Here is a 56,368-nt window from a genome sequence, read left to right on the forward strand (position 1 = left end):
CTGAGACATATGTGCTACCGAAGTCCTGAGACACAACACCGCCGTTGCTCCAGCCCTTGCCGCAGACGAAGTTCCCGGTGTTTCTCCAGGACGTGCTGTAGTTGCCGCCGGATCCCAGTGTCATGGAGACCGATCCCCCGCCATCGGTCCAGAACGAATAGTAGAAGCCGTTGTTGGTACCGGTTTGGTTCGTGGTGATGGTCGTCTGGGCGTTGGCGGTGCCGGGCAGCATCATCGCGGACGTGGCGAGCGCCAAGGCGCCGGCGCCGCCGATGAAGCCCCTGCGGCTGATCGGGCGTGCGGGGGCGTTGTCCATGTTCATGTTTCCTCCTCGTTGAGGCTGGCGGGAGGCCAGGGGACGCCGACCGCGCGCCGGCGTTTGTGCAACACGGCAGGACTTGTCCGGTCGCCGTGCGGCGGACGACCGGAGGACCAGGTCGCGCGGGTGACCCGGATCGACAGTCGTTCAGGTCTGTCGATGCCGATAGTGTTGGTCTGACTCCGCTGTGCTGTCAACAACTTTCGGACAAGTTTCGGAAACCTCGTCTTGGCAACGAGAACACATTAGTCCTGGCCAGCGGTCTTGCCCTGGTCGGCCAAGTCGGCCGCTGCTGATGGAATCCAGCGTTCGGAGATCAAAATCCGGCCGAAATTGTCGAAAGTTTTCGACGTCAAGGGCGAAAAAGCGCTGCTCGGAGAAAGCTCACCGCTGGGTGTGCAGGCGTGCCCGCACGGCGTCCCATTGCGGGCGTAGCAGCGCCAGCCGCTTCTCGCGGACGTCGCCCTCGGGCAGCTCGGTGTGCAGGCGCAGCTCCCGGGAGAGCACGATCGCCTGGTTGATCAGGAACGGCACCTCGATCCCGGCCTCACCCACCGCAGCGTCGACGGCGTCGTGGGCGCCGGGGGTGCCTGCGAGCAGGGTGTGCAGCATGGCCAGGTCGAACCCGGGCAGGAACAGGCCGGTGAACTCGAAATCCAGCAACGCACACTCGCCGGTCCCGGTGAGCAGCAGGTTGGCCGGTAGCGGATCGCCGTGCCCCGCCTGCCACGGCGGGGGTGTCTCGGCGAGGAGGGCATGCAGCATGGCGCGGTCGTCGGCGTCGAAGAACCCGGCGTGGTGGTAGCGCTCGACGCGATCGGGGTAGTCGAACACCGGCGCCAGCACATCATTCGGGGGGCTCCACCGGGCGAAGGTGGTGACGGTGTCCAGCACCGACTCGAGCGTGGTCGCGGGCAGCGGCTGCTCGGGGTAGCGTTCGGCGTCGGCCACATGGCCGGGAATGTGCTCCACGACCAGCACGGCGTGACCGTCGGTGTGCATCAGCACAGGCACCCGCACCGGCGGCGGGTACTCGGTGAATGCCTGGTAGAGCCGGATTTCGTGGGCGAGCTTGTCCCGCCAGAACTCCTCGTCGGTGCGCAGTGCCTTGATCACCACCGGGAGGCCGTGGCTGTGCCCGAGGGCGAGCAGGGACTTGTCGCTGAGGCGCAGCACGTCACCGAGCACGGCACCGCCGAGATCAAGCGCCGCCGGGTCATGCGACGTGCCGGTCATCGGCGCCGTCTCCCTTCGGTGCCGATGGCTCAGTGCTCGTGCACGATGACGCCCCGGATGTTCTTGCCGTCGTCCAGATCGCGGTAGGCGTCGTTGATCTCGTCCAGCCGGTACCTACGGGTGATCAGCTCGTCGAGCTTGAGGTCGCCGGAGCGGTACAGCGCGAGCAGACGCGGAATATCGTACAGCGGGTTGCAGTCGCCGAACAGGGCGCCGCGAACCTGCCGTTGGTAGCTGATCAGGTTTCCGGCGTGGACGTGGACCGCGGGATCCCCGAGCTTGCTGACGGCGGTGACGACGACCTTGCCGTCCTTGCCGACGATCTGCACTGCCGCGTTCACGATCTCCTCGGTGACCACGCCCGGCGTGCAGATCGCGTGGTCGGCGCGCTGGCCCCAGGTGGTCTCGACCACGAACTCGTGTGCTTCCGCCGCATCGGCGAAGGCGTGTGTCGCACCGAAGATCTTCGCCATGTCCCTTTTGTACGCGACCGGATCCACCACCACGACGTTCTTCGCCCCGGCATACCGGGCCCCCTGGACGGCGTTGCTGCCGACGCCACCCGCGCCGTAGACCACCACCGTCTGGCCTGCCCGCACGCCGGCCGCGTACACCGCCGAGCCCCACCCCGTCGGGACGCCGCACCCCACCAGTGCGGCGACCTCGAACGGGATCTCCTCGGACAGCGGGACGCAGGCCCACTCCGAAACCACCGCGTACTGGGAGAAAGTACCCAGCGTGCAGAACCCGCCGAGGTCCTCGTCGCCGTCGTGGAACCGGAACGTGCCGTCCAGGAACATACCGGTCGCGGCGTTGAGGCCCTTGTCGCACATGTTCTGGTGCCCGGTCGAGCAGGGCCGGCAGGCGCCGCACGCGGGAATGTAGGAGCAGACGACCCGGTCGCCCTCGCCGACCCGCCGGACGTCCGGCCCGACGGCCTCCACCACGCCGGCTCCCTCGTGGCCACCGACGATCGGGAACCGCACCGGCGCGTCGCCCCGGGTGATGTGGTGATCGGAATGGCACAGGCCGGCCGCGGCGAACCTGACGCGGACCTCGTGCGCCTTCGGCTCGTCGAGCCGCAACTCCGCCTGCTCCCAGCCCAGCCGCGGCCCGCGGGCGATGGCTGCACGTGTCGTGACGCTCATGGGGATTCCCCGATTCGCTCCAGCGCCGCACCCGGTACGTGCGGCAGCACCTCCGCGCCGAGCAGCGCGATGTGATCGAGATCCTGGATGTCGTAGATATGCAGGTAGACGGTGTCCGCGCCGGCCTCGCCCAGATCGCGGATGCGCTCGGTCACCAGCTCCGGCGAGCCGATCGCGGCCTCGGTGCGGATGAACTCGGAGCCGATCACCGCACCGCGGCGCTCCGCCTCGGCCGCTGTGGCCCCGCAGGCGACCGGCAGCACGGCCGAACGTCGTGGCTCGTCCGGGTCCCGCCCGATCGCCTCGCAGGCCCGCGCGAACACCGCGTAGCGCTCGCGGATGTCTCCGCCGAGGGCCGCGTTGAACTCGTCGGCGTACCGCGCGGCGATCGCCGGGGTGCGCTTCGGCCCCGTGCCGCCGATGATGATCGGTGGATGCGGCGTCTGCACCACCCGGGGCGGGGTGTGGTTGGCGTCGATCCGGTGGTGAGTGCCCGAGAAGCTGTAGCCCGCGCCGTTCCCGGCCTGCGTGCTCCAGAGGCCGCTGATGATCGCCAGTTGCTCGGAGAACCGGTCGAACCTGTCCCGGGTCGGCGGGAAGCCCAGACCGAACGCGGCGTGCTCGCGGGCATACCAGCCCGTGCCGATGCCCAGCTCGACCCGGCCGCCGCTCATCTGGTCCACAGTGGCCACGATCGTCGCGAGCAGCCCCGGCTCGCGGAACGTCGCCGCGGTCACGAGTGAGCCGAGCCGCACCCGTTCGGTGTCGCGAGCCAGGCCCGCCAGGGTGGTCCAGCAGTCCGTCGGCCGGTAGTCCGGGTCGCCGGGATCGACGCCGAGCAGGTGATCAGAGCGGAAGAAGGCGTCGAAGCCGGCTCGCTCGGTGGCCAGGGCGAGCGTGACGATGTCGTCGTAGCTGGATCCGTGCCGGGGCTCCATGAGCACCCGGAGGCGGATCCCGCCGCCGTCACGCCGTGCCACGGAGCGACACCGTCTTCACCTGCGTGTAGTCGAGCACCGCGTCGGCACCCATCGTCCGGCCGAAACCGCTGTGCCGGTACCCGCCGAACGGCCCGCCGATCACGCCGGCCCCGAGCGCGGCGTTGACCGCGACCTGACCCGCCTGCAGGCCACGTGTCATCCGCACCGCGCGCCCGACGTCGCCGGTCCACACGGAGGCGACCAGCCCGTAGTCGGTCCCGTTCGCGACCGCGAGCGCCTCGGCCTCGCCGTCGACCGGGATGACCGAGAGCACCGGGCCGAAGATCTCCTCCTGGGCGATGCGCATGCCGGGCTGCACCCGGTCGAACAGGGTGGGCTCGACGAAGAATCCCCGCTCGAACGTCTCGCCCGCGGGAACACCTCCGCCGAGCACGAGTTCGGCGCCCTCCTCCTGGCCCGATCGCACGTAGTCGAGCACCCTGGCGTGCTGCTTGGCGTTGATGAGCGGCCCCATCCGCACCGGCTCGTACCACGGCCCCACCGAGACCTGTGCCATCGCCTCGGCGAGGCGGCGCACCACCTCGGCGTGCATCGCGCGGTCGACGACCACCCGGGAGCCCGCCGCGCAGATCTGCCCGGTGTTCAGCGTGATACCGGTGACGATCGCCGGGATTGCGGCATCGAGGTCCGCGTCGGGGAACACCACCTGCGGTGACTTCCCGCCGAGCTCCAGGTGCAGCGGAACGAGGTTCTTCGCGCACGCTTCCATGACCGAAGAGCCGGTGGCCGGCGAGCCGGTGAAGCTCATCCTGCGGACGCCGGGGTGGGCCGGGAGCGCCGCACCCGCCTCGGGACCGTATCCGGTCACCACGTTGACCACTCCGGGCGGGATCCCGGCGTCGAGCGCGAGCCGGGCCAGCGCCAGCGGGGTCAGCGGCGCGTCCTCGGCCGGTTTGACGACGATGGTGTTGCCCGCCGCGATCGCCGCACCGGTGTCGTTGACGAACATCGGACCGGGTGCGTTCCACGGGATGACACTGCCCACCACGCCGTACGGTTCGCGCAGCGTCAGCCCGAGCACATCCGGGCTGTGGGTGGGCAGGGAAAGGCCGCTGACCTTGTCCGTCTGGCCCGCGACGAACCGGAGGATCCTGGCCATCGGCGGGGTACCCCAGTGCGGGCGGCCGACCTCCTGGGACTCCAGCTGGTCAAGCTCGCTCTCGTTCTCCTCGATCAGCTGGGCCCAGCGCGTGATCAGCGTGCCTCGCGTGGTCGCGTCCGTGTCGCGCCAGGACGGGAACGCCGCCTCGGCGGCCCGCACCGCCGCGTCGATATCCTCCGCGGTGCCCCGTGGCACCGCGGCCAGCACGTCGCGGTTCGCCGGGTTGACCACCTCGATGGTCTCGCCGCTCACCGCCGGAACCCATTCACCACCGATGAGCTGGGCGTTGTCGGTGATCAGTGTGGCGGCTCTCGGTCCGGAAGGGGCGATCGTCATGGTCAGCTCCTCAGTGTTCGTGGATGATGACGCCGCGAACGTTCTTGCCCGCCAGCATGTCCTCGTATCCGTCGTTGACCTCGTCGAGCCGGTACCTGCGGGTGATCAGCTCATCGAGCTTGAGATCGCCGGAGCGGTACAGCCCGAGCAGGCGCGGAACGTCGTAGAGCGGGCTGCAGCCACCGAAGATCGCGCCCTGCACACGCCGCTGGTAGCCGATGAGCATCCCGGACGGGGCGCTGACCGAGCCGTCGCCGACCGCGGTGATCGTCACCTGCCCGCTCTTGCCGACCACCTGGATCGCACGGTCGATGACCTCGTCGTGCAGCACGCCGACAGTGATGATCGCGTGGTCGGCGAGCTGGCCCCAGGTGGTCTCGACGACGAAGTCGTGTGCGCTTTCGGCGTCTGCGAAGGTGTGGGTGGCACCGAAGACCTTGGCCATGTCTCGCTTGAACGGCACGGGATCGACGACGATCACGTTCTGGGCGCCCGCGTAACGTGCTCCCTGGACGGCGTTGCTGCCGACACCTCCGGCGCCGTAGACGACGACGGTCTGCCCGGCGCGGACGCCCGCCGCGTACACCGCCGAGCCCCATCCCGTCGGCACCCCGCATCCGACCAGCGCGGCGACCTCGAACGGGATGTCACCGGGGATGGCGATGCAGGAGAACTCGGACACCACGGCGTACTGGGAGAAGGTGCCGAGCACACAGAGCCCGCCGAGGTCCTCTCCGTCGAGGTGGAAGCGGAAGGTGCCGTCCGGGAACATGCCGGTGGCCGCGTTCTTCCCCTCGTCGCAGAGGTTCTGCCGCCCTGTGGAGCAGTAACGGCAGGCGCCGCACGCCGGGATGAAGGAGCAAACGACATGATCACCGACCGCCACCCGCGTCACTCCCTCGCCGACCGCGTCGACCACGCCGGCACCCTCGTGCCCGCCGACCACGGGAAAGCGCATCCCCGCATCGCCCTTCTGGATGTGGTCGTCGGAGTGGCACAGCCCCGCGGCGAGGAACTTGACCCTGACCTCGCCTGCCCGCGGATCGTCGAGTTCGACGTCCGCCACCTCCCACGGCCGGCCGGGCTGCCGGCAGATGACCGCGCGCGTCATGATGCTCATGTAGGACCCTTTCCGTGGCGCACACCCACGATGCCCGGACACGCGGTCTCCAGCGACAGAACTTTCGCGTCACGGAAACCGGAACGGTGATCGGCGATGCTGCTGGGCATGAATGGATGCCGTATCACCGGTTCGTCCAGACCTCTTCCCAGATGACGCCGGCGTTGACGACGATCGGCGGGATCTTCGTGGTCAGGCCGGGACCGTGCACCCCCTTGACAGCCAGGTTGGCGGGCGCGAACGCCAGGCCGAACGGGGCGTAGGCGTTGTCGGCGATGTGCGCGCCCGCCTGCTCGTACAGCTCCGCCCGCGCGGTGGGATCGAGCGTCGCCGCCGCCCGGTTGAGCAGGTCCTCCAGTTGCGGGTCCGCGACCCCGCTGAACGGCGACGTCTCGGAGAAACGGAAGCCGACGCCGGCCCCCGATGCGGGATCCCAGGCGCCCGCGGTCTGCAGCATGGCCTGCCACGCACCGGAGTTGAACTGCTGGACCAAGGTGGACAGTTGGTAGGTGTCCACGCTGACCGAGATACCCGCATCCCGCCACTGGGTCTGCAGGGCGGTCATGACCTGTTGCGCAACATAGCTGCCGAGCGTCCCCAGCTCGACGGTGAGACCTCCGAGCTCGTCCACGATCCGGCGCGCCCGCTCGGGATCGTACGTGCGGTATCCGGGCACGGTCTCGCGGTGGAACAGGCCGCCGGGCCCGGTGAAGGTCTGGCTCACCGGGTAGAGACCCTTGAACAACCCTTCCGAGATCGCCTCGAAGTCGGTGGCGTAGTAGATCGCCTCCCGCGCTCTCCTGTCGTCGAACGGTGCGGCTGCGGTGTTGAGCTGGACGACATAGGGGGACGTGGCCGGCTGGACCGTGACGGTGAGCCGGTCATCGGAGCGTGCCTGCTCGAGCAACGGCGTCGTGCTGAGTCCTTCGTAGGCATGTCCCTGACCGGAAAGCAGCGCCTGGTAGGCAGGCTGGTCACCGCCGATCGACTTGAACGTCAGGCGGTCGAGGTAGGGCAGGTCCTTCTTGAAGTAGCCCGGGTTGCGCTCGAGTTCGAGTACCGAGCTGAGCTTGTTGGACACCACCGTGAACGGGCCCGCCCCGACCGGCTTGATCTTGAACTGCTCCTCCCCCAGCTTCTCCAGCGCGCTCGGCGACGCGATCCAGTTGACGTTGGATGCCGGAAAGGAATTGATCACCGCCGCGTAGGGCCGGGTGAAGTCGAGGACGACGGTCCGCTCGTCCTCCACGGTGATCCCGTTCTCCGCCAGGGGCCAGGTCGGCGAGCAGGTGCACGGTGCGTCGACGGCCCGCCGGAAGTTGAACGCGACCGCTTCCGCGTCGAACGGGGTGCCGTCGGTGAACCGGATTCCCTCCCGGATCGTGATCTTCACCGTTCTGCCGCCGTCGAGCATCTCGTAGCTCTCGGCCTGGTGTGGCCGGACCTCGGCGTGCGATCCGTCGTCGTTCGCCCGTAGCAGGAACAGCCCGCCGTAGATCGCGCTCATCTGCGAGATGTTCGCCCCGCCGGTGGTGTTCGTGGCGGGATCGAGGCCGGAGGGCCAGCCTCCCGCGAAACTCCCGTCCTCGAGGACGGTGATCTCGCCGCCGCGCTGGGGCGGCCCGGCCGGTTCCGAGTCCGCCGACATGTCGTTGCCTCCCGCACATGCGGCGAGGACGAACGTCGGTACCAGGAAGAATGCCGTTCGTTTCGGTCCACTGCGCACCATGCACCCCGCTCGACTGGAGTTCGCCTGCGCAAGCCCGCACGGCGTCCTCCTGATCGATCAGGACGCCGTCGCCTGCACAGTGACCGGGCTCACGTCACCACAGGTTCGCCGCTGCGCTCCCCGGGAAGCGATGGCACTTTCACGCGGCGGAAGGGAATCCGGGACCGGTCGAAGCGCATGGTCCGAGTACGCCTCGTTCGACGTGGCGGCCGGGCTCAGGTGGCGACGGGAAGGTCGGCCAGGCGCCACTCGAGCATGCCGTCGGCGAGGCGGCGGGCACGCCGGCCGTGGGCGGTGAGCAGCCGGACGGCGTCGTGGGCGAACACGCAGTAGGCGCCTCGGCAGTAGGCGACGATCTCCTGGTCGGCGGGGATGTCGGCGAGCCGGTCGGCCAGTTCGTCCACCGGCACCGAGAGCGCGCCCGGAATGTGCCCTGCTTCGTACTCCTCGCGCGGTCGGACGTCGAGCACGACCACGTCGCCGGACCGCGCCCGGCGCACCAGTTCCGTGCGGGTGACCTGTTCGGTGTCCGGGCCGAGATAGGCGGTACGGGCGGCCTCGACATCCGGCAGGTGCTCGCTGGCCACGGTGCGCACCAGCGCGTACAGCGTGGCGACGTCCGCGCCCGCGAGCCGGTAGTAGACCTTGGTGCCCTCCCGGCGGGTCGCGACCAGGTTCGCCTGCCTGAGTGTCTGCAGGTGCGCCGACGCCGTGGTCACCCCGAGTTCGGCCGCTCGCGCCAGCGCCTCGACCGTGCGCTCGCCCTGGGCCAGCAGGTCCAGCAGCTCCAGCCGCTTACCGCTGCCAAGAGCCTTGCCCACGCGGGCGAACTGTTCGAACAGCGCCGTCTTCGCGGCCCGATCACCCATCGACTTCTCCAATCATCCTTGGAATAGTGTATAACAAGGAAAGACAGCAGGCACCCAGTACCCGCACGTCGAGGAGGCCGCGAGATGGCCACGGTTGATCTTGTTCCCCTGGTCGACGAAGGGCTGGGCAACTCCGCTTACCTCGTGGACCTGGGCGACGGCCGCGCACTCGTGGTCGATGTCAGCCTCGACCTGCGGGCGGCCTGGCGTGCGGTACGGCGCCGCGGGCTGCGACCGGCGTTCGCCGCCGACACGCACCTGCATGCCGACTTCCTCTCCGGTGCCCGCCAGCTGGCGGCGACCGAGGGCACGCGGGTCCTGGCGTCGGCGGCCGGGCACCGCGAGTTCGCTCACACCGGACTGCACGACGAGGACGAGGTGGACCTCGGCGGCCTGCGGCTGCGCGCGCTCGCCACGCCCGGCCACACCCACGAACACCTCTCGTTCCTCCTGCTGGACGGCGACGCCCCGGTGGGGGTGTTCACCGGCGGCTCACTGCTGGTGGGCGCCGCCGCCCGTACCGACCTGGTCTCCCCCGACCGGACCGAGGCGCTCGCCAGGCAGCAGTACGCCTCGCTGCGCCGGCTGGCGAGCCTGCCGGACGAGGTGGCGGTATGGCCCACGCACGGAGCAGGCTCGTTCTGCTCGGCCCCGCCGGGCACAAGGCGCACCAGCACCATCGGGCAGGAGAAGGAGACGAACCCGTTGCTGCGAGCCGGTGACGAGGACGCTTTCGTCTCGGCGCTCACCGGGTCGCTGGGCAGCTTCCCGCCCTACTTCCTGCGCCTGGCCGAGGTCAACCGCCGCGGCCCGGCCGTGCTCGGCACCGATCCCGGCCTGCCCCCACTGGCCGCGGACACGGTGCGGTCCCTGCTGACCGAGGGCGCCCGGTTGATCGATGTCCGCCCGGTGCCGGAGTTCGCGGCCGGCCACATCCCGGGCGCGGTGTCCATTCCGCTGCGCCCGGCCTTCGCGTCATGGCTGGGCTGGCTGGCCCCCCACGACCGACCGCTGGTCATTCTGCGAAACACCGAGCAGGACCCGGGCGAGATCGTGTGGCAGGCCACCAAGATCGGCTACGACAACCTGGCCGGCGAGCTGGCCGGGGGATTGGCCGCCTGGACCGCCGCGGGCGAACCCACCACCGGAACGCGCCTCGTGCGCGCCGACCAGATCGGCGACAGACCGGTGCTCGATACCCGCCAGGCAGCGGAGTTCGCCGCCGGCCACGTTCCTGGCGCCGCCCATGTCGAGCTCGGCGCGCTGGCCGACCGCGCCGGCGACTTGCCGCGGGAGCCGCTGGTGGTGATGTGCGGGCACGGCGAGCGGGCGATGGGCGCGGCCAGCCTGCTCGAACGAGCCGGGCACCGCGACCTCGCCGTGCTGGAGGGCGGACCCGGCGACTGGGCACGCAGCACCGGCCGCTCCCTGGAGAGCGGGGTATGAGCAGGACCGGATCGCCGCGGCTCGGGTTGCGCGCCAACCTCGCCCAGTTCAGCCTGCTGGTGGCGGTCAACGCCCTCGTCGGCGGCGTGCTCGGGCAGGAACGCAACGTGCTGCCCCTGCTGGCCGAGCGGGAGTTCGGCCTGACCGCATACACCGCCACGCTGACCTACGTACTCGCCTTCGGCATCACCAAGGCCGCCACCAACTACTTCGCCGGCACCTGGTCGGATCGTTACGGCCGCAAGCCCGTCCTGCTGGTGGGCTGGCTCGTCGCGATACCGGTACCGCTGATGCTCATCTGGGCCCCCGACTGGGGCTGGATCGTGGCCGCCAACGTGCTGCTCGGCATCAACCAGGGCATGACCTGGTCCACCACCGTCATCATGAAGATCGACCTAGCCGGGCCCGCACGGCGCGGACTCGCGATGGGCCTCAACGAGGCCGCCGGCTACGCCGCCGTCGCTATCACCGCCGCGGCCACCGGCTATCTCGCCGCCCGCTACGGACTACGCCCCGCGCCCTTCCTGCTCGGCGCGTCCTACGTCGCACTCGGCCTCGGCCTGACCGCGTTCTTCGTGCGGGAGACCCGCGAGCACGCCCGCTTCGAAGCCGACGGCCACAGGGCCCGCGCCGATGGGCGCCACGATCACCTGCACGCCGGCCTCACCAGCCGCGAGGTCTTCGGCCACACCAGCGCGCGCGAGCCCGCCCTTTCGGCGGCCAGCCAGGCCGGGATGGTCAACAACCTCAACGACGGCCTTGCCATGGGACTGCTCCCCATCCTGTTCGTCGCCGCCGGCCTTTCACTGACCGACATGGGTATCCTCACCGCGCTCTACCCCGCCGTCTGGGGCGTCGGGCAACTCGTCACCGGCCCGCTGTCCGACCGCTGGGGCCGCAAGCACCTCATCACGGCCGGCATGCTCACCCAGGCCGCCGCACTCGGCCTCATCGCCCTCGCCGATACCTTCGCCGTCTGGGCCGCCGCGGCGGTGTTGCTCGGCGCGGGTACCGCCATGGTCTATCCGACGCTGCTCGCCGTCATCGGCGACGTCGCCCACCCCGCCTGGCGAGCCCGCTCCGTCGGCGTCTACCGGCTCTGGCGTGACGGTGGATTCGCCGTCGGCGCCCTGGTCTCCGGCATCGCCGCCGACCTGTGGGGGCTGCGCGCCGCCGTGTGGATCGTCGCCGCGATCACCGCGGTCTCCGGAGTCGTCGTCGCCGTCCGCATGTACGAGACCCACCCGGCGAGCCATCGAAACACCGCCGCGGCAAGGACGAGGGGGACATCGTGACCGTCCACAGCGCACTCGCAGAGGGCCCGGTCTACCTCGACCACAACGCCACCACCCCGATCGACCCCGCCGTCACGGACGCGATGCTGCCGTATCTGACCGGCATGTTCGGCAACGCCTCAAGCGAGCACCACTACGGCACCGCGCCCCGCTCGGCACTGCGGCGCGCCCGCGACCAGGTCGCCACCCTGATCGGAGCCGAAGACGGCCGGATCGTGTTCACCGGATCCGGCTCCGAGGCGGACAACCTCGCCGTCCGCGGCACCGTCCTCGCCGCCGGAATCGACCGGCCGCACGTGATCACACAACGCACAGAGCACCCCGCAGTGCTGCAGGCGTGCCGGGCTTTGCAGCGCTGGCACGGCGTCGAGGTGACGTATCTGCCCGTGAACACCGACGGCCTGGTCGCCCCGGAGCAGCTGGCCACCGCGTTCACCGAGCGCACCGTGCTGGTGTCGGTCATGGCCGCGAACAACGAGACCGGTGCCCTGCAACCGGTCACCGAGCTGGCCCGGCTCACCCACGAGCACGGTGCGGTGTTCCACTGCGACGCCGCCCAGGCGGCCGGGAAGATTCCGCTCGACGTCACCACGCTCGACGTGGACCTGCTCACCGTGGTCGGGCACAAGATGTACGCGCCGAAGGGCATCGCCGCCCTGTACGTCAGACCAGGCTTACCGCTCGAACCCGTGGTGTACGGCGGCGGGCAGGAACACGGCCTCCGCGCCGGCACCGAGGATGTCGCCCTCGCCGTGGCACTGGGCACGGCCGCCCAACTCGCCGTCGACGACCTCGCCGCACGCGGCCACCACCGCATCCAGAACCTGCGGGAGCGCCTCCACCACCGGCTCACCGCCGGCCTCGGCGACCGCGTGCTGCTCAACGGGCCGGTGACAGCACGGCTGCCGAACACACTCAACGTCAGCATCCGCGGGGCGATCGCACATCGCCTGCTCGCCGCGGCCCCAGGGATCGCCGCATCGACCGGCTCGGCCTGCCACAGCGGCACGCACGAACCGTCACCGGTGCTGACCGCGATGGGCCTCGATCCCGAGCGTGGGTTGTCCGCGCTCCGCCTGTCGCTCGGCCGCTGGAGCACGCCTGAGGACATCGACTCCGCCGCGGACCTGATCATCACCGCTGCCGGCACCGATCGGCACGCATGAGCCGTGAGGAGGCGTCGCCACATTTCGTCGACGAGCACCGGATCCGGATCGCCGCGCACCGGAGCGGGTGTGGGAAGCCGTTCGCCGCCACCTGGACGCATCCCTGGCGAAGGAGCGGGACAATTCCGCTGCTCCGGCCCCTCGGAACCGAGCCGCGCTCCGGCTTCGCGGTCGCCCGGATGGCCGGACTCCGGTCATCGGCAGCCGTGCACACGTGCTCGCGGTTCGCGCTCCGCTCGATCCGCCGATCGAGCCGCGGCTGACCCGTCGTGGAACCACACTCTGCCAGAGAGTGATCACTCACCGTGGGCAAGATCACTCCTAAAGAGGTACCTTTACCCGTCCCGGCCTGCGTAACCTCGGCGATTGTGCTCTGACGAGGCCGCACGAGTGACCAGCCCGCATGACCCCGGAGCGTGTGTGAACGTGGACAACGTGACTCTGTCCGACTACACCGGCCGTCAACTCCGGAACCTGTGCGCGGAAGCCGGCTTCGACGAGGCGGACGACACTCCCGTCGACCTGCTCCGGGAGTTGCTCGGTCCCGCCGGCCGGCGTCGGTTGTCCGAGGAACCGCTCTGGTCGTCGGACGTCTCCGACGACGCCAGCCCTGTCGAGTTCTCCTTCGCGTTCGACGACAACGGCGGACGGGCGATCCGCGTTCTCGGCGAGACGATGGCGGAGGATCCCGGCCCGGCCGCGAACATCGCCGCGGCAAGACGTTTCCTCGACGTGGTCACCGCGCGGTACGGCTGCACCGCCGACCGTTTCGATGCGGTGCAGGATCTGTTCCTGCCCGCGCAGCCGCACGGCAAGTTCGCCCTGTGGTTCTCGCTGATCTTCCGGCCGCAGGCTCCGCCGCACCTCAAGGTGTACTTCAACCCGGAGGTGCGCGGACCTGAGCGCGCTCCCGAGCTCGTGGCCGAGGGCCTGCGCCGGCTCGGCATGGACAACGCCTACGACATCGCCACGGCGCACGCGCTGCGCAGGGGAAGCCGCGACCGGTTCTCCTTCTTCGCACTAGATCTCGACGACAGCCCGCTGTCCAGGGTCAAGCTCTACGTCTCGCACGAGAGCGGCCGGAGCGAGGACGTCGAGCAGGCGGCCACGGCCGTCAGTGGGGTGGACGTGGCGGAGATCCGCGAGTTCTGCCGACTCGTCGGCGGAGGCAGCGGGCCGTTCACCGGGCGGCCCCTGATCTCCAGCTACTCGTTCGTCGAAGCCGATCCCGGCCGCCCCGGCAACTACAGTCTCTACCTCCCCGTCCGTGACTACGTGCCAGACGACGAGACGGCCCGCTCCCGGGTCAGGTCCTTCATGAGCAGGCGTGGTCTGGACCAAGCTGATCTCGATCGCGCACTGCGTGCGGTGACGAACCGCTCCCTGCGGGAGAGGGCAGGGCTCATCGCGCACGTGTCACTCCGGCTGGGCGGCTTCGGCGCGGGCACCACGATCTACCTCTCCTCGGAGGCCTACGGCGGCACTCCCGTGCAGCGCTCGGCGGACGCCACAGCCGTCCCGTTGGCCGACTCGCCGGTCGGCAGTTGAGCACAGAGCACAGAGAAAGCAGGCGCGCCGTGAAGTCCTTCCCTCCCTACCGGATCCAAGTCGTCAAGGAAATACCCATCACGACGCGGCAGGAAAGGGAGGAGGTACTCGCCCGCGCCGCCTACAACGGGTTCGACGTGCCGGCGAACAAGGTCACCATCGACCTGCTCACCGACTCGGGAACGGGCGCCCCGTCCGCGGCCCAGGAGGCGGCGGCCGCGGGGGCGGACCGCTCCTACGCCGGTTCCGACTCCTACTACCGCTTCCGGGAGATCGTCGGCGAGCTGACCGGTCATCCGCACGTCCTTCCGGTTCATCAGGGACGGGCGGCCGAGCGCGTCCTCTTCGGAGCCGTCCTGGGACCGGGGCGGATCTCGCTCAGCAACACGCACTTCGACACCACGCGCGCCAACGTGGAGCTGACCGGCGGCGAGGCACGAGACCTGCCGTGCCCCGAGGCGCGGGACCTGGACAGCCTCGATCCGTTCAAGGGCAACATCGACCTCGGCGAGCTGGAGCGGACCCTCGCGGGCCCGGACGGCGCGCGGGTCGCGCAGGTGCTCATCACCATCACCAACAACGGCGGCGGCGGGCAGCCGGTGTCGATGGCCAACCTGGAGTCGGTCCGCCGGATGTGCGACCGCTTCGGGGTTCCCTTCTTCCTCGACGCCGCGCGGTTCGCGGAGAACGCCTGGCTGGTCACCCAGCGGGAGCCCGGCTACGAGCAGCAGACGCCGCGGGAGGTCGCGCGAAGGACGTTCCGGATGGCCGACGGATGCGTGACCAGCCTCAAGAAGGACGGCATCGCCCCGATGGGCGCGTTCATCGCCCTGCGCGACGCCGATCTCGCCCAGCGCTGCGAGGCGAACCTCATCGCCACCGAGGGCTTCCGCACCTACGGCGGGCTGACCGGACACGACCTGGAGCGGGTCGCCCAGGGACTGCGGGAGGTGCTGGACCCGAACTACCTCGGCGCCCGCACGGCGGAGACAGCGCACCTCGCCGAACTGATCAACGAGGCCGGGGTCGACACCGTCCAGCCACCAGGCATCCACGCGCTCTACCTCAACGCGGGCAGGCTGCTCCCGCACATCCCGGCCCACGGGTTCCCCGGCCATGCGCTGGCCTGCGAGCTGTACCTGGCGGGCGGTATCCGCTGCGCCGAGCTGGGCTCGCTCTACCTCGGCGAGTTCGACGCCGCGCACAACCTCGTGGCACCGGCACCTTTCGAACTGGTTCGGCTGGCGATTCCGCGGCGCACCTATACCCAGAGCCACCTGGAGTACGTGGCGGACGTGCTGTCGGCCATCGCCAAGAATCCGGAGCAGGTGCCCGAGTACCGCGTGGTGGACGCGCCGCCGGTGCTGCGCCACTTCAACCTGCGCATGCGACGGCTCCCGGCGAACCGGTGAGCGGGGAGGCCGCTTCCGGATCCGTGGGCACGGTCCGGAGCGGCCCCGGGACGGCCTGCCTCAGCCCCGGCCGTCCCCGGAATGCACCAGACCGGCCGGCTTGGGCAACTTGCTCATCGCGAACCTCACCAGCTTGATCAGCGCCAGCTTGCTCGACTCCCGCTGCCGTGCGTCGAAGAAGATGACCGGAACGTGCGGAGCGATCGCGAGCGCCTTCCGGATCTCCTCCTCCTCGTACTCGTCGGCACCGTCGAAGCAGTTGACCGCCACGATGAACGGGATCTTGCGCCGCTCGAAGAAGTCGATGGTGGCGAAGCTGCTGTCCAGCCTCCGCGTATCCACCAGCACGACGGTGCCGATCGCACCCTTGGCCAGCTCGTCCCACATGTACCAGAAGCGATCCTGACCCGGCGTGCCGAAGAGATACAGCACCGTGTGCGGCGAGATGGTGATCCGGCCGAAGTCCAGCGCGACCGTCGTCGTCATCTTCCGTTCGACGCCGGTGACGTCGTCCACCCCGTCGCTGGCCTGCGTCATCAGCTCCTCGGTGGACAGCGGCGAGATCTCGCTCACCGAGCCGACCATGGTGGTCTTGCCTGCGCCGAACCCGCCGGCCACGACGATCTTGACCGGTGTCGGGATCACGGCCGTCGCCGTGTCGGCGTCATAGTTTGTGGAGACCATCGAGTACCGCCTGAAGTAGTTCGTAATCCGGGGCATGCTCCGGCTGCGAGGGCGAGCGGACGATCACTTCACCGCGCTCGATCAGATCGCCGCACAGGACCTTGACAACGGCAATGGGGATCTTGACGTACACCCCGAGCTCCGCGACCGAGAACGGTCGCTTGCACAGCTGCAGGATCGCCAGATGTTCCGGGGTGAGCCCGAACGGTTCCTGCACCGACGCCTGCGCGGACGGTATCGCCATCACCTGCGTGGCGAGGTCGAGCGCGAGGTCGGAGCCCGGAATCCGGCCGCGGGTGATGGCGTACGGCCGGACGAGCGGCCCGGCTGCTTCGTCGTACCACTGATCCTCGTCCATCACGTTCCCTCGACCGCGGAACCCGCGGCCTCCCGTGGGGCCGCCGACATGTAGTCACCCACCCTCTTGACGAGGCGGCTCATCTCGTAGGCGATCATCTCGACGTCGACGGTCTCCTCGGCGAGCACCGCGAGGCACGCACCCTGGCCCGCCGCGGAGACGAACAAGTAGCCCTCCGCCATCTCGATGAGCGTCTGGAGCACCGGACCACGTTCGAAGTGCCTGCTCACGCCCTTGGCGAGACTCTGCAGGCTCGATGCCATCGCCGACAACTGGTCGGAGTCGTCCTTCGCGAGCGCGGCGGACTTCCCCATGAGCAGGCCGTCGGCGGACAGCACGACGGCATTCTGGGCCCCGACCACACGGTCGACCATGTCGTCAAGCAGCCAGTTGAGGTCGGCCTTGGAGTTCCCGTTCTCGTTCATTGCTGAGATCCGATTCCCCTATCGATCAGTGGTTGCTCGTCTGGTCTTCTGGACCGTCGGCGTCTCGCCCTCTGCGGGTGCCCTTGTGGAACGCCGAGAGGGTGCTGCGAGTCCTGCCGGTGAATTCTTCGAGGTCGGTCGCTTCCGAGTCGGGGTCGTCCCGGAGCTGCGCGACGAGATTCTCCTGTGGTTGCCGCTGCGGCAGCGGTGCACGCGGTTTGGGGCGTGCGGGCAGCTGAGGAGGCTCGGCCCGCGCGGCCGGGGCAGCCGGCGCCTGGAAAGGCCGGGCCGCGGCAGGCTCCCCCTCCTGTCCGGGGGCGTCTGTTTCGCTGCTCGTGACCGTCTTCGAGCTGATCGGCTCCGGCACACGAGGCTCGGAGGGCTGTTCCACACCATTCCCTTCGGGCGGTCCGGCGCTCTGTCGTGCCTCGGACGACCCGTTCGTGGTGATCTCCGCCGTACCGCCCGCACCGTTCCCGCCGGTCCCGTCGTCGCTCTGGTCGTCGGCCGCGAGGTTCTCGGTCGGGATCAGCACGGTGGCACGGGTGCCACCGTAGCGCGACGAGTCGAACATGACCTTGACGCCGAGCCTTGCCGCCAGCCTCGCCACCACGAAGAGCCCCAGGCTGGAATCCGCCCGTAGCGCCATCGCGTCGAACTCAGGCGGTTCGGCCATCATCTTGTTCGCCCACTCGCGGACCTCCTCGGTCATCCCGAGGCCCTGGTCGGCGACGTCGACGACCACCCCTCGCGCGACGAGCGTGCTGACCATGTGGACCGGAGATCCCGGCGGGGAGAAGGCGGTCGCGTTGTCGACGAGCTCGGCGATCAGGTGGATGGTGTCGGCGACGGCGGAGCCGGTGACCGCGACCTTCGGCACGCTCTCGATCTCCACCCGCGAGAAGTGCTCGGTCTCCGACACCGCGGCCCGCAGCACGTCCATCAGCCAGACGGGCTTGCGCCAGCGGCGGCCGGGCTGCTTCCCCCCGAGGATGATCAGGTTCTCGGTGGTGCGGCGGGCCCTCGTGGCGAGATGGTCGAGCTGGTAGAGCCCCTCCAGCTGAGTGGGATTCTCCTCCCTGCTCTCCATCCGGTCGAGGATCTGCAGCTGGCGGTGGACCAGACCCTGGTTGCGGTGGGCGATGCCCAGGAACACGTTGTTTACACCACTACGGGCCTTCGCCTCGCTGACCGCCGCCGACACCGCCGTCAGCTGGGCGACGTTGAACGCCTCGGCCACCTGGCCGATCTCGTCCTTGCCGTGGTCGAGCTTCGGCAGCTCGGCGGCCACGTCGACGCCCTCGCCCTCCTTGAGGCGCCGCACGATCCTCGGCAGCCGTGTCCGGGCAAGCTCCAGCGAGTCGTTGCGCAGCCGCTCCAGCCGGGTCATCAGCGTGCGGTCGACGAGAGTCCTCGAAACGCGGACCGCGACGATGATCGAGGCGATCGCGGCGATCAGCGCGAGCGCGCTGCCGATGATCACATTGCGCAGGTTCTCGTTGCCGTCGACGAGCGCCTGCGTGGAGACCTGGTCGGCCTGCTCGACGGTCAGCGCCGTCAGGTCGGTGGAGATCCGGTTGCTCAGCTCGCGCCACTCCGCCTCGCTCACCACGCCACCGGTACCGGGTTGCGGCAGCGAGCCCGGCCCTGCGGTGATCAACGCGTCCTCGGCGCCGCTCAACCGCCTCCACGCGGTGCCCGACACGATCTCCTGGTAGTGGTCTCCCACTTCCGGGCGCATGAACGGAGCGAGCTTGTCCAGAGCGGCCCGGTACGAACCGACCAGCTGCGCGAACCGCAGGTGATCCTGCGTGGAGAAGCCCTCCTCCGCGTAGGCGCTGGACGCCAGGGACGCGGCGCGCGACATCTGGTCCGCGGCACGGAAGATCTCGGTGGCACCGATACCGCCCTGTGTCGCGGTGACGTCCGGAACCATGCGGGCCTGGGCGTCGAACAACCCCGCAGCGGTGTCGATCAGCTCGTTGTAGAAGTCGTTGACCTGCGCCGTCGAGATCGTCCTGAGGTTGATCTCCGCCCGGAGCACGGGCAGCCGGTCCAGGCTGTCCTCGAGCGCCTGCATGCGCGTCGCGATCTCGTCCGGCACCAGCTCCTTGACCGGTCCCATGGCTTCGCGGAGATCGGTCAGGGATCGGTCGATCTCCTGCTGCTGAGCCTGGAGATCCCGCAGGCCGACCTCTGGCCGCTCCAGGTAGACGAGGCTCAGCTGCCGCTCCTGCTGGATGGCGCCGAGCGACGTGACCGCGGGAATGGACACGTCCTGGACGCTGGAGGCGACGGCCCTGACGTACACGGCCTCGATGACGAAATACGTGGACACGGCCGTCCACATCGCGAGCAGCGCGATACTCGGTATCAGCACCGTCCCGGTCAGCCGCTTCCGGATCGACTTGTGATGTCCTTCGCCGGACTGCTTCTGTCTTTTCACGACGCTCCACCCAGGGTGTGGCCGGCCGCGCGGCCCGAATCGCCGCCCCGAGGAGAGCGCGATCCGATACCGAAGGTGCTGCGCCGACGGGCCGAGGCCCGACGATCACTTAGCGTAACTGTCACAGTCACCGACCACTCGATTGACACTCTGTAGGCGTGGAATCATGTCGTACCCGGATTCCTGGCTGACCGCGGCCCCTCGTTCGGCAGGCGAGTGAATCCGCGCGGCGGCTGGAGCTGGGAATTCATCGAGCGGCGGCAGGCAGCTCCGCGTCGTCCCGGACCGGCCAGACCAACGGGTCCGGTCCGAGCTCGTCGAGTGCGCCGACCTGGAGGGCGCACCACGGCGAGACGGAGGCGGGGTCGGTCAGGACATCGGCGACGAAACGGTTCCAGGAAACCCAGCGCGCCTCGTGTACCTCGGCCGGATTCGGCCGAGGCGCGGGTGCTGCCGACGCCACCGTCGCGCGGTAGACCGGGCAGACCTCGTTCTCCCGGGTTCCGTCGGGCATCGACGCCTGGTAGCTGAAAGCGGGCAGCACGAGATCGATGCGATCGGCCACCAAACCCAGCTCGTCGTCGAGCCGCCGCGCCACTGCCTCCGCGACAGGCTCCCGCGGGCCCGGGTGCCCACAGCAGGAGTTCGTGCGCACCCCTGGCCACGTGCGCTTCGTCCTGGCGCGCCAGGACTCCAGAAAGCGCCCTGCCTCGTCGAACAGGTAGCACGAGAACGCCAGATGCAGGGGCGTTTCGCTGTGGTGCACCTCGGCCTTCGGCGCGTAGCCGACGAACTCGTGGTTCTCACCGCACAGCACGACGTACTCGACGCCGGGGTCGAGCACTGAGGTCATGGTCGCCGACCACCCTTCGTTGTCGTCGTCCGGCTGGCCCGCTGCCCCGGCATCAGCCGCAGGTAGTGATCGTCGACTGTGGTCGCGGCCCGTGGCAAGGCTGCGATCGGTTGGGCTCACATCGAATTTTCCTCACTCGCCGCGAGCAGGCAAGCCCTCGCGCGGGGGTTGACGTCCGGCCGAGGCGTGAGCGGCGGCGTCCTCCGGCGCCACGTCACCGAGGCCGGTCAGCAGCTTGCGGAGCAGTGCGGCAAGACTCTTCCGCTCCCCCGCGGTGAGCGCGCTCAGCAGGCGGGACTCGTTGACGACGTGGTCGTCGACGAGTTCGTCGACGAGCCGGCGGCCCTCGTCGGTAAGGCTGATGAGCACGCTGCGCCGGTTGCCTGGATCGGTCTCGCGGGTCACCAGCCCTCTCGCCACCAGCCGGTCGATCCGGTTGGTGATCGCGCCGGACGTGACCATGGACGACTCGACGAGCCCGCCTGCCGTGAGCCGGTAAGGATGCCCGGTCCGGCGCAGGGTCGCCAGGATGTCGAACTCCCACAGCTGCAGGTCATGCCGGGCGAAATGCTCGCGCAGCCGGCGATCCAGGATCCGCGACGCGCGCTGAATGCGGCCGACGACGGCCATCGGGGAGGCGTCGAGGTCCGGCCGCTCCGCCCGCCACTGCTCCAGCACCCGGTCGACGCTGTCACCCACGTGAACTCCTCAGCATTGAAATGTTTGACACCAAGGTAGCACTCTCGTACTCTCCTTAGTATCGAATATTTTAATATTAAGGAGTTGCGATGACCGTCACGGAGTGCACGGGCCCGACCACAGCCACCGGCCGCTCGGACACGTGGCGGCTGACCAGCCTGACCGCCCTCGCCCCGGTCGCGTGGGGAACGACGTTCCTCATCACCGCCGAGTGGCTGCCGCCCGATCGCCCGCTGCTGTCCGGCGTGATCCGCGCGCTGCCCGCCGGGCTCATCGCGCTCGCCATCACCCGCACGCTCCCCCGGGGCGCATGGTGGTGGCGTGCCGCGGTGCTGGGCGCGTTGAACATCGGAGTGTTCTTCCCACTGCTGTTCATCGCGGCCTACCGGCTGCCGGGCGGTGTCGCCGCCACGCTGAACGCGGTCCAGCCACTCGTCGTCGCGGGGTTCGCCGTCGCCCTCCTCCGCGAACGGCCGACACCGTGGCGGCTCGGCTGGGGCGTGGCGGGCGTTGCGGGCGTGGCCACGATGATGCTGCGCGGGAACGCGGCGTTCGACCCCGTCGGGGTACTGGCGGGTATCACGGCCGTCGTGGCGATGGCCGCCGGCCTGGTACTCGCCAAGCGGTGGGAGCGCCCGGTGGGAGCGCTGACCTTCGCCGGCTGGCAGCTCACCGCGGGCGGCGTGCTGCTCGCCCCGCTCGCGCTCGCGCTGGAGGGACCGCCGCCCGCGCTGGACGCACCGGCACTCGCCGGATACGCGTGGCTGTCGATCGCCGGCGCCCTGCTCGCCTACACGCTCTGGTTCCGGGGACTCAGCAGGCTCCCGGTCGCGGCACTGTCCTTCCTCCCGCTGCTCTCGCCCGCCGTGGCGACCGCGCTGGGCTGGCTGGTGCTGGGCGAGTCCCTGACCTTCGTGCAGGGCCTGGGTTTCGCTCTCGCACTGGCCTCGGTCGCGGCCGCGCAACTCGACCCGCGCCGGCATCCGGCCGGCCTGGAACCAAGGAGCTGATTCATCGTGCGTATCACCGTGTTCGGAGCGGCCGGAAGTGTGGGAAGCCAGGCGGTGGCCGAGGCACTTCGCCGCGGCCACGAGGTCACCGCCGTCGTGCGGGACCCGGCCCGCTTCCGGGAACTTCCCGCCGCCGCCGACATGCGGACCGGCGACGCCGTGCGGGTCGAGGACGTCATCGCGCTGACCCGCGGACAGGACGTCGTGATCAGCTCGATCCGCCCGGCGTCCGGCCGGGAGCGCGAGTTGCTCACAGCGACATCGGCCCTGTTGTCCGGGGTGGCCCGCGCGGGCAGCCGTCTGCTCGTCGTCGGTGGGGCGGCCACGCTGACCGTGCCCGGCACGGGCGGCACGCTCGTGCTTGACGACGCCCGGTTCCTCCCCGCCGACTACCGTGAGATCGCGCTCGCGTGCGCGGAGCAGTTCGAGCTCTGCCGCCGTGACGGCGAAGCCGACTGGACCTACCTGAGCCCTCCCGCGCTACTCGCCCCGGGGCAGCGGACCGGCAGGTACCGGATCGGCGAGGACGAGCTGGTCGTGGACACGGAGGGCCGCTCGAGGATCTCGGTGGAGGACCTCGCCGTGGCCCTGCTCGACGAGGCCGAGCGACCTCGGCATCGCCGGAGCAGGTTCACCGTCGCCTACTGACGCCCCTCACGGCAGACGGCAACGCGGGTCGTGACTGGTTACGCGAGTTGGAACGCGGTTCCTCACTCACGACAGGTGACCAGGTCGTCGGCGGGCTGCCACGCGGTCACATCGACGTGCCGAGCAGTCCGCGCGTCACCTGGAACCCCACGTTCCCGGCCGCGAGAGCGCGCGGCACGTGCTCGCGCGAGGCGACGGCCAGCACGATCTCCAGCGCGCGGCGAGCCTGCGCGTCCACATCGCCCCGCAGCACCCCGTCCAGGTCGGACCGGTGCACGGCCGCCGTGTCCGGGTCGGCACTCACCTGCACGAGCGGTACAAGGCGGGGCGAGGTGAGGGCACCGCCGGCGACGTGCGCCAGCACCAGTTGCGCGCCGGATGCGCCCAGCCCGGTCGCGGTCTCCAGCCAGTCGGTGCCGGGCGCGCGCATCACGTGCCAGCCCGGCGCCGCCGGGCGCTGCCCGTGCGCGACGGTCGGCCCGACCCCGTCGGCCCGGCCGAAGGCGATCCGGCGGAACGCCTCGTCGGCCAGCAGCGCCCCTCGCGACGACAGCAGCACGGTCCCGCCTGCCGCGACGACCCAGCCACCCACCGTGGCCAGTACCTCCGCCGTGGCCCCGGAAAGCTCACCACGGGCCTCCAGCCCCACCGCGAGCCCGCCCAGATCGCCGTCGGTCGGTACCGGCGCGGGCAGGCCGGCCGCGGCCCCCTCGAACCATTCGCGGACCTTCCCGGATACCGCGGTGATACCACCGTCCCGCTGGATACTCGCCCACCCGAACCGGTCCGGGTCGGCGCCGGCCTCGACGAGGCGGGCGCGGAAGTAGTCGTTGTGGGTCTTCTCGCAGCCGTGTTCGAGCAGCAGCGCCCGCCGCACGTGCGGATGGGTCAGGTAGCCGACCATGACGCGGGTGTACGTCTCTTCCGACGTGCCTGCACTGACGCCGCAGCCCTCGGTGTGCGGCAGCGCGACCACGCGCGACACCGCGTCGCCCAGCCAGCGCTCCTGCTGAGCCTGCTCGGCCAGGCGCAGCGCGATCTGTCCCGAGCACAGGCTCGTCGGCAGCACCAGCGCGACGTGCTCGGGCACCGCCCGGCCGTCGGCGGCGAGTAGTACCGCCGACCGCGACAGGTCCCGGGGAACGGTCCGGGTCCGGGCGACCGGCACCGGTCGCCCGGCCAGCGGGGCGTCGCGTTCCTCCGCCGAGGCGTCCGCGACCGGCCCGCCCATGCCGAGTGTGATGCCCGCGCGTGGACGCGTCTGCTTCCAGTCCCGCCAGATCGACACCTGGCTGTGGCCCGCACGCTCGCCGGCCGTGCGCTCGCCCGAGGCCGTGCGAACGGCCAGCTCCAGCACCTCGTCTGTCAGCTCGTCCATCGGCGTGCCGGTGAGGTAGCGACCCGCGTCCACATCCATCTCCTGCCGCAGCAGCTCGTAGCGCGGTGTGGTGCTGACGAACTTGACCGTTGGGACGAAGGGAAAGTTGGTGATCGAACCGTTGCCTGTGGTGAAGAAGATCAGCGTGCAGCCGGTCGCCACCTGCCCCGCCACCGACTCCAGGTCGTTGCCCGGGCTGTCCATGAACGTGAAGCCGGGCCCCGGCAACGGCTCGCCGTAACCCACCACGTGGTCGAGGCGCAGCCGCCGGTCGAACTTGCGCGCCGCGCCGACCGACTTCAGCACGATGTTGTAGAGGCCGCGGTAGATGTTGCCACCGGAAGGGTTGCCCTCCGCGGTATGGCCGTGCCAGCTCGCCCGCTCCTTGAACGACTCGATCGCCCGCAGGAACCGCCGTGCCACCTCGGCGTTGCGGACGTTCTCCAGCACGTAGCCCTCGGCGCCGATCAGCTCGTCCGTCTCGGCCAGCACCGCCGCTCCCCCGTGTCTGATCACCTCTCGCGCCACCGCCCCGCTCAGCGGGTTGGCGGTGATGCCCGAGAAGGCGTCCGACCCGCCGCACTGCAACGCCACTCGCAGATCGGCCATCGGCTGCGCGGTACGCGACTGCCGCGCGACCGGCTCGAGCCAGCCCGCCACGACGTCGCCCGCGGCGGCCAGATCATCGGCGAACCCGCCGCCACGGGTGAAGAAGGCGTGCGGCACGGCCGGCGGAGGATGGCCGTTACGGCGCAGGTAGTCCCGCAGCTGTGCCCCGGTGACCGCCGCACCCGGCTCGTCGACCACGAGCACCGCGCCCACGTTCGGGTGGACGAGGAAACCGGCCAGGACCGCGAGCAGAAGGCCGAGGTTGTTCGGCTCTGCCTCCTCGCCGCCCTCGGTGTGCGCGACCGGGACGACTCCGTCAAGGCCGCCGCCGGCCCGTCCGGAGAACCGGCGCGCCAGTTCGGTCACGAACGCCGCACTGCGCGACGTGGTCGCCAGCAGCACGATGTGGTTGCGGGTGCCCGCCACACCGTGCGGGCGGGCGAATCCCCAGAAGCTACCGGGCGAGTCCACTCTCCCTGTCTGCTGGCCGAAGGTGAGTGCGGACTCGTCGAGCAGGTACGGGTCCAGCGGCTCGTTCCGGGCGGCCGGCTCGGCAGGCAACCCAGCCGTGCCGCGCGCTCGCAGGATCTCGAGGCTGCTCTCGGTGCACACGTAGTCCCCGGGACGCAGGTCGCGAAGCGCCCTGGCGAACGGGGTCGACCACGAGAGCAGCGGCTGTCCCCGCTCGATCGGCCGGACCACGAGCCGATGGCCCTCCGGGACGGTGTGCCGAACAGTCACGCTCGATTCGCCCAGGTCGAGCCGTGTGCCCGGCTCCAGGGTCCGGGCGGTGATCGCGACGTTGTCCCCTGGCTCCGGAAGAACCGCCACATCAGAGAGTCGGACCCGGCGCATGCGATTCCCTTCCGTCATCGCCGTGAATCCTATAGGATCTACGATAAATTGCCCAGGGCCGGAGGGTCGAGCGATGAGCGACCACACCGCGGCGATGCCGCATCGTCCCCGCCGCCACGTTCTCGCCGACGAGGTCTACGAGACCGTCAAGACCCTGGTGATGGACCACGTCGTGCGGCCGGGCGCCCGCATCTCGATCGACGGACTGGCCCGCGAGCTCGACGTCTCCCCCACCCCGGTCCGGGAGGCGCTGGCCAGGCTCGAATCGGAGGGACTGGCCAGCAAGGAACCGCTGCGAGGATACCGCGCGACCCCGCTGCTCAGCAGACGCGAGCTCGACGAGCTGTACGAGTTCAGGCAGCTCATCGAACCGTGGGCGGCCCGCCGCGCCGCCGAGAAGATCGACCGGCACACCGCAGCCGAGCTACGCGCCGAGATGGCCTCGGCGGTCGCACCGAAGGGAACCGACTACCGCGACTACCGGGCGCTCGCCGCCCACGATGCCAGGTTCCACTCCTTGCTCGCCCGGCTCTCGGGTAACGACCAGGTGCGGATCGCTTTCGAACGTACCCACTGTCACCTGCACATCTTCCGGCTGTACTTCGCCAGCGACATCGGTTTCGAAGCCGTGACCGAGCATCGGACGATCGCCGAGGCGATCATTCGCGGGGCGCCCGACGCCGCGGAGGAGGCCATGAGCACCCACCTCGACAACTCGAGGACCCAGCGGCTCCACACCGTCTACCGCGACTCCTCGTAGCCACCGGTCCGCCTGCCCGATCACTCCCGAACCCCCACCGCAGGAGGTGTTGACGACCTCGCCGAAAGGGGCCTCGTGACACGGACCCTTTTCGCCGCATCGGATGAGTCGCGAACGGAAAGGGACTCGACGTGACCACACACAGCGCTGTGCCCGTGGCCGACCCCTACGTACTGACCCAGGACGGGATCAAGGAGCCGCCGACAGGCTGGCGGGCAAGTCTCCGGTATCTGGGGCCGGGACTGATCACCAGTGCCTCAATCGTGGGATCCGGCGAGCTCATCGCCACCACGACTCTCGGCGCCGAAGTCGGCTTCGCCCTGCTCTGGCTCGTCATTTTCAGCACCCTGGTGAAGGTCGCCGTCCAGGTCGAACTGGCCCGCTGGACCATCACCACCGGTCAGCCCGCCCTCACCGGGTACAACAAGGTACCGCCGAGGCTCGGCCGAATGGGCTGGATCAACATCCTCTGGCTCCTGCTGGCGCTGACCAAGCTCCTGCAACTCGGTGGCATCGTCGGTGGCGTCGCCGTCGCCGCCAGCATCCTGCTGCCACTCGGCGGTGATCCTCTGGGTTTCACGTCGCTGGCGATCTGGACGAGCTTCCTCGTCACCGTCAGCATCCTCATGCTGTACAAGAACAAGTACTCGATCATCGAACGTGTCGCGGTCGCGCTGGTGGTGACGTTCTCCTTCGTCACGGTGCTCATCGCACTGGGGCTGCCCTTCACACCCCATGCGTACGGAGCGGGTGACCTCGCAGGCGGCCTCACGTTCCTGATTCCGGCCGGCGCGCTCGGTGCGGCGCTCGCGATGTTCGGTATCACCGGAGTGGGTGCGGACGAGATCACCTTCTACACCTACTGGTGTGTCGAGAAGGGCTACGCGCGCTGGGTCGGCCCCAACGACGGCAGCGAAGCCTGGCTGCGCCGCGCCAAGGGGTGGATCAAGGTGATGTACAAGGACGCCCTCGTCTCCTGGGTCATCTACACCTTCGGCACGCTCGCCTTCTACATCATGGGGGCCGCCGTCCTGAATCCACAGGGACTGGTGCCGGAGGGCAACGAGATGATCACCACTCTGTCCAATGTATACACCAACACACTCGGCGACTGGGCCAGCACCCTCTTCCTGCTCGGGGCGATCGTCGTGCTCGGATCGACGATGTGGGCGTCGATCCCGAGCTGGGCCCGGATGTACACGAACGTCCTGGCCACGATGGGCGCGCTGGACTGGCAGGATCCGGTGGCCAGGCTCCGCTGGATCCGGATCTTCACCGTAGCCCTGCCGATCGTGTGGGGCGTGGCCTACCTGGCGATCCAGTCCCCCGTCGTGATGGTGCAGATCGGCGGTGTCATGACCGGGGTCTTCCTGCTCGCGATCGTCGTCGCCGCCTGGTACCTCCGGCGCACGGAGACCGACGAGCGATTGCGCGGCGGTCCGGCGTTCAACACGCTGCTCGCCGTCAGCAGCGTCGCCATCGCGCTGCTCGGGGTGTACACGCTGCTCGAGGTCTTCGAGCTGGCGCCGTGACGTAGGTGGGGTGGCCGCATCGTGGGGACTTGTCCGAAACCTCGTGGAGTGGTCGAATCATCGGTAATGACGCAGACACCGGGGGCTGCCGACCGGCTCCAGCGACTGGGGGACGAGCTCGTCGCCGTTCACGAACGGCTGCGCACCGAGCTGCGGCGGATCCGGGAGCAGGTCGAGGCGGGGACCGCACCGGCCCACTCGGCGGCCACCCTTGCCACGCACTGCCTGGCGTTCTGCTCGGCACTGACCGAGCACCACACGGGCGAGGACACCGCCGCGTTCCCGCGGCTGGCCGGCCAGTTCCCCGAGCTGGCGCCACTGATCGCCAAGCTGGAGCAGGATCACGCGATGATGTCCGGGTTGATCGCCGACCTCGAGCGCGTGGTGTCCGCGCTCGCCGATGAGCCCTCACCTCAGGAACGTTCCCGGTTGCTCAGTCACCTCGACGGGCTCACTGCCATCTGCGACTCGCACTTCGCCTTCGAGGAGCGTTCGATCCGTGCCGCGCTCGACGAACTGCACGGCGACCACCGGCCCGAGGATCTCTTCGGGGGCGTATAGGCCGTTATACTCACCTCGTGAGTGCGCATGCGCGTTCTAACTCGGGTGCGCACTCACGAGCGGGTGGGCTTCCACCGGAGATGGCCGTCGGCCGTGCTGGCCGTTCTGATGAGTTCCAGCCGGGGTTTGGGCCGGTCGATCCGGCCGGTCTGCGGCTTGCGGCGACCGGCGCGCCAGGAGTCCGGCCACACCGCGCCGGGTCCGTCGTAGTCCTGCTCGATGGCCGCATGCAACGTCCAGTTCGGATCGTAGAGATGCACGCGGCCCAGTGCGCAGAGGTCGGCGCGGCCGGAGAGAACGATCGTGTTGACGTCGTCGGCCGAGGAGATGGCGCCCACCGCGATCGTCGGGATCCCGAGCGTGTTGCGGATCGTGTCGGCGAACGGTGTCTGGTAGGAGCGGCCGAAGGCCGGACGTTCGTCGTAGGTGACCTGGCCGGTGGACACGTCGATCGCGGCCGCGCCGGCCCGCTCGAAAGCTCGGGCCACCGCGAGGGTGTCCGCAAGGCTGATGCCGCCCTCCACCCAGTCGGTGGCCGAGATGCGCACCGTCATCGGCTTGTGCGCGGGCAGTGCGGCACGCATCGCGCCGAAGACCTCGAGCGGGAACCGCAGCCGGTTCTCGACGCCGCCGCCGTAGCGGTCGGTGCGCCGGTTGGTCACCGGTGACAGGAACGACGACAGCAGGTAGCCGTGCGCGCAGTGCAGTTCGACGACGTCGAACCCGGCACGGTCGGCGCGCTCGGCCGCCGCGACGAACTCGGCGACGATGGTGTCCATGTCGGCCCGGCCGAGGGCGCGCGGGGTCTGGTTGACACCTTCGCGGTAGGCCACCTCGGACGCCGCCACCACCGGCCAGTTGCCGTCGTCGAGCGGCTGGTCGATGCCCTCCCACATCACCTTGGTCGAACCCTTCGGTCCCGAGTGTCCGATCTGGACGCCGATCCTGGCGCCCGACGACTCGTGGACGAAGTCGCAGACCCGCTGCCACGCCTCCCGCTGCTCATCGTTCCACAGCCCCGCGCAGGCGGGCGTGATGCGGCCCCGCGGTGACACGCACACCATCTCGGTCATCACCAGCCCCGCGCCGCCGAGCGCCTTGCCGCCGAGATGGACCAGGTGGAAGTCCCCGGGCACCCCGTCGACGGCGACGTACATGTCCATCGGCGAGACCACGACCCGGTTGGCGAGCTCCAGCTCACCGAGCCGGAACGGCTGGAACATCGGCGGCCGCACCTGCCCGGTGCCGCGCCCGGCGCGTTTCTCCTCGCCCGCGAACCAGGCGTCGACACCCGCGATGAAGCCGGGATCGCGCAGGCGCAGGTTGTCGTAGGTGATCCGCCGGCTCCTGGTGAGCAGGTTGAAGGCGAACTGGGCCGGATGCTGATGCGTGTACTGGCCGATGTTCTCGAACCACTCGCGGCTCGCCTGCGCCGCCCGCTGGGTCGAGAGGACGACGGCCTTGCGCTCCTCTTCGTAGGCCGCGAGCGCGGCCGGCACGTCGGCGCTCTCGTGCAGGCAGGCGGCCAGCGAAAGGGCGTCCTCCATCGCGAGCTTGGTGCCCGAGCCGATGGAGAAGTGCGCGGTGTGTGCGGAGTCGCCGAGCAGGACGACGTTGTCGTGGCGCCAGCGCTCGTTGCTCACCGTGGTGAAGCTGATCCAGCGTGAGTTGTTGGCCAGCACCTCGTGGTCGCCGAGCACGTCGGCGAAGACGCTCCGGACCGCGTCGACCGACCGCTCGTCCGACACGCCGGGCGCCAGGCCGGAGACGGCGGCGTCATGTGCGGCGAACCCGGCCCTGTGCCAGACCTCGTCGTGCATCTCGACGATGAACGTGCTGCCGTGCGCGTCGAAGGGATACCCGTGCATCTGCATGACGCCGTGCGGCGTCTCTCGGATGTCGAAGGTGAACGCCTCGAAGACCTTGTCGGTGCCCAGCCACATGTAGCGCGAACGTCCCACGTCCAGCGTCGGCCGGAAGGTGCCTGCGTACTGCTTGCGGACGGCCGAGTTCAGCCCGTCGGAGGCTACGACGAGGTCGTACTCGTCCTTGAGCCCGGCGACATCGGGCGCCTCGGTCTTGAACCGGACATCGACGCCGAGGTCGCGGCAGCGCTGCTGCAGTATCTCCAGCAGCCTCTTGCGGCCCATCGCCGCGAAGCCGTGCCCACCGCAGGTGACCACCTCACCCCGGTAGTGGACGTCGATGTCGTCCCAGCGCGCGAACTCCTCCTCCATCCGGGCGTGCACGACCGGATCGGCGTGCTCGATGCCACCGAGTGTCTCGTCGGAGAACACGACCCCGAAGCCGAAGGTGTCATCGGCGGCGTTGCGCTCCCACACGGTGATCTCGTGGCCGGGCCCCAGCTGCTTGGCCAGCGCGGAGAAGTACAGCCCGCCGGGACCTCCGCCGACGACAGCGATACGCACGATCCCCTCCAATGTGTCTACCCGCAAGTATACTGTCTCCTTGACGCCCGTTGTCAATACGATATAACCTTCGGCTGTCGCGCCGAAGGAGGACGGATGACCGGGTTCGCGCTGAGCGCCGACCAGCTCGACTACGTGCACCGCATCCGCGCCCTCGCCACCGAGCACCTCGCGACGCTCGCCGCCGAGGGCGTGGACGGGCGCGTCAACCGGCCACTGCTCGCGGCGATGGGCAGGCTCGGCCTCCTGCGGGATCTCTTCGGCGGTTCGCCGGGCGAGGCTCCCCGTGACGCGGCGGCCATGCAACTGTGCCTGCTCCGCGAGACGATCGCGACCGTCAGTGCCGAGGCCGAGACCGCGCTCGCACTCCAGGGGCTCGGCAGCTACCCCATCCTCCAGTCGGGCCGCCCCGAGACGATCGAGCGGTGGATCCCCGGCGTGGTCGCCGGTAGCACCGTGGCCGCGTTCGCCCTCACCGAACCGGAGGCCGGCTCCGATGCCGCCGCGTTGTCACTGGAAGCCGAGCGGGATGGTGCCGCCTGGCGGCTCACCGGCGAGAAGATGTGGATCTCCAACGCGCCCGAGGCCGACGTCTACACGGTCTTCGCCCGCACGACCGCGGGCGCCGGTGCGCGCGGCGTGACCGCGTTCGCCGTCGCCGGGGACTCCGCCGGGCTCGGCGGCGAGCATCTCGATCTGCTCTCGCCGCACCCGATCGGCCGGCTCAGCTTCGACGGTGTGCGCGTCGGGCCTTCGGACGTCCTCGGCGAGGTCGACGCCGGATTCCGGGTCGCCATGCGCACGCTCGACCTGTTCCGGCCGAGCGTCGGAGCCTTCGCCAACGGCATGGCCCGCGCGGCGCTCGACGCCACCATCGATCATGTGCTGAGCCGGCACGCCTACGGCGGACCGCTCGCCGCCCAGCAGTCCGTGGCCCACTCGCTCGCCACCATGTCGACGCAGCTGGAGGCGGCGCGCCTGCTGGTCTACTCCGCGGCGGGCAACTACGACGCCGGGGCCGATCGCGGCACGGTCAGCCGGACCGCCGCCATGGCGAAGCTGTTCGCGACCGAGTCGGCCCAGCAGATCGTCGACCAGTGCGTGCAGTTGCACGGCGCCAGGGCACTGCAACGCGGCCACCTGCTCGAACACCTCTACCGTGACGTCCGTGCGCCACGGATCTACGAGGGAGCCTCGGAGGTCCAGCGCTCGATCATCGCCAGGGAGATCCTCAAGCAAAGGACCGCCTCATGACCCGCTTCCGCGCGTCCGTGCCATTGACCACCACGTGGCAGCACTTCGATTTCCGCATCGAGGGGCCCGTCGCGACGGTGACGTTCAACCGGCCCGAGAAGCTCAACCCGCTCACCTTCGAGTCCTACGCCGACCTGCGCGACCTGCTGTCCGAACTGCCACACCACGACGGCGTCAAGGTGCTCGTCATCCAGGGCGAGGGGCGCGGCTTCTGCGGCGGCGGCGACGTCAACGAGATCATCGGCGAGCTGCTCGAGATGGACGCCGACCAGCTGATGCGGTTCACCAAGATGACCGGCGACGTCATCCGCGCGATGCGCGAGTGCCCGATCCCGATCATCACCAGGATCCAGGGTATCGCGGCCGGTGCGGGCGCCGTGCTCGCGCTCGCCTCGGACTTCCGCGTCGTCGGCGCCTCCGGCCGGTTCGCCTTCCTGTTCACCAAGGTCGGGCTGTCCGGCGGCGACATGGGCGCGGCCTACCTGCTCCCCCGCGTCGTCGGCCTCGGCCACGCGACCAAGATGCTCATGCTCGGCGACACCATCGACGCGGCCACCGCCGACCGCTACGGGCTGGTCTCCGAACTGGTGGCCGACGACGGCCTCGACGCGGCGGTCGCCGCCCTCGCCGAACGGCTCGCGGCCGGGCCCACCCTCGCCTTCGCCCAGACCAAGTCGCTGCTGACCCGCGAGCTGGACATGCCGCTTTCGGCGGCCGTCGAGCTCGACGCCATGACCCAGGCACTGCTGATGACCACGGACGACCACGCCGAGTTCCACGCGGCGTTCAACGAAGGGCGGCCACCCGCGTGGAAGGGACGCTAGCGAACCGGCCGGAGCAAGCCGCGGGCACCGTCAGCGTCGTCACGGGGGCGGGTCAGGGGATCGGCCGCGCCACGGCACTGCGGCTGTCCGCGGCCGGCCACCGGGTGGTCCTGGTGGGACGCGACGCCGGCAAGCTCGAGACCGTCGCGGCCGGGCTGGCCGGACCGTCGCTGTGCCTCTCCGCCGACCTGACCGCGGCAGGCGAGGCCGATCGCGTGTTCACCGCCGTCGAACAGACCTGGGACACCGCCGCGGTGCTGGTGGCGAATGCGGGCGCCTCGCTGGCTTCGCCGCTCGCCGACACCACCGACGAGCAGTGGCAGCGGATGCTCGATGCCAACCTGACGGCGCCGTTCCGCTGCCTCCGCCGCGCGCTGCCCGCCATGACGGAGCGAGGATGGGGCCGCGTCGTGGTCATCGCCTCGGTCGTCGCCAAACGCGGCGAACGCCAGGTCAGTGCCTACACCGCCAGCAAGCACGGCGTGCTCGGGCTGGTCCGCGCGGCGGCCGACGAGGTCGCCGGCACCGGTGTCACCGTCAACGCCGTGTGCCCCGGATACGTCGACACCCCGATGACCCGCTCCACGATCGCGGCGATCGGCGAACGCCGGGGCGTCGGCGCCGACGAGGCCACCGCCCTGCTCGCGCGCCGGCAGCCGATCGGACGGCTGATCGAGCCCGACGAGGTAGCCGCTGCGGTGCAGGCCTGTGTCGAGAACGGCGCCATCAACGGCCAGGGCATCAACGTCGACGGAGGAGCGGTCCAGTCATGACCTTCGAACGCATCAACCCGCCCGCCCTCGGCACTCCCCGCGGGTTCAGCCATGCTGTGCTCACCGACCGGCGGCGCACCGTGTACCTCGCAGGCCAGACCGCGCTCGACGCGTCCGGCACGATCGTCGGCGAAGGCGTCGTCGAACAGTTCGAGCAGGCACTCGGCAACCTGCTCTACGCCCTGGACGCCGCCGGGGGCACGCCTGCCGATCTCGCGACGGTGACGATCTACACCGTCGACATGGACGACTATCTGGCGCATTCGCGCGAGATCGGTGCCGTCTGGCGCCGCCTCGTGGGCACCGAGTACCCGGCGATGGCCGGTATCGGAGTGGTCCGGCTGTGGGATGCCACCGCGCTCGTCGAGATCCAGGGCGTCGCGACGTTGGACTGAGCCACCTCGTACCGCGCCCGGCAGCACCGCCCCTCGTCAGGTGGTCGCCGCGGCCTCGCGCAGGCGGAAGCGCTGGAGCTTTCCGGTGGCGGTGCGCGGAAGCTCGGTGACGAACTCGACGGCGCGCGGGTACTTGTACGGCGCGATGGTCGCCTTGACGTGGCGCTGGATCGAGGCGGCGGCCTCCGCGCCGGCAGGAGCGCCCTCGCGGACGACGACGAAGGCGGTGACGAGCTGGCCACGCGCCGGATCGGGGACGCCGACCACCGCGCAGTCGATGACGTCGGGATGAGCCAGTACCGCCTCCTCGACCTCCGGTCCGGCGATGTTGTACCCCGACGAGACGATCATGTCGTCGCTGCGCGCGTGGTACCAGAAATAGCCGTCCGCATCCCGGGTGAACGTGTCGCCGGTGACGTTCCACCCATCCTGCACGTAGACGCGCTGGCGCGGGTCGGCCAGGTAGCGGCAGCCGGTCGGTCCCCGGACGGCCAGCCGCCCGGGGGTTCCGTCCGGAACCGGCCTGCCCTCCTCGTCGACGATCCGCGCCTCGTAACCGGGCACCACCCGTCCCGTCGCCCCAGGGCGGATGTCGTCGTCCGAAGCCGAGATGAAGATGTGCAGCATCTCGGTCGCCCCGATGCCGTCGATGAGGGCGATTCCGGTGGCGTCACGGAACTCGTGCCAAGTCGCCGCATCGAGGTGCTCCCCCGCCGACACCGCCCGCCGTAGCGTGGACAGCGCCGGCATCTCACCCGAGGCCAGCATCGCGCGATAGGCCGTCGGGGCGGTGAAGCACACCGACACGCCGTTGTCGCCGATGTGCCGCGCGAGCTCCGCCGGGGTGGCCTTCTCGACCAGCAGCGTGCTCGCCCCTGCGTGCAGCGGGAAGACGACGAGCCCGCCGAGGCCGAAGGTGAACGCGATCGGCGGAGTGCCGGTGAAGACGTCGTCGGCGGCCGGCCTGACGATGTGCCGCGAAAACGTGTCGGCGATCGCGAGGACGTCGCGGTGGAAGTGCATGGTCGACTTTGGTCGCCCGGTCGTGCCGGAGGTGAACGCGAGCAGGGCCACGTCGTCGGCCGCGGTCGGCACGTCGTCGAACTTCCCGGAATGCGCGCCTATCCGGACCGCCAGGTCGTCGGCGGACGGCCCGCCGTAGGCCAGCGTCGGCACGCCGAGATCGGCCGCGCCGAGGTCGGCGAGGAACCGGTGATCGCTCAGGGCGACGTCGATCCGGGCGATCTCGTGGATGTCGCGGAGCTCCCCGCTACGCAGCATCGGCATCGTCGTGACGGCGACGGCGCCGGCCTTGAGCACGCCGAACCAGCACGCGACGAGCCATGGGTTGTTGGGCCCCCGCAGCAGCACCCGGTTACCCGGGACGACGCCGAGCTCGGAGGTGAGCAAGTGCGCGATGCGGTTCGCGGTCGCGCGCAACCGGTCGTAGGTCCAGGCGCGCTCCCCCGGCGCCAGCAGGCACGCCCTGTCGCCGCCATGCTCGGCGATCACGTCGTCGAGCAGCGCGGTGGCGCAGTTGAGGCGGTCCGGATACCGCGGGCCGGGTTCGCCGAGCAGGAACTCGGGCCATTCGCTCTCCGGTGGAAGGTGCGTCCGGCAGAACGGATCCACATGGGCGGACGTGGTCAGCGGCATCGAGGGTCCTCCTCAACAACGTGACCCGACACTATTCTGCTGTGGTGACGATAGTCAATGTCTCGCTATGTCAATCGCACAGGCGCCCACATCCCCCGCCGGCGCCGTTCACCGCTCCCAGGGGGCACAACCGCCCGTGCTGCTACCCCGGGACCGGCGCGGACTGATAGCGTCCTGTCGTGACGACCGTATCGAGCAGCGTGGAACTCACCGACGGTGAGAACCTGAGCAGAGCGGCTCAGCCCCGGCAGCTCATCGTGACGGTCTACGGCCTCTACGCTCGCCAGGGCGGCGGCTGGCTCTCGGTGGCCTCCCTCGTCAGCCTGCTCGGTGACCTCGACATCGACGAGCCCTCCGTGCGGTCGTCGATCTCGCGGCTCAAGAAGCGGGGCATCCTCGAAGCCCAGCGCCGCGACGGCGCCGCCGGGTACGCGTTGTCGGGCGAGGCCCTGGCGATCCTGGCCGAGGGCGACCGGCGGATCTTCCGGCGGGAACGGGCAACGCTGGACGACGGCTGGCTGCTCGCGGTGTTCTCCGTGCCGGAAGCCGAACGCAAAAAGCGGCACCTCCTTCGCTCGCAGCTCACCAGGCTCGGGTTCGGCACCGCGGCTCCCGGTGTCTGGATCGCGCCCGCGCACCTGCACCAGCCGACGGCCGAGGTGCTGCGCCGGCTCGGCCTGGACGGCTACGCCGACCTCTTTCGCGCCGACCACCTGGCCTTCGGTGACGTGAGCGCGAAGGTGCGCCGATGGTGGGATCTCGACGAGCTCGAGGCGCTGTACTCGGAGTTCCTCGCCGAACACGGCCCGATGCGGCATCGTTGGCAGCGCCGCCGGAAGGTCAGCGAGCGGGACGCCTTCGTCGACTACGTCCGGCTGCTCACCGACTGGCGGCGACTGCCCTATCTGGATCCGGGCCTGCCCGAGGAGCTCCTGCCGCGGAACTGGATCGGGCTCCGGGCCGCCGACCTCTTCTTCTCGCTGCAAGGCCACCTGGTCGATGCCGCGCGAGCGCACGTGGCGCGGACGATCGTGGGCTGAGCGCATCCCGGCGAGCCGGCGGGAGTGTCGACCGGACCGGTAGCGGGTACCAGTCGCCGATGGATCTCGTGCCGTGGCTGGGCCTGCTGCTGGCCCTGCTGGTGGCATGCGACGCCGCGGTCACCGTGCTGCATCCCGATGCCGAAGGGCTGGTGGCGAGGGGAGTCCGCCGTGCGGTGTGGTGGTTGACGACGACGGTGCGAGCGCGCGTGCCACGCGCGGGCAGACCCGTGCTCGGCATGGCCGGGCCGGTGATCGTGGCCGTGACCTGCATGAGCTGGGTCGCGCTGGTCACCCTCGGTGTCACGCTGCTCGTCTGGCCGATGCTCGGCACCGACTTCGCGGTCCAGACCGGGCTCGGTCCGCCCACCTTCCTCGACGCCCTCTACTTCGCGGCGGGCACGGTCACCGTGCTCGGCTACGGCGACCTCACTCCGCTTTCCACCGCCGGACAACTGGTCTCCGTGTCGGCCGCGGCCGTCGGCTTCGCCATGTTCACCGGCATGGCCACCTACGCGATCGAGATCGTCGGCGGGGTGGCCACCCGTAACCGGTACACGCTGACCGTGCACGACGACACCCGCGGTGGGGGCGGAGCCACGATGCTTGCCGACTGCCTGGCCGAGGCGGGTGCCGACCAGGCCCGTGCGGTCTGCCGGAGCTGGGCAGGGCACCTACGCGAGGTCGACGAGATGGTGCATTGATATCCTCTGGTGGCCTTCACCTACCGCTCGCACCGGCACGAGTACGACCCCGAGCCCGCACTGCGACATGCCGCCGAGGTCACCGTGGCCGCACTGGTCGCGGCCGGGCACGAGCGGACGCTCCGCACGACGGCCGAGACGCTCTGCTCGGCGCTGGCCCGCCTGCAGTGCACGATCGCGGACACCTACCTCGGCAAGGGGGTCACGCGACGACTGTCCAGCCCTCGACCGGACATGGGTGACCGCCACGCGGTGGACACCGTTGATCGCCTGCTCGCGGCCGGGCTTGAGCGCGCCGGCCCCGCGGCCGCCCATCCGGCGGCGGCCGAGACGGTGTGCCGCTCCCGGATATTCCTCACCGAACTGCACCACTGGTCACGCACACGCACGCCCGGGCACGAATGGGATGGCTGAGCACGCGCCCGGCCGGTGGGGCGATCGCGGTCGTCGATCACCCCACCGGCCGGCACGGAACTCCGCGGCAGGCGGCCCTACGCCAGCGGCTCGATCCAGATGTTGCGGTAACGCACGTCGTTCCCGTGGTCCTGCAGCCGGATGGCGCCGAACGAAGGCCCTTCGGGAGCGCCACCACCGGTCGGTCCGTCGATCGCCACGTCGTCGTGGACCGTGACGCCGTTCCACACCACGGTCACCCTGGCATCGGAGACCTTGGCTCCGGCACTGTCGAACCGCGCAGCCCGGAAGGTGATGTCGTAGGACTGCCAGGTCTCCGGTGCCGTCGCGGCGTTGCTGTCCGCGGCCTTCTTGGTGTAGATCGCGGCCGCCTCGTTGTCCGCGAGTGACTCGTCACCGTAGGAGTCGAGCACCTGGATCTCGTAGCGCTCCTGCAGGTACACGCCGCTGTTGGCGCGCGCCTGACCGGTCACGTCGGGCGGGAGCTCCGGCAGCCAGAACTCGACGTGCAGCTTGAAGTCGCCGAATGCCTGCTTGGTGCGGATGTCTCCACAACAGACCTCCATCGCGCCGTCGACCAGAGGCCATTCCACGGTGCGCCCGTCGGTGTGCTGCCAGCCGCTCCGGTCAGCGCCGTCGAACAGGGTGATCCGGCTGCCCTGCCGGTTGACGTTGATGAGGTCGAGGTTGACGTGGCCGGTGTCGCCGCTGTCGTGCTTGTAGGTGATCGTGTTGGCCCCGGCCCGTAGGTTCAGCGATTCGGTCTGGGTCGACCAGCTGTCCCAGTCCCCCGTGCTGTGCAGGCTCGTCTGCTTGACCTTGCGGCCGTTGACGTAGACGCTCACCGTCTTGGTACCGGAGAACGGATGCGGTCCGTTCGAGTACCGCAGGCCGACGTCGTAGGTGCCTCCGGTCTCCACCGTGACGTCGAACGTGGTGGCGGCGCCCTCGGTCCCGTAGCCGTCGACGAATCCGGCTCCCGAGTATCCCGAGTGGTTGGTGTTGAACCCCGCCCCGCCGGAGCGCGTCGCCTCCTCGGCCTCGTAGCTGGTGACCGGCGGCTCGGCACCCGGCAGGGAGTTCAGCGTGTACCAGGCCTCGGTGCTCCAGAGCGACTCGCCGCTGACGGAGCTGAACGGCCGGGGGGAGCGCAGGTGCACGACCCGGTCCGGCTTCAGGCCGGTGATCTCCAGGTTGACCTTCTTCCCGTCGGGCGACAGCGTGGCCGACCGCACCGGCAGCGTCTCCTCGTCGACCTTGGGGCCGCCGTAGGAGGGCGTCGGGACGTAACGCCACTGCTTGACCTGGTAACTGGAGGCCAGCTTGGCGGCCGTCTCCTCGGAGACCGGCTGCGTGTACTCCAGCTCGAAACCGTTCGGCTTGGCGCGCATGGCGAGAATGTCGAATGCGTTGTCGCCGTTGGGCGTCAACTTCTGCAGGCCGTAGGTCAGCTTACCCTCCTGGCCCCAGTTGCCTCCCGCGCCGAGGCCGCCCGCGTAGATCGCGCCGTCCGGGCCGATGCTGATCCGGTTCACGCCGGCCTCGAGCCCTTGCGTGTGGCGGAACACCGCACCCTGGTACTGGCCCTTCACCTTCTCCAGGTGCGCGCGCTGGAGACCACCGTAGGTCACGTCTCCGAACACCATCTGCCCGGCGAACGGACCCTCGGTCAGCCGCAGCGGCGTGCTCGGCGAGTTCGCTATCTCGTTCTGCGGAAGCCACAGCACCGGCTGGGTCACGGGGTTCTCGTCGAACGGCCCCTCGGGGTTGGTGTAGTGGTTGAAGAACCGATCCTGCTTGATGTGGACCAGTTTCGACGCGGGCAGCCAGCCGCCCTGGTTGTCCGTGACGAAGATGTCCCCGCCGGGACCCCATCCGATACCGTTGGGCGTGCGCAGGCCACCTGCGATGTAGGAGACCTTGCCGGTCTTACGGTTCACCTTGATCGTGGTGCCGCGGTCCTGCGCCGGCTGCGGATCGGTCGTCGCGCCACCGTAGTCGATGGCGACCGACAGGTTGAGGTAGAAGAAGCCGTTCTTGTAGAGCAGGCCGAACGCGAACTCGTGGAAGTTGCCGCCGTAGGGCCACGTGGCGATGGTCCTGTACTCGTCGACGACGTCGTCGCCGTTGAGATCGGCGAGCTCGGTCAGCTCATGTTTCTGCGAGACGAAGATCGTGCCGTCCACGACCTTGATGCCCATCGGCTCCTTGAGATCGCTCGCCACCCGCTCGGCCGTCACCTCGCCGGGGCCGGTCTCACCGGTCACGCCGCTGAGGAGGTACACCTCCCCGGCCGTGTTGTTGCTGCCACCCCAGGTCGCCACCGCCAGACGGCCGTCCGGCATCCAGTCCATCGCCGTGACCTGCGGCTCGAACCCGGCCGGCCGAAGATCGGTCAGCGTGTAGTTCGGATGCACCGCGTTCAGTGGCAGCCCGTCACCGGGCGCGTCGGTGCCGCTCTCGCATTGCTTGCGTCCCGGCGCCGTCACGCGTACGACGTCCGCGTCGGTGCTCAGTACGGAGTTCGGCACGACGGCGAAGCCGGAGGCACCGGGCGGCTGCCAGGCGAGGGTGATCTGCTCGCCGCCGGTTCGCTCGAAATGCTCGATGCGCAGCGAGTGGTAGCCCGCTGTCAGGCTCACCGTGCCGTCCTTCGGTTCCGCGGCGTGCAGTCCGTCGTGGTCGATGACCAGCTCGTCGTCGATCAGCAGGCGTGAGCCGTCGTCGCTCGTCAGCCGGAAGGTGTACCGACCGTCCTGCGGCACGTTGATGTTGGCGACCACATGGGTCAGGAAGTAGTCGTTGACACCGAAGTCTTCGGCCGAGCTCCAGTCGATCACCGGCATCAGCTTGTCGACGTTCGGGGTCTGCCCGGCCTTGAGCGTACAGATCTTGCTCAGCGGCGCCTGCAGATCGAAGACGCGCAGCGTGACACCCGGTTCCTGGGGCGGAATATCCGCACCGGCAGGGGCCGGTTCCTGCGCCGTGGCCGGGGTCAGCCCCAGGCCACTGGCGACGAGCAGGGCGACGAAGAAGCCGGCCAGACGTCTCGAACGGCGCTGGAACGAGCGTTGTTGCATTCTTCCTCCTGGCGGTGAGGAACATGTGACGGCGGTCGGCGCGAGCCGACCGCCACGGGGACATTCGCCGGGTCCGAAGATCGATCACCGGTTAACAAACCGGAGCAACGACGCATCGTGACGGAAACCATAGAAGGCTTCCGCACGCATGTCCACGCGTTGTGCCGTTCTCCTGCAGAACTTGCATCAAGACAAGCGGAAGTTGTAGGAGCGCTGGTCCGGTCGGCCGCCGTGACTGGGCCATATGCTCGTGAGTGCGCACGCGAGTTCTCACTCGTGTGCGCACTCACGAGGCACAATGACCGCTATGGGTGTGCCCGGCAATCAGTTCCTGCGGACGGTGGACCGGCTCGCTGAGGTCGAGCGCGCGAAGGCGAGGGACTACACGGCCTTCAGCGTCCGCGGCAGGCGCTTCGGCTACTACTGGCCGCGGACCAGGACGGTCGGGTTGAAGCAGACCCTTTCCGAGCAGACCGCACTCGTCTCCGAACGGCCCGACGTGTTCGAGGTGCAGTTCACGGCCGGTGGTTTCGGCTGGGTCGTCGTGCACCTGCCGAGAATCGAAGCCGACGAGCTCACCGAGCTGGTCTACGAGGCGTGGCGCCTGTCCGCCCCCGAGCCGCTGGTCGAGGAGCATCCGTTCATCTGACGCGGCACCGCCCGTGAACGAGATTCAGACACGCCACAACAGCTGGGTCACATCTTTTCGCCCGGCAGATTGCCGGCCTGCTCGATCCAGGATCGGAGTTGGTCCTCGTCCGGTTCATCGTCCTCGTGGATGTCGAGGTAGCGCACCTCGTCGTGCCTGGACGCCTTCGGCGGCATGGGATCGAGCGACGTCCCTCTCAAGAACTGCACCTGCACGTAGTTCGTGTAACAACGGAACGACAGGAACCAACCCTCGCCCTTCACGCCGTAGAACGGTTGGTTCCATTTCACGGCTTTGTGTACCTCAGCGGGGACCGTGCGCACGATGAGGCCATCGAGGCGTTGCCCGACGTCTCGCTTCCAGCCGGGCATGGCAGCGATGTAGTCCTGCACCGGGCCGTTCCCCTCACCCTTGGGGATCTGCGGGTTTCCGCCGGAGAGCAGCTTCGGTTTCGCGTCGTCTTTCTTGCGATCGGTCATGCGGTTACGTCCTGGATACGGTCCGTGGCAGCCGGCGAGTGAGAATTCTAGCCCACTTCACGCCGCCCGGCTCAGAGCGATGCGGCCTCCCACACGAACCCGTCCGGGTCGGTGAAGGGCCCGGCATCGCTCCCGATCGCGAGCCGGTGCGATCCGGTGCCTTCGGCAGAGACGCCGGCGACCTTGGCGAGGGCACGACGCCGGTAGAGCGCCAGCTTGACCGGACTCGACGGCGTGCCCAACTCGACGTATCTCCGGCCATAGCTCTTCGCCACGGCGAAGCCGCGGTCGACGTAGAGCCGCTTGCTCGCGGCCACGTCCGCGACTCCCAGCTGGAGCACAACGTCGTCGACCCGCCGGGTGGCCAGGCCGGTGTCCTTCTTCGACAAGGACGCGACCGTCCAGATCGTCCCGTCCGGGGCCTGTACGACGCCGCCATATCCCCAGAGCGACTTCGCAGCTGGCTTCAGCGACGTTGCGCCGGCGTCGAGGGCGCTGCCGACGAAACTGTCGACGGTGGCCGGCTGGGACACGATGAGCGACAGCGTGAACCCGCGGAAGCCGGTCGTCGCTGCCTCCGAGGCCCGCAGGCGCATCCAACTGCCCACCCCGAAAGCGGCGGTGCAGAAGCGGTCGGCAGCCGTGGTGTCGGCCACCTCGATCGTGACAAACTCGATGGTCGCCATGGCGGTCACCGTAGTAGCGACCCTGGAGTACCTCGCTTCTCGATTCCTGACCGATCGGCCACCGGTTTCACCGGGCCCCGCATCAGCTCGTGCCCGGCCTACGCCGACTCGAGGTACGCCTTCGCGCGGCGCATCTCGGCCTCCACGTCGGCCTGCAAGGTTCGCCGTAGCACCGGCTCCGCCAGCCACCTCACCGGCGGTTTGAAATCGAACCGAAGGGTGCGGGTCACCCTGGTCCCGGCACCGGCAGGCTCACAGACCCAGCTCGCGGAGATCGCCACCATCCGGCTGGCGAGCCGGTTCTGCGGCACCGCCGGCAGGCCGACGTCGATCCGCCCGGCGGAAGTGCGGCGCATCCGCGACACGATCTTCGGCGCCGGACCCGGCAGTCCGGGCAGCTTGCCCCGGAACCGGAACTCGGTCACGTCACCGTCGCGGCGGACCCAGTCGATCGCGCCGATCTTGTCGTCGACCGCGCGGTAGCGCTCCGGGTCCATCGCGAACTCGACCAGCTCGCCGGGCGTGCACTGAATCGTCTCGACCACCTGTGCGCGTGCCATGCTCACCTCACCGATCGCGAACCCACGCCATGAAGCGTCAACCTGCTCGGGCCGCAGGTCAACAGTGGTCGAGGACCGTCCGTCGATCGCTTGCTTGGACTTTGCGTCTATTGTATAAACAACTTGTCTAGCGATCGGGTCGGGAGCGCGTCGACCGCGGAGGAGGTGCCATGCCGGCAGCCGAGCAGGACGCGATCATCGCCGCACTGACCCCGGTGATCGACGGGATCGCCGCGACGCTCGGCTCCTTCTGCGAGGCGGTGATCCACGACTTCCGCCGCCCGGAACGCTCGGTGGTGGCCATCGCGGGATCGGTGACCGGGCGCGGTGTCGGCGGGTCGATGAGCGAGATCGGCATGGGGGTCCTCGCTCGTGGCGACGAGGCGCGGGACGAGCTCAACTACATCACCCGCACCAGGGACGGGAAGATGGTCAAGTCCTCGACGATGGTGCTGCGCGACTCCACCGGCTCGGTGTTCGGCGCCCTCTGCGTCAACCTCGACATCACCGCGGTCAACCAGGTCCATTCCGTGGTCGGTGAGATCGCGGGTGTCACCACACCCGCCACCACCCCACCGACCACGACCTTCGGCGACGACATCGGCTCCGTGGTGGACGCGATCGTCGACAGCCACCAACTGCGGCAGAACAAGCCCTGGGCCGACCTCAGCCGGGACGAACGTCTGGAGCTGTTCCGCGGCCTCCACGAACGCGGCGTGTTCGCGGTGCGCGGCGCGGCGAGCCGGATCGCGGCCCGGCTGGGGATCTCCCGCGCCTCCGCCTACAACTACCTCGCCGAGGTCCGCGGCGGCACCGACACCACCGAAGGAGCGCAAGGATGACGAACACCCCGCCGATCGCCCTGGCCGACGTCCGCGACGCCGCGGCCCGGATCGACGGCATCGCACACCGCACCCCCGTGCTGCGCTCCCGCACCCTGAACGAGCTCGTCGGGGCGGAGGTCTTCCTCAAGTGCGAGAACTTCCAGCGCGGCGGCGCCTTCAAGTTCCGCGGTGCCTACAACGCCGTCTCGCGGCTTTCACCGGAGCAGCTCGCGAAGGGGGTCGCCGCCTACTCGTCGGGCAACCACGCCCAGGCCGTCGCGCTGGCGGCGCGGGAGCTGGGCAGCACCGCCGTGATCCTCATGCCGGAGGACACACCGCGGTCTAAGAGGGACGCCACCGCGGGCTACGGGGCCGAGATCGTCACCTACGACCGCTACACCGGGGACCGGGTCGCCATCGGCGAGGCCATGGCCGCCGACCGGGGCCTGACGCTGATCCCCCCGTACGAGCATCCGCACATCATCGCCGGACAGGGCACCGCGGCGCTGGAGCTCATCGAGGAGGCCGGTGACCTCGACGCGCTCGTGACGCCGGTCGGCGGCGGCGGGCTGATCGCCGGCAGCGCCACCGCCGCCAAGGGCCTGGTCAGGGGCATCCAGGTGTTCGGCGTCGAACCCGAAGCGGGTGACGACACGAAACGCTCCCTCGATGCGGGCAGGCGGGTGACCATCGCCGTGCCGCGCACGATCGCCGACGGTCAGGCCGCGGAGACTCCCGGCGAGCTGACGTTCTCCGTCAATCAGCGGCTGGTCGACGACATCGCTCTGGTCACCGACGACCAGATCCGCGACGCGATGCGGCTGGCGTTCGAACGTCTGAAGATCGTCGTCGAGCCCAGCGGCGCGACCGCACTGGCCGCCGTACTGGCCGGGCGGGCAGGCCGGGGGCACGCACGCATCGGGCTCGTCATCTCCGGCGGCAACATCGACGTGCGGCGTTTCGCCGAGGTGTGCGCGAGCTGACCGCCGGCGCTACAGGGCGCGCAGCATCCCCGTGGCGGGATGGCAGCCGAGGTACTCGAAGTGCTGCTCCTCGGCTGCCGCAACCGTGACCTCGTGGTACAGCCGTAGCCGGGCGGCGGACCCGAGCTCCGACAGGTACCTCATCGCCTCACCGAAGATCGCCTTGTGCGTGGGGTGGTCCCTGGCCCACCGGTCGAGGTCGGCCAGGCTGCGCCACCAGCTCATGCCGAAGCTCTTGTCAACCGGATTTCCTTCGGTGTCGACGACGCGCAGGTAGCGGTTGGCGTAGCAGCCGACCGCCGGGCCGTCGTCGCGCAGGAAGTCCAGACCAGCACGCAGTACGGGTTCGATGTCGTCGAGATACCTGCGCCGCTCGTCGCCGTCGGTGTCCGTCCAGTCCTGTCCCGACCGGATGAGGCACAGGTTGCGCTGCCCGCGGACTCGCTGCCGCCCGGCGTCGGCCACCACGGTCGGCGGTTCTCCGGGCAGCAGCGGATCGGTCTGTGCGGCGGGCAGGCGGTCCCTCGCGCCGCCCCAGTAGGCGTGCTCGGCCACCTCACCACTGAGGGCGTCCGCGAGGACGGCGACTCCTTCCCTGCGGTCGTTGGAGACGAGCGTCTCGAACCGGGACACCGAGGGGCGCACGGCCTCGACGAAGAAGCCCGCCCCGCTGCCCCTGCGCTGCTCGCCGAGCCAGCTCGCGTGTGCCCCGCCGAACCAGCGGTCGTACCGTTCGGGGTCGGTCCAGTACCCGATGGTGAGCAGGGTGGTGTAACCGGACTCGTCGACATACGTCGCGTGGTCCACGCGGCCCGGCCCGTCGGCGTGGGCACACGCTGCGGCGAGCTCGGCCCGCGCCGCCCGGACGGCGCCCGGAACGGTCTCGCCACCGGCCCGGTACTGCGCCCCGAAGTACGCCATGACCACGCGCGTCACCGACGGCTTGAACCTCGCCACGAAGGACGGGTACGGCGGCTGCCAGCCGGGCTCGGCACGCGGCGGCTGGGTACGGGGCAGCGAAAGGTGCCGGGGGATCGCCGATTCCATGACCGCCTCCCCTCAGCTCGCCGGCAGCGCGGACGGGAACTCCTCGACTGCAAGCTCCTCGGGCGCGGCGGCGGGCGGGTCCGCGGGCACTTCGACGACCCGCGGCATGGGGTTGCGGTTCACCAGCAGGCGCAGCACGTCGGGGCGGGAGTAGTGGCCGACCGGATCGGCCGCGGACTTGGCGATCGCGATGAGCGCCGGATCGAGGTCGGCGTAGAGAATCCCCTCGTCGGTCTCCGGCAGGGGTTCGGCCAGCGGCGACCCCTCGGGGCCGAAGATGCGGGCGAACCCACCGCCGGTGAGCAGCAGGTCCCGCTTGAGCTCGGTATCGCAGAACAGCTCCCGCGCGGCCGCACCGATCACGCCGCACGGCGCGACGACGAAGGTCTGCCCCTCCACGGCGTACATGAGACTGGCCGCCGTGTTCACCTCCGGTCCCAGAGCCCGCGCGGCACCGCGGTACACCGAGAAACCGGGCCACGCGGCGGCGTGGATCTGCTCGCCGAGGCTGTACATCGCGTACTTGGTCAGCGGCTGCAGGTGTTCCCAGCAGTTCAGGGCACCCACCTTGCCCAGCGCGGTGTCGTGCACCTGGAGGTCGCTGCCGTCACCCTCGCCGAACACGGAGCGCTCCACGTGCGTGGGCTTGAGCTTGCGCCGCACGGAGGTCAGCTCACCGGTCTCCGAGACGAACGCCTGCGCCATGTAGAGGCTGCCGCCTGCCCGCTCGCTGAACCCGAGAACCACGTGGATCCCGTTCCGCGCGGCGGCCTGGCGGACTCGCTCCATCTCGGCGCCGTCCCGCGTCATCGAGTTGGCGGCGTAGCGGGGAACGAACGGCATACCGGCAGCCGGCGAGTCCAGCCAGATCCACCACGGGTAGCCGGGAACGAAGGTCTCGGGGAAAGCCACCAGCCGGGCACCACCCGCCGCGGCCCCCTCGATCAGTGCGATCACCTTGTCGATGCCCGCGTCCAGGTCCAGCCACGCGGACTCGGCCTGGACGGCCGCGACACGCACTTTTGCCTGCATAGTCGTCTCCTGCGTCATCGTGGGCGTGCTGTTCGCTCCACGATGCGCCGGGCGCGGCCCCCGCGGCTGACCGGATGTGCCAGGGCTACTTGCGCCGCGTGCGAGGCAGACCTGCCTCGCGGTACCCGCCCGGTGTCTGCCCGGTAGCGGTCCGGAACGCACGGTGGAAACCCGACTCGCTGTCGAACCCGCAGGCCGTGCCCACGGCCCCGACCGGCCGCCCGGGGTGTTCCAGGAGCAACGTTTTGGCTCGCTCGATGCGTATGCGGCGCAACTCCCCGGCCACGCCGCCGCCCTGGTCGCCGACGACCCGGTACAGGGTGCGCCGCGACATGCCGCACGCCGCCGCCACCGTGGCGGCATCCAGCGCAGGGTCGGCCAGGTGGCGGCGCAGGTGGTCCAGCACCCGCTCGCGGGCCAGCGCATCCGCCGCGTCGGGGTCGGCATCGGCCCTTCCCGCGAACGACGCGGCCGCCGCGAGCAGCCCGAACGAATGCGGCAGCAGCACCGCCGACTGCTCCGGGCTGGCCTTCGCCGTACGGGCCAGCGAGGTGAAGAACGCCGGGACCACGCCGCCCGGTCCACCGTGGCCGAGCGCCCGCGCCGTGAGGATGCTGGTGTCCCGGATCGGCAGCTCACGCCTCGGCACCTGGACGACGAGCTGGTGGAACGGGGCGTCGAAGTGCAGCGTGTAGGGGCGGGTGCTGTCGTAGAAGGCCATGTCGCCGGCCGAGAGCAGCGCCGTCCTCCCGTCCTGCTCGATCCGCCCACGCCCGCGCAGCTGGATACTCGCGAGCAGGAAGTCCTCGGCGCTCTGCGCGATCAGTGAGCGAGTCCGCCGCACGTGCTGGCTTCCGGCCACGACGGTCGACAGTTCCAGCCCGCCCAGCGCGACATGCTCGATACGGCCGCTGAACCGCCGCTCGGCTACCGGCTCGGCGGCGAGCCGCACGAACGTCGCGCAGATCATCTCCCGCCAGTACGCGAACGCCTCACCGGCCGGCACCGCAGAGGTGCTCAGCTCTGTGCGGGTATCCCGGTCCGGTGTGGCAGGCATCTCTGGAGTGTCGCGCCGCCGCGGGCCGGGTGTCCAGGCATCCAGGGCCCGGTGACCGAGACGTTTCGTCCCGCTCTGACAGTCGATGTCGCAAACCGTTGACACTGGGACACACGCTCTACAGAATCGTCGACCTATGTTAGATCGACGTAGAACGTAACTCGGAAGGCCACCATGGACGGTATGCGGTTCACGCGGCGACGACTCCTCCAGCTGACCGGCGCGGCGGGGGCCGTGGTCACCGTTCAGGCATGTGGCGGCAGCCTCGGCGGGGGTTCCTCGCCGGAGACCTCGGTCAAGGTCGGCCTGCTCGTCCCGCAGGCCGGTGTCTACGCGCCGCTCGGCACCGACATGCGGCGGGCCTGGGACCTGTGGTTGGAGAGCCACGACGGGAAGCTCGGCGACTACACCGTCGAGACCGTCGTCGCCGACGAGGGCGAGACGCCGCAGACGGGCGTCCCGGCGGCACAGCGGCTGCTGCAGAGCGACCAGTGCGACGTCATCGTCGGCATCGTCAACTCCGCCACCGCCCTCGGGGTCCGCGACATCGTGCACGAGGCCAAGAAGATCCTGATCGTGGCCAACGCGGGTGCCGAGGACATCACCGCGAAGGCGAGCTCGCCCTACATCTGGCGCTCGTCGTTCACGAACGGGCAGGTCGCCGCCGGAATGGGCCGCCATCTTGCCGAGAACGGCCCCAAGGACGGCGTCTTCGTGATCGCGTCCGACTACGCCGCAGGCGCCGAGGCGATCGCCGGGTTCACCTCCGCCTTCGAGGCAGGCGGCGGCACGATCGCGGGCCGGGCCGACCCGCCGTTCGGCACGACCCAGGACTACCAGCCCTTCCTGTCGCGCATCCGCAACTCCGGGGCCAAGGCCACGTTCTGCTTCTTCGCCGGCGCCGAAGCCGTCTCGTTCGTCAAGCAGTACCGGCAGTTCGGGCTCGCGCCCGACGTGCCGCTCTACGGCTCCGGATTCCTGACCGAGGGCGGTGTGCTCGACGCGCAGGGCGAGGCCGCCCTCGGGGTGCACACCTCGCTGCACTACACCAGCGAGCTGGACAGCAGCCACAACAAGGAGTTCGTCCAGTCCTACCAGGACGCCTACGACGCCGTTCCCACTGTCTACTCGGTACAGACCTGGGATGCGGCGAACGTGCTGGACCGCGCCCTGCGCGGGGCCGACGGCCTCGACGGCGACACCCTCTCCACGGCGCTCGGCGGGCTCGGTCCCATCGACGACAGCCCGCGCGGCACCTGGTCGTTCGAAAACCAGACGCCGAAGCAGAAGTTCTACCTGCGGAAGGTCGAGAAGCGGGGCGACCGGTACGTCAACGCCGTGGTGACGGAGACCGGCGCCATCGGCCAGCCGGGCTGAAGTGGAGGTGCGGCGACCACGAAGAAGGAGGTAGCGGTGGGCAGCTGGTTCGAGGCCAACCTGGTCTCCGTGCTCAACGGCGGTGCCATCGGCTGCCTGCTGTTCATCCTCGCGATCGGGCTCTCGCTGGTGTTCGGAATGATGAACGTGCTCAACCTCGCGCACGGCGCCGTGTTCCTCGCGGGCGCGTTCATCGGCTGGCGGATCGGCGGCGAGTCGCCGACGTGGGGCACGTTCGCGCTCGCCGTCGGCGCCGCGACGCTGCTCGGCCTCCTCGCCGGTGCCGTGCTCTCCGCGATGACCGAGCCGCTGCGCAACCGCTCCCATCTCGACCAGGCACTGCTCACGCTCGGCATCGCGCTCGTCGCCGCCGAACTCCTGTCGATGACGTTCGGCAACGACGTCCGGGCCACCAACGCGCCCCCTGGTCTGGACGGGACCGTGCCGGTCCTCGGCACCGACTACCCCGTCTACCGGCTGTTCCTGATCGCCGCCGGCCTCCTGCTCGCCGTCACGGCGTGGCTGGTGGTCAGCCGCACGGCCGCGGGCGCGGTGATCCGCGCGACGGTCGCCGACCGCGAGATGGTTTCCGCGATCGGCATCGACGACCGCAAGGTCAAGCTGGCGGTGTTCGCCGTCGGCTCCGCGCTCGCGGCGGTCGCCGGAGTGCTCGGCGGGCCGGTCTACGGCGCGCGCCCCGGCCTCGACTCGACCGTGCTCATCCTGGCGCTGGTGGTCGTGGTGATCGGCGGCCTCGGCTCCGTGAAGGGCGCGCTGATCGGCGCCCTCGTCATCGGGCAGATCGAGTCGCTCGGCCGGGCGCTGTTCGCCGAAGCCGCGTCGTTCATCCTCTTCGGAGCGCTCGCGGTGGTGCTCGTCCTGCGACCCCAAGGGCTCTTCGGCCGCGCCGACATGGCAGGCGCACCACGATGAGCGCTCCTGCCGACATCGCCGCGCCCGCGGAGGGTGAACCGCGGAAGCCGCCGCCGGTACGGGTGCTGGTCTCGGTGCTCGCGGCCGTGCTGCTCGCCGCCGCTCCCCTGTTCCTGGCCCCCTATGCCATATCGACGCTGACCCGGATGCTGGTTTTCGGCCTGCTCGCCGCGAGCCTCGCATTGCTCGTCGGCGTGAGCGGCCTGCCGTCGCTCGGCCACGCGGCGTACTTCGGCGCGGGCGCCTACGCGGCGGGGTGGTTCGCGCAGAACGTCTCCGCACAGGCGCCGCTGTCCCTCCTCGTCGCCGCATTCACGGGTGGTTTCGTCGCGGCCGCCACCGGGTGGATCGCCGTCCGCGCCCGCGGGGTCTTCTTCCTGATGCTCACCCTGGCGATCGGCGAGATCGTGCACCAGGTTGCGGACAGCTGGGAGTCGGTCACCGGTGGCTCCAACGGCCTGTACGGCATCCCGGCCACGGAGGTGGGCGGCGCCGCGATCACGAACGTCGGCGTGCTGCACTGGTACGTCCTCGCCGCCTTCGGTGGGGGGTTCGCCGTGCTGTGGGCGGTCAAGGCGTCCCCGTTCGGTGCGGCACTGCGCGGAATCCACGACAACGAGCCGCGCATGCGGTCCATCGGCTACCCGACCTCCCTCTACAAGTACGCGGTGTTCGTCGTGGCCGGCACGGTAGCCGGGCTCGCCGGAGGTCTGCTCGCCGCGCAGCAGCGGCTGGTCACGCCTGCCGACCTCGGGTTCACCACGGCGGCACTCGCGCTGCTGGCGGTGATCATCGGCGGTGCGCGGAGCCTGTGGGGCGCCTGCCTCGGCGCGGCACTGGTGATCTTCGTGCGCGACTCGATCGGCCCCAGCCTGGACGGGCACGGCCCCCTGCTGCTCGGTGTCGTGTTCATCCTCGTCGTCTACCTGATGCCGAACGGCGTGGCCGGTATCCGAATCGGCCGCGGGAAAGGCGGTGGGAAGCCGTGAACCCGCTACTGTCCTGCCGTGACCTGAGCCGGTCCTTCGGCGCACTGAAGGCGGTCGACGCCGTCGACCTGACCGTTCACGCAGGCACCCGGCACGCGCTCATCGGCCCGAACGGTGCAGGCAAGAGCACGTTGCTCAAGCTGCTGACCGGACTGCTCCGTCCTGACTCGGGCACCGTCCACCTCGGCGGGCAGGACATCACCCGGCTCTCCGAGGTCAAGCGCTCCCGCCTCGGCCTCAGCCAGACCATGCAGCAGGTGAGCCTCTTCCCGTCGATGACGGTGGCCGAGAACGTCGCGCTCGCCGTGCGCAGGCATCGCGGCGGCACGATCAGCGCGCTGCCGGCCCGGCGGGGGCCGAGGCGGCACGTGGACCGGCAGGTGGACCGGCTGCTGACCGACGCCGGCCTCCGAAACCGGGACACTCTCCCGGTTTCGGCGCTCTCCCACGGTGAGGCCAAGCAGGTCGAACTGGCGCTCGCCCTCGCCTGCGAACCACGGCTGCTGCTGCTCGACGAGCCGGGTGCGGGCATGTCCCCCGCGGAGAGCGCGCGGCTGACCGAGCTCGTGCTGCACCTGCCGGCCGAGATCACGGTGCTGTTCATCGAGCACGACCTCGACCTGGTGTTCGCCCTCGCGACGGAGGTGACCGTGCTCCATCTGGGCAAGGTGCTGCTCACCGGTGCGCCCGGCGACATCCGGGACGATCCGCGGGTCCAGGAGGCCTACCTGGGCACGAGCCGACGTGCGGATCTCTTCACCACACCGCCGCCAACGTCTGGAGAGCCCCGTGTCCCTACACGTCCGTGACCTGGTCTCGGGATACGGCCGCAGCACCGTGCTGCACGGGGTCTCGTTCGAGCTGCGGCGTGGCAGGGTGCTCGGCCTGCTCGGGCGGAACGGCGTCGGCAAGAGCACGCTCGTCCTGACCCTCGCGGGGCTGCTTCGCGCGCGATCCGGTTCCGTGCGGCTCGACGACCGGGAGCTCGCGGGCAGGCGGCCGGACCTGATCGCGAGGGCCGGGGTCGGCCTGGTGCCGCAGGGCAGGCGGGTGTGGGCACCGCTGACCGTGGACGAGCACCTCGACCTTGCCGCGCGCCGGTCCAGGGCCGCCGACCCGACCTGGACGCCGGAACGGGTGTTCGACGTGTTCCCCCGGCTGGCGCAGCGCCGGCGGCACCTGGGCGGGCAGCTGTCCGGAGGTGAGCAGCAGATGCTCGCGATCGCCAGGGCATTACTGACCGATCCCACACTGGTCGTCCTCGACGAGCCGTCCGACGGCCTGGCACCCGCCGTGGTCGAGCAGATCGGCGGAATGCTCACGGAGATGCGTGCCGCCGGGGTCACGATCCTGCTCGTCGAGCAGGACCTGCATCTCGCGTTCGCGGTATGCGACGAGCTCGCGGTGCTGGAGAAGGGCGTGATCGTGCACGCCACCGATACGCCCACCTTCCGTAGCGATCCGGAGACGGCCCACCGGCTGCTCGGCGTGGGGTGAACGGCGAACGGCCGACGTCGGTCCGACGAGCCTCCGTGGTCGGCGTCGCATCGTCGTGACACGAGGAGAGTAGGCTGGACCACGTCGAGGGCAACTCGTATGTCGGTGATCAGGTTGGCTTCGTCCTCGACAGATCGGTCCGGCCGAGTTTTCGACCGGGGACGGGAGCACGACATGACGTCGGGCCCACGCTTGTCACCGAACACTCCATCGGCCGGCCAGGCCCGCGAGCCGCGCAGGCAGCCCCTCCGCTTGCGGCTCAAGCCGGAGATCCCGACCACCGGGTACGTCGACGGGGCTTGGTGGCCTCGATCGCGCGCACTGCCCGCCGAGCTGCCGGGTCTGCTCGCCGTGCTGGCCGCCCGCCTTGGCCCGATCGAACGAGTGACGTACAGCCCCGCGACGTGGGAGGCGGCTCCACGCCGCATCAGCGTTGACGGCCGGTCGATCCGGCTGGACGGCTTCCACGCACAGCACGCCGATACGGTGACGGTTACCGGAACGAACCGGCAGCGCGTCACGCTCCTGGCGGTGCCACCGGCGGCCTCCTCGGCATCGGCGCACCACTGCTTGGCGGTCGCCGCCCGACTCGGCAACGTCGAGACCCCCGAGCAGTTGCTCGATGTCGAACGGCCGGCCCGGACCGTTGCGGTACGCCGGGAGCCGGCCGCCGCGGCGGTACAGCGCTGGGAGCTCGAGGGTGGCCGCCTCTACGAACCGGCCACCGATCCGGGCGGTACGACCGCGATCGAACGCAGTCTCCCCCGCATGGCGTGGGAAACCGGATAGAGCCGCCGGATGGACGTGTGGCTGATCTGGCTGATCCTCGCACTGGCGCTGGGTGTAGCGGAGCTTTTCACACTGACCGCGGCACTGGGAATCCTCGGCGGGGCGGCTCTCGTCACCGTGGGATTCGCGGCGGTCGGCCTGCCGCCGGTCGTCCAGCTCGCGGTGTTCGCCGTCGCGTCCACGGCAGGCATCCTGCTCGTCCGGCCGGTCGCGCGACGGCACATGCTGCAGCCACGGATCGAGCGTTTCGGAGTGGACGCACTCGTGGGGAGAACGGCGCGGGTGATCGCGGAGGTGAGCGGCCAGGACGGCCGGGTGCTCATCGGCGGCGAGGAGTGGACGGCACACGCTCTCGACGAAACCACCGTGATCCCCACGGGAACGGTCGTCGACGTCATGCAGATCAACGGAACTACGGCCATCGTCTACCCCAGGGACCCCAAGGAATAGCCATGGAGATCTCGGCTCTGCTCATCGTGGAAGTGCTCATCGTCCTGTTCGCGGTGCTGACCGTGCTGCGCGCCGTACGGATCGTTCCGCAGGCGCGGGCCCGCAACGTCGAGCGGCTCGGGCGCTACAACCGCACCCTCAATCCCGGGCTCAACTTCGTCATTCCCTACATCGACCGGGTCTACCCACTGATAGACCTGCGTGAACAGGTCGTCTCGTTCCAGCCGCAACCGGTGATCACCGAGGACAACCTCGTCGTCGAGATCGACACGGTGCTGTACTTCCAGGTGACCGACCCGCGCGCGGCGGCTTACGAGATCGCCAGCTACCTCCAGGCCGTCGAGCAGCTCACCGTCACCACCCTGCGTAACGTCGTCGGCTCGATGGATCTGGAGCGCACCCTCACGTCCCGCGACACCATCAACAGTCAGCTCCGGGGCGTGCTGGACGACGCCACCGGCAAATGGGGGATGCGGGTCAACCGGGTGGAGATCAAGGCCATCGACCCGCCGAAGACGATCAAGGACGCGATGGAGAAGCAGATGCGGGCCGAGCGCGACAAGCGGGCCGCGATCCTGGGCGCCGAGGGTGAACGCCAGTCCCAGATCCTCACCGCCGAGGGCGACAAGCAGGGCGCCGTTCTGCGGGCCGAGGGCAACCGGACCGCCGAGATCCTGAAGGCCGAGGGTGAGGCGCGAGCGATCGACCAGGTGTTCCAGGCCGTTCATCGCAACAATCCCGACCCCAAGGTGCTCGCCTACCAGTACCTCCAGATGCTGCCGCAGCTGGCCCAGGGCGAGGGCAACACCCTCTGGGTGATCCCGAGCGAGGTCACGTCGGCGCTCAAGGACGTGTCCCGGGCCTTCACCGAAGCCCTGCCCAAGTCCGCGATCCCGGACGACACCTCGTCCGGGCTGCCTGAACAGGCAGCCGAGGACGCGGCCCAGGCCGCACGGGCCGCCGCCGAGGCGGTCATCGACGCGGCCGAGACCAACGGCGTCCGCCAGTTCGCCGCCACCGGCATCGCCACTGAAAGCACTGAAAGCACTGAGGACACGCGGCACATCGGCGACGCCGAGCCACCCGTCGTCGGCGAAGCCGTCCGGTAAAGGAGAACAGATGCGGATCCAGGTCAACACGGACGACAACATCGACGGTGACGACGCGCTGCTCCGGCAGGTCGAGGCCGAGATCAGTAGCACGCTGTCACGGTTCAGCGAGCAGGTCACGCGGGTGGAGGTGCACCTGGGCGACGAGAACGCCGACCGGGCGGGCAGCACGGACAAACGATGCGTACTGGAGGCCCGCCCCGCGGGACGGCGACCGGTCGCCGTCACCCACCACGCGCCGACCATCGACGAGGCCTGCCACGGTGCCACCCAGAAGCTCAAGCATCTCCTGGAAAGCAGCTTCGGCCGGCGGGAAGACCGCAAGGGCCATGCTTCGATCCGCGGCGGCCAGCAACACTGATCGGCCGGTTTCCTGACCACGGCCGCGCTCCGCGCCCTTCCCGCCGTCGTTCCCGCCGGGGCCGGCCTCAGGTCAGGTGGTCGAAGTCGCCACGCACCCAGCCGATGTGCCGGTCGGCCGACCGCCGCACAACCCGCCGCGCGTCCGAGCCGATCGAGTTGCCGAAGTTGCCGTACAGCCGGTCGAACTCGAAGCGCTCCACGTGCCGGGTCACGCGTTCGACCACGGCGGCGGAGAGCGGGATCCGGTTCGGGAAGCTGCGCATGAAGCTCACCGACCGCCGGTCCGGGTTGGCGAAGATGGTGTCGCCGGAAAGCAGTACTCCCCGGCCGTCCGCGCCCGCCGCCCAGTGCACCACCGCGCTGCCGGGGAAATGCCCGCCGGGCTGGCTCATGGTGACACCCGGCAGGACATCCAGCTTCCCCGTCCACG

The 56,368-nt window shown here is 69.9% G+C and carries 54 protein-coding genes (1 of these 54 cut by a window edge); 29 read left to right on the forward strand and 25 right to left on the reverse strand.

Annotated elements, in window-relative coordinates; translation table 11 throughout:
* From JAP66_RS28735 to JAP66_RS28770, 8 genes are all read right to left on the reverse strand, one after another.
* On the reverse strand, positions 1–322 hold a 322-nt coding region (locus JAP66_RS28735), incomplete at its 3' end, for a glycoside hydrolase family 11 protein (RefSeq protein ID WP_235999688.1).
* A 381-nt stretch (positions 323–703) separates the two neighbouring features.
* A complete protein-coding gene (locus tag JAP66_RS28740; protein WP_199434999.1) occupies positions 704–1,555 on the reverse strand; it encodes a phosphotransferase in 852 nt (283 codons plus the stop codon).
* 29 nt (positions 1,556–1,584) lie between these two features.
* Positions 1,585–2,703 carry an NDMA-dependent alcohol dehydrogenase gene (locus tag JAP66_RS28745; protein ID WP_199435000.1) on the reverse strand — a complete coding sequence of 373 codons (1,119 nt, stop codon included), beginning with the start codon at positions 2,701–2,703 and terminating at the stop codon, positions 1,585–1,587.
* A complete protein-coding gene (locus JAP66_RS28750; protein ID WP_199435057.1) occupies positions 2,700–3,659 on the reverse strand; it encodes a TIGR03560 family F420-dependent LLM class oxidoreductase in 960 nt (319 codons plus the stop codon). The genes JAP66_RS28745 and JAP66_RS28750 overlap by 4 nt, the downstream gene beginning before the upstream one ends.
* Before the next feature lie 10 nt (positions 3,660–3,669).
* Positions 3,670–5,142 carry an aldehyde dehydrogenase family protein gene (locus tag JAP66_RS28755; RefSeq protein WP_199435001.1) on the reverse strand — a complete coding sequence of 491 codons (1,473 nt, stop codon included), beginning with the start codon at positions 5,140–5,142 and terminating at the stop codon, positions 3,670–3,672.
* 10 nt (positions 5,143–5,152) lie between these two features.
* Entirely contained in the window at positions 5,153–6,262 is a 1,110-nt protein-coding gene (locus JAP66_RS28760; RefSeq protein ID WP_199435002.1) for an NDMA-dependent alcohol dehydrogenase, read from the reverse strand.
* 124 nt (positions 6,263–6,386) lie between these two features.
* Positions 6,387–7,910 (reverse strand): ABC transporter substrate-binding protein, encoded by a 1,524-nt coding sequence (locus JAP66_RS28765; RefSeq protein ID WP_235999689.1) that lies wholly within the window; start codon positions 7,908–7,910, stop codon positions 6,387–6,389.
* Between the two features lie 296 nt (positions 7,911–8,206).
* Positions 8,207–8,860, reverse strand: coding sequence for an ArsR/SmtB family transcription factor (locus JAP66_RS28770; protein WP_199435004.1), 654 nt, complete (start codon positions 8,858–8,860; stop codon positions 8,207–8,209).
* Positions 8,861–8,944: 84 nt separating this feature from the next.
* Between JAP66_RS28770 and JAP66_RS28775 the strand changes: the two genes are divergently transcribed.
* The 5 genes from JAP66_RS28775 (at position 8,945) to JAP66_RS28795 (ending at position 15,727) form a co-directional block, all read left to right on the forward strand.
* Positions 8,945–10,306 (forward strand): MBL fold metallo-hydrolase, encoded by a 1,362-nt coding sequence (locus tag JAP66_RS28775; protein ID WP_199435005.1) that lies wholly within the window; start codon positions 8,945–8,947, stop codon positions 10,304–10,306.
* Positions 10,303–11,601 (forward strand): MFS transporter, encoded by a 1,299-nt coding sequence (locus tag JAP66_RS28780; RefSeq protein WP_199435006.1) that lies wholly within the window; start codon positions 10,303–10,305, stop codon positions 11,599–11,601. Before JAP66_RS28775 ends, JAP66_RS28780 begins: the two co-directional genes overlap by 4 nt.
* Entirely contained in the window at positions 11,598–12,767 is a 1,170-nt protein-coding gene (locus JAP66_RS28785; RefSeq protein ID WP_199435007.1) for a cysteine desulfurase family protein, read from the forward strand. Before JAP66_RS28780 ends, JAP66_RS28785 begins: the two co-directional genes overlap by 4 nt.
* Positions 12,768–13,193: 426 nt before the next feature.
* Positions 13,194–14,315 (forward strand): tryptophan dimethylallyltransferase family protein, encoded by a 1,122-nt coding sequence (locus tag JAP66_RS28790; RefSeq protein WP_307849762.1) that lies wholly within the window; start codon positions 13,194–13,196, stop codon positions 14,313–14,315.
* A 29-nt stretch (positions 14,316–14,344) separates the two neighbouring features.
* Positions 14,345–15,727: a tryptophanase gene (locus JAP66_RS28795; protein WP_199435009.1), complete on the forward strand. Its 1,383-nt coding sequence runs from the start codon at positions 14,345–14,347 to the stop codon at positions 15,725–15,727.
* 60 nt (positions 15,728–15,787) lie between these two features.
* Here JAP66_RS28795 and JAP66_RS28800 read toward each other — a convergent pair whose 3' ends face one another.
* The 6 genes from JAP66_RS28800 to JAP66_RS28825 all read right to left on the reverse strand — a co-directional run bounded on the left by JAP66_RS28800 (position 15,788) and on the right by JAP66_RS28825 (position 21,192).
* Positions 15,788–16,411 (reverse strand): GTP-binding protein, encoded by a 624-nt coding sequence (locus tag JAP66_RS28800; protein ID WP_199435010.1) that lies wholly within the window; start codon positions 16,409–16,411, stop codon positions 15,788–15,790.
* A complete protein-coding gene (locus JAP66_RS28805) occupies positions 16,392–16,769 on the reverse strand; it encodes a DUF742 domain-containing protein (protein ID WP_199435011.1) in 378 nt (125 codons plus the stop codon). Before JAP66_RS28805 ends, JAP66_RS28800 begins: the two co-directional genes overlap by 20 nt.
* Positions 16,769–17,194 carry a roadblock/LC7 domain-containing protein gene (locus JAP66_RS28810; protein WP_199435012.1) on the reverse strand — a complete coding sequence of 142 codons (426 nt, stop codon included), beginning with the start codon at positions 17,192–17,194 and terminating at the stop codon, positions 16,769–16,771. Before JAP66_RS28810 ends, JAP66_RS28805 begins: the two co-directional genes overlap by 1 nt.
* 25 nt (positions 17,195–17,219) lie before the next feature.
* Positions 17,220–19,640 (reverse strand): nitrate- and nitrite sensing domain-containing protein, encoded by a 2,421-nt coding sequence (locus tag JAP66_RS28815; RefSeq protein ID WP_307849763.1) that lies wholly within the window; start codon positions 19,638–19,640, stop codon positions 17,220–17,222.
* 247 nt (positions 19,641–19,887) lie between these two features.
* Complete coding sequence (gene idi / locus JAP66_RS28820) at positions 19,888–20,493, reverse strand: isopentenyl-diphosphate Delta-isomerase (RefSeq protein ID WP_199435013.1); 606 nt, start codon at positions 20,491–20,493, stop codon at positions 19,888–19,890.
* Positions 20,494–20,625: 132 nt separating this feature from the next.
* Positions 20,626–21,192 carry a MarR family winged helix-turn-helix transcriptional regulator gene (locus tag JAP66_RS28825; RefSeq protein ID WP_199435014.1) on the reverse strand — a complete coding sequence of 189 codons (567 nt, stop codon included), beginning with the start codon at positions 21,190–21,192 and terminating at the stop codon, positions 20,626–20,628.
* 89 nt (positions 21,193–21,281) lie between these two features.
* On the opposite strand from JAP66_RS28825, the gene JAP66_RS28830 reads away from it, so the two are divergent.
* Together JAP66_RS28830 and JAP66_RS28835 are read left to right on the forward strand one after the other, a co-directional pair.
* Positions 21,282–22,202 carry an EamA family transporter gene (locus tag JAP66_RS28830; RefSeq protein ID WP_199435015.1) on the forward strand — a complete coding sequence of 307 codons (921 nt, stop codon included), beginning with the start codon at positions 21,282–21,284 and terminating at the stop codon, positions 22,200–22,202.
* A 6-nt stretch (positions 22,203–22,208) separates the two neighbouring features.
* On the forward strand, positions 22,209–22,850 hold the full coding sequence (locus JAP66_RS28835; protein WP_199435016.1) for an NAD(P)-dependent oxidoreductase: 642 nt from the start codon (positions 22,209–22,211) through the stop codon (positions 22,848–22,850).
* A gap of 106 nt (positions 22,851–22,956) precedes the next feature.
* On the opposite strand, the gene JAP66_RS28840 is transcribed toward JAP66_RS28835, so the two are convergent.
* Positions 22,957–25,668, reverse strand: a complete 2,712-nt coding sequence (locus JAP66_RS28840) for a UxaA family hydrolase (protein WP_199435017.1) — start codon at positions 25,666–25,668, stop codon at positions 22,957–22,959.
* Between the two features lie 97 nt (positions 25,669–25,765).
* Between JAP66_RS28840 and JAP66_RS28845 the strand changes: the two genes are divergently transcribed.
* The 3 genes from JAP66_RS28845 (at position 25,766) to JAP66_RS28855 (ending at position 28,545) form a co-directional block, all read left to right on the forward strand.
* Positions 25,766–26,452, forward strand: coding sequence for a GntR family transcriptional regulator (locus JAP66_RS28845; protein WP_199435018.1), 687 nt, complete (start codon positions 25,766–25,768; stop codon positions 26,450–26,452).
* 131 nt (positions 26,453–26,583) lie between these two features.
* On the forward strand, positions 26,584–27,984 hold the full coding sequence (locus JAP66_RS28850; protein ID WP_307849764.1) for an Nramp family divalent metal transporter: 1,401 nt from the start codon (positions 26,584–26,586) through the stop codon (positions 27,982–27,984).
* A 66-nt stretch (positions 27,985–28,050) separates the two neighbouring features.
* Positions 28,051–28,545 carry a hemerythrin domain-containing protein gene (locus JAP66_RS28855; RefSeq protein WP_199435019.1) on the forward strand — a complete coding sequence of 165 codons (495 nt, stop codon included), beginning with the start codon at positions 28,051–28,053 and terminating at the stop codon, positions 28,543–28,545.
* Positions 28,546–28,598: 53 nt separating this feature from the next.
* Here JAP66_RS28855 and JAP66_RS28860 read toward each other — a convergent pair whose 3' ends face one another.
* A complete protein-coding gene (locus JAP66_RS28860) occupies positions 28,599–30,974 on the reverse strand; it encodes a bifunctional salicylyl-CoA 5-hydroxylase/oxidoreductase (RefSeq protein WP_199435020.1) in 2,376 nt (791 codons plus the stop codon).
* A 96-nt stretch (positions 30,975–31,070) separates the two neighbouring features.
* Between JAP66_RS28860 and JAP66_RS28865 the strand changes: the two genes are divergently transcribed.
* The 4 genes from JAP66_RS28865 to JAP66_RS28880 are packed head-to-tail and all read left to right on the forward strand — an operon-like array spanning position 31,071 to position 34,220.
* Positions 31,071–32,228, forward strand: a complete 1,158-nt coding sequence (locus tag JAP66_RS28865) for an acyl-CoA dehydrogenase family protein (RefSeq protein WP_199435021.1) — start codon at positions 31,071–31,073, stop codon at positions 32,226–32,228.
* The gene (locus JAP66_RS28870; RefSeq protein WP_199435022.1) at positions 32,225–33,052 is read left to right on the forward strand and encodes an enoyl-CoA hydratase family protein; all 828 of its coding nucleotides are present in this window, start codon (positions 32,225–32,227) and stop codon (positions 33,050–33,052) included. Before JAP66_RS28865 ends, JAP66_RS28870 begins: the two co-directional genes overlap by 4 nt.
* Positions 33,037–33,825, forward strand: coding sequence for an SDR family NAD(P)-dependent oxidoreductase (locus tag JAP66_RS28875; protein ID WP_199435023.1), 789 nt, complete (start codon positions 33,037–33,039; stop codon positions 33,823–33,825). Before JAP66_RS28870 ends, JAP66_RS28875 begins: the two co-directional genes overlap by 16 nt.
* A complete protein-coding gene (locus JAP66_RS28880; RefSeq protein ID WP_199435024.1) occupies positions 33,822–34,220 on the forward strand; it encodes a RidA family protein in 399 nt (132 codons plus the stop codon). Before JAP66_RS28875 ends, JAP66_RS28880 begins: the two co-directional genes overlap by 4 nt.
* 36 nt (positions 34,221–34,256) lie before the next feature.
* Here JAP66_RS28880 and JAP66_RS28885 read toward each other — a convergent pair whose 3' ends face one another.
* Positions 34,257–35,876 (reverse strand): AMP-binding protein, encoded by a 1,620-nt coding sequence (locus JAP66_RS28885; protein WP_199435025.1) that lies wholly within the window; start codon positions 35,874–35,876, stop codon positions 34,257–34,259.
* A 179-nt stretch (positions 35,877–36,055) separates the two neighbouring features.
* On the opposite strand from JAP66_RS28885, the gene JAP66_RS28890 reads away from it, so the two are divergent.
* From JAP66_RS28890 to JAP66_RS28900, 3 genes are read left to right on the forward strand one after another with little or no spacing between them, the layout of a single operon-like run.
* Positions 36,056–36,916 carry a PaaX family transcriptional regulator gene (locus JAP66_RS28890; RefSeq protein WP_307849765.1) on the forward strand — a complete coding sequence of 287 codons (861 nt, stop codon included), beginning with the start codon at positions 36,056–36,058 and terminating at the stop codon, positions 36,914–36,916.
* 59 nt (positions 36,917–36,975) lie between these two features.
* Complete coding sequence (locus JAP66_RS28895; protein WP_199435026.1) at positions 36,976–37,620, forward strand: potassium channel family protein; 645 nt, start codon at positions 36,976–36,978, stop codon at positions 37,618–37,620.
* 9 nt (positions 37,621–37,629) lie between these two features.
* Complete coding sequence (locus tag JAP66_RS28900; protein WP_199435027.1) at positions 37,630–38,034, forward strand: hypothetical protein; 405 nt, start codon at positions 37,630–37,632, stop codon at positions 38,032–38,034.
* A gap of 77 nt (positions 38,035–38,111) precedes the next feature.
* On the opposite strand, the gene JAP66_RS28905 is transcribed toward JAP66_RS28900, so the two are convergent.
* Positions 38,112–41,114, reverse strand: coding sequence for a 3-keto-alpha-glucoside-1,2-lyase-like domain-containing protein (locus JAP66_RS28905; protein WP_199435028.1), 3,003 nt, complete (start codon positions 41,112–41,114; stop codon positions 38,112–38,114).
* 307 nt (positions 41,115–41,421) lie between these two features.
* Here JAP66_RS28905 and JAP66_RS28910 point away from each other — a divergent pair, with 307 nt between their 5' ends.
* Entirely contained in the window at positions 41,422–41,763 is a 342-nt protein-coding gene (locus JAP66_RS28910) for an MmcQ/YjbR family DNA-binding protein (protein ID WP_199435061.1), read from the forward strand.
* Positions 41,764–41,810: 47 nt separating this feature from the next.
* On the opposite strand, the gene JAP66_RS28915 is transcribed toward JAP66_RS28910, so the two are convergent.
* The 3 genes from JAP66_RS28915 to JAP66_RS28925 all read right to left on the reverse strand — a co-directional run bounded on the left by JAP66_RS28915 (position 41,811) and on the right by JAP66_RS28925 (position 43,488).
* The gene (locus JAP66_RS28915) at positions 41,811–42,242 is read right to left on the reverse strand and encodes a DUF1801 domain-containing protein (protein ID WP_199435029.1); all 432 of its coding nucleotides are present in this window, start codon (positions 42,240–42,242) and stop codon (positions 41,811–41,813) included.
* 71 nt (positions 42,243–42,313) lie between these two features.
* Entirely contained in the window at positions 42,314–42,928 is a 615-nt protein-coding gene (locus JAP66_RS28920) for a VOC family protein (protein ID WP_199435030.1), read from the reverse strand.
* Positions 42,929–43,026: 98 nt separating this feature from the next.
* Positions 43,027–43,488: an SRPBCC family protein gene (locus JAP66_RS28925; protein ID WP_199435031.1), complete on the reverse strand. Its 462-nt coding sequence runs from the start codon at positions 43,486–43,488 to the stop codon at positions 43,027–43,029.
* A 170-nt stretch (positions 43,489–43,658) separates the two neighbouring features.
* On the opposite strand from JAP66_RS28925, the gene JAP66_RS28930 reads away from it, so the two are divergent.
* The gene (locus tag JAP66_RS28930; RefSeq protein WP_199435032.1) at positions 43,659–44,330 is read left to right on the forward strand and encodes a helix-turn-helix transcriptional regulator; all 672 of its coding nucleotides are present in this window, start codon (positions 43,659–43,661) and stop codon (positions 44,328–44,330) included.
* Positions 44,327–45,295: a pyridoxal-phosphate dependent enzyme gene (locus JAP66_RS28935; protein ID WP_199435033.1), complete on the forward strand. Its 969-nt coding sequence runs from the start codon at positions 44,327–44,329 to the stop codon at positions 45,293–45,295. Before JAP66_RS28930 ends, JAP66_RS28935 begins: the two co-directional genes overlap by 4 nt.
* Positions 45,296–45,304: 9 nt before the next feature.
* Here the strand turns inward: JAP66_RS28935 and JAP66_RS28940 are convergent, their stop codons facing one another.
* From JAP66_RS28940 to JAP66_RS28950, 3 genes are all read right to left on the reverse strand, one after another.
* Positions 45,305–46,342 (reverse strand): phenylacetaldoxime dehydratase family protein, encoded by a 1,038-nt coding sequence (locus JAP66_RS28940; RefSeq protein WP_199435034.1) that lies wholly within the window; start codon positions 46,340–46,342, stop codon positions 45,305–45,307.
* 12 nt (positions 46,343–46,354) lie between these two features.
* A complete protein-coding gene (locus JAP66_RS28945) occupies positions 46,355–47,374 on the reverse strand; it encodes a carbon-nitrogen hydrolase family protein (RefSeq protein WP_199435035.1) in 1,020 nt (339 codons plus the stop codon).
* 85 nt (positions 47,375–47,459) lie between these two features.
* On the reverse strand, positions 47,460–48,431 hold the full coding sequence (locus tag JAP66_RS28950) for an AraC-like ligand-binding domain-containing protein (protein WP_199435036.1): 972 nt from the start codon (positions 48,429–48,431) through the stop codon (positions 47,460–47,462).
* 183 nt (positions 48,432–48,614) lie between these two features.
* On the opposite strand from JAP66_RS28950, the gene JAP66_RS28955 reads away from it, so the two are divergent.
* The 9 genes from JAP66_RS28955 to JAP66_RS28995 all read left to right on the forward strand — a co-directional run bounded on the left by JAP66_RS28955 (position 48,615) and on the right by JAP66_RS28995 (position 55,936).
* A complete protein-coding gene (locus tag JAP66_RS28955; RefSeq protein WP_199435037.1) occupies positions 48,615–49,808 on the forward strand; it encodes an ABC transporter substrate-binding protein in 1,194 nt (397 codons plus the stop codon).
* 36 nt (positions 49,809–49,844) lie between these two features.
* Positions 49,845–50,741: a branched-chain amino acid ABC transporter permease gene (locus JAP66_RS28960; protein WP_199435038.1), complete on the forward strand. Its 897-nt coding sequence runs from the start codon at positions 49,845–49,847 to the stop codon at positions 50,739–50,741.
* Complete coding sequence (locus tag JAP66_RS28965; RefSeq protein WP_199435039.1) at positions 50,738–51,730, forward strand: branched-chain amino acid ABC transporter permease; 993 nt, start codon at positions 50,738–50,740, stop codon at positions 51,728–51,730. Before JAP66_RS28960 ends, JAP66_RS28965 begins: the two co-directional genes overlap by 4 nt.
* Positions 51,727–52,539, forward strand: a complete 813-nt coding sequence (locus tag JAP66_RS28970; RefSeq protein ID WP_199435040.1) for an ABC transporter ATP-binding protein — start codon at positions 51,727–51,729, stop codon at positions 52,537–52,539. The genes JAP66_RS28965 and JAP66_RS28970 overlap by 4 nt, the downstream gene beginning before the upstream one ends.
* Positions 52,520–53,227, forward strand: coding sequence for an ABC transporter ATP-binding protein (locus tag JAP66_RS28975; protein WP_199435041.1), 708 nt, complete (start codon positions 52,520–52,522; stop codon positions 53,225–53,227). Before JAP66_RS28970 ends, JAP66_RS28975 begins: the two co-directional genes overlap by 20 nt.
* A gap of 174 nt (positions 53,228–53,401) precedes the next feature.
* A complete protein-coding gene (locus JAP66_RS28980) occupies positions 53,402–54,016 on the forward strand; it encodes a DUF5994 family protein (protein WP_199435042.1) in 615 nt (204 codons plus the stop codon).
* Between the two features lie 9 nt (positions 54,017–54,025).
* Positions 54,026–54,466 (forward strand): NfeD family protein, encoded by a 441-nt coding sequence (locus tag JAP66_RS28985; RefSeq protein WP_199435043.1) that lies wholly within the window; start codon positions 54,026–54,028, stop codon positions 54,464–54,466.
* A 2-nt stretch (positions 54,467–54,468) separates the two neighbouring features.
* Positions 54,469–55,575: an SPFH domain-containing protein gene (locus JAP66_RS28990; RefSeq protein WP_199435044.1), complete on the forward strand. Its 1,107-nt coding sequence runs from the start codon at positions 54,469–54,471 to the stop codon at positions 55,573–55,575.
* Between the two features lie 10 nt (positions 55,576–55,585).
* On the forward strand, positions 55,586–55,936 hold the full coding sequence (locus JAP66_RS28995; protein ID WP_199435045.1) for an HPF/RaiA family ribosome-associated protein: 351 nt from the start codon (positions 55,586–55,588) through the stop codon (positions 55,934–55,936).
* A gap of 67 nt (positions 55,937–56,003) precedes the next feature.
* Here the strand turns inward: JAP66_RS28995 and JAP66_RS29000 are convergent, their stop codons facing one another.
* Positions 56,004–56,368, reverse strand: the 3' end of a protein-coding gene (locus JAP66_RS29000) for an MBL fold metallo-hydrolase (RefSeq protein WP_199435046.1). It continues 457 nt past the right edge of the window; 365 of the gene's 822 nt are visible here — the last part of the coding sequence; the start codon falls outside the window, past its right edge; its stop codon occupies positions 56,004–56,006.

This window comes from Qaidamihabitans albus (assembly GCF_016464705.1).
In the GTDB taxonomy this organism is placed as follows: Bacteria; Actinomycetota; Actinomycetes; order Mycobacteriales; family Pseudonocardiaceae; genus Qaidamihabitans; species Qaidamihabitans albus.

What these genes read in the sequence shown, in the direction of transcription:
- JAP66_RS28740 (WP_199434999.1), bottom strand. Translation starts at nt 1,555, where the DNA reads ATGACCGGCACGTCGCATGACCCGGCGGCGCTTGATCTCGGCGGTGCC.
- JAP66_RS28745 (WP_199435000.1), bottom strand. Translation starts at nt 2,703, where the DNA reads ATGAGCGTCACGACACGTGCAGCCATCGCCCGCGGGCCGCGGCTGGGC.
- JAP66_RS28755 (WP_199435001.1), bottom strand. Translation starts at nt 5,142, where the DNA reads ATGACGATCGCCCCTTCCGGACCGAGAGCCGCCACACTGATCACCGAC.
- JAP66_RS28760 (WP_199435002.1), bottom strand. Translation starts at nt 6,262, where the DNA reads ATGAGCATCATGACGCGCGCGGTCATCTGCCGGCAGCCCGGCCGGCCG.
- JAP66_RS28765 (WP_235999689.1), bottom strand. Translation starts at nt 7,910, where the DNA reads ATGTCGGCGGACTCGGAACCGGCCGGGCCGCCCCAGCGCGGCGGCGAG.
- JAP66_RS28770 (WP_199435004.1), bottom strand. Translation starts at nt 8,860, where the DNA reads ATGGGTGATCGGGCCGCGAAGACGGCGCTGTTCGAACAGTTCGCCCGC.
- JAP66_RS28775 (WP_199435005.1), top strand. Translation starts at nt 8,945, where the DNA reads ATGGCCACGGTTGATCTTGTTCCCCTGGTCGACGAAGGGCTGGGCAAC.
- JAP66_RS28780 (WP_199435006.1), top strand. Translation starts at nt 10,303, where the DNA reads ATGAGCAGGACCGGATCGCCGCGGCTCGGGTTGCGCGCCAACCTCGCC.
- JAP66_RS28800 (WP_199435010.1), bottom strand. Translation starts at nt 16,411, where the DNA reads ATGGTCTCCACAAACTATGACGCCGACACGGCGACGGCCGTGATCCCG.
- JAP66_RS28805 (WP_199435011.1), bottom strand. Translation starts at nt 16,769, where the DNA reads ATGGACGAGGATCAGTGGTACGACGAAGCAGCCGGGCCGCTCGTCCGG.
- JAP66_RS28810 (WP_199435012.1), bottom strand. Translation starts at nt 17,194, where the DNA reads ATGAACGAGAACGGGAACTCCAAGGCCGACCTCAACTGGCTGCTTGAC.
- idi (WP_199435013.1), bottom strand. Translation starts at nt 20,493, where the DNA reads ATGACCTCAGTGCTCGACCCCGGCGTCGAGTACGTCGTGCTGTGCGGT.
- JAP66_RS28830 (WP_199435015.1), top strand. Translation starts at nt 21,282, where the DNA reads ATGACCGTCACGGAGTGCACGGGCCCGACCACAGCCACCGGCCGCTCG.
- JAP66_RS28845 (WP_199435018.1), top strand. Translation starts at nt 25,766, where the DNA reads ATGAGCGACCACACCGCGGCGATGCCGCATCGTCCCCGCCGCCACGTT.
- JAP66_RS28855 (WP_199435019.1), top strand. Translation starts at nt 28,051, where the DNA reads ATGACGCAGACACCGGGGGCTGCCGACCGGCTCCAGCGACTGGGGGAC.
- JAP66_RS28865 (WP_199435021.1), top strand. Translation starts at nt 31,071, where the DNA reads ATGACCGGGTTCGCGCTGAGCGCCGACCAGCTCGACTACGTGCACCGC.
- JAP66_RS28870 (WP_199435022.1), top strand. Translation starts at nt 32,225, where the DNA reads ATGACCCGCTTCCGCGCGTCCGTGCCATTGACCACCACGTGGCAGCAC.
- JAP66_RS28880 (WP_199435024.1), top strand. Translation starts at nt 33,822, where the DNA reads ATGACCTTCGAACGCATCAACCCGCCCGCCCTCGGCACTCCCCGCGGG.
- JAP66_RS28885 (WP_199435025.1), bottom strand. Translation starts at nt 35,876, where the DNA reads ATGCCGCTGACCACGTCCGCCCATGTGGATCCGTTCTGCCGGACGCAC.
- JAP66_RS28895 (WP_199435026.1), top strand. Translation starts at nt 36,976, where the DNA reads ATGGATCTCGTGCCGTGGCTGGGCCTGCTGCTGGCCCTGCTGGTGGCA.
- JAP66_RS28905 (WP_199435028.1), bottom strand. Translation starts at nt 41,114, where the DNA reads ATGCAACAACGCTCGTTCCAGCGCCGTTCGAGACGTCTGGCCGGCTTC.
- JAP66_RS28910 (WP_199435061.1), top strand. Translation starts at nt 41,422, where the DNA reads ATGGGTGTGCCCGGCAATCAGTTCCTGCGGACGGTGGACCGGCTCGCT.
- JAP66_RS28915 (WP_199435029.1), bottom strand. Translation starts at nt 42,242, where the DNA reads ATGACCGATCGCAAGAAAGACGACGCGAAACCGAAGCTGCTCTCCGGC.
- JAP66_RS28920 (WP_199435030.1), bottom strand. Translation starts at nt 42,928, where the DNA reads ATGGCGACCATCGAGTTTGTCACGATCGAGGTGGCCGACACCACGGCT.
- JAP66_RS28925 (WP_199435031.1), bottom strand. Translation starts at nt 43,488, where the DNA reads ATGGCACGCGCACAGGTGGTCGAGACGATTCAGTGCACGCCCGGCGAG.
- JAP66_RS28930 (WP_199435032.1), top strand. Translation starts at nt 43,659, where the DNA reads ATGCCGGCAGCCGAGCAGGACGCGATCATCGCCGCACTGACCCCGGTG.
- JAP66_RS28935 (WP_199435033.1), top strand. Translation starts at nt 44,327, where the DNA reads ATGACGAACACCCCGCCGATCGCCCTGGCCGACGTCCGCGACGCCGCG.
- JAP66_RS28940 (WP_199435034.1), bottom strand. Translation starts at nt 46,342, where the DNA reads ATGGAATCGGCGATCCCCCGGCACCTTTCGCTGCCCCGTACCCAGCCG.
- JAP66_RS28945 (WP_199435035.1), bottom strand. Translation starts at nt 47,374, where the DNA reads ATGCAGGCAAAAGTGCGTGTCGCGGCCGTCCAGGCCGAGTCCGCGTGG.
- JAP66_RS28950 (WP_199435036.1), bottom strand. Translation starts at nt 48,431, where the DNA reads ATGCCTGCCACACCGGACCGGGATACCCGCACAGAGCTGAGCACCTCT.
- JAP66_RS28955 (WP_199435037.1), top strand. Translation starts at nt 48,615, where the DNA reads ATGCGGTTCACGCGGCGACGACTCCTCCAGCTGACCGGCGCGGCGGGG.
- JAP66_RS28965 (WP_199435039.1), top strand. Translation starts at nt 50,738, where the DNA reads ATGAGCGCTCCTGCCGACATCGCCGCGCCCGCGGAGGGTGAACCGCGG.
- JAP66_RS28980 (WP_199435042.1), top strand. Translation starts at nt 53,402, where the DNA reads ATGACGTCGGGCCCACGCTTGTCACCGAACACTCCATCGGCCGGCCAG.
- JAP66_RS28985 (WP_199435043.1), top strand. Translation starts at nt 54,026, where the DNA reads ATGGACGTGTGGCTGATCTGGCTGATCCTCGCACTGGCGCTGGGTGTA.
- JAP66_RS28990 (WP_199435044.1), top strand. Translation starts at nt 54,469, where the DNA reads ATGGAGATCTCGGCTCTGCTCATCGTGGAAGTGCTCATCGTCCTGTTC.
- JAP66_RS28995 (WP_199435045.1), top strand. Translation starts at nt 55,586, where the DNA reads ATGCGGATCCAGGTCAACACGGACGACAACATCGACGGTGACGACGCG.